Origin of the sequence: Segatella copri, assembly GCF_009494835.1 — a bacterium.
In the GTDB taxonomy this organism is placed as follows: Bacteria; Bacteroidota; Bacteroidia; order Bacteroidales; family Bacteroidaceae; genus Prevotella; species Prevotella copri_F.
The window spans coordinates 57,672-115,342 of the sequence record NZ_VZBE01000026.1 but is presented as its reverse complement, the minus strand read 5'-3'; the positions used below and the strand labels follow the sequence as shown (position 1 = coordinate 115,342).

General features: G+C 46.2%; 49 protein-coding genes (2 of these 49 cut by a window edge). 23 read left to right on the top strand and 26 right to left on the bottom strand.

Annotated features, from left to right (window positions below; translation table 11 throughout):
- From F7D47_RS05015 to F7D47_RS04995, 5 genes are all read left to right on the top strand, one after another.
- Window positions 1-648 carry the 3' portion of a hypothetical protein gene (locus F7D47_RS05015; RefSeq protein WP_228113418.1) on the top strand. The gene continues 48 nt to the left of window position 1, outside the view, so only the last 648 of its 696 coding nucleotides appear in the window; its start codon lies off the left edge, out of view; it ends in the stop codon at window positions 646-648.
- Window positions 649-704: 56 nt separating this feature from the next.
- Window positions 705-1,295, top strand: coding sequence for a MotA/TolQ/ExbB proton channel family protein (locus F7D47_RS05010; RefSeq protein ID WP_022120345.1), 591 nt, complete (start codon window positions 705-707; stop codon window positions 1,293-1,295).
- Window positions 1,296-1,350: 55 nt separating this feature from the next.
- Window positions 1,351-1,695, top strand: coding sequence for a DUF2149 domain-containing protein (locus F7D47_RS05005; RefSeq protein ID WP_022120346.1), 345 nt, complete (start codon window positions 1,351-1,353; stop codon window positions 1,693-1,695).
- 68 nt (window positions 1,696-1,763) lie between these two features.
- Window positions 1,764-2,264: a calycin-like domain-containing protein gene (locus F7D47_RS05000; RefSeq protein ID WP_153084980.1), complete on the top strand. Its 501-nt coding sequence runs from the start codon at window positions 1,764-1,766 to the stop codon at window positions 2,262-2,264.
- Window positions 2,265-2,270: 6 nt separating this feature from the next.
- Window positions 2,271-4,445 (top strand): TonB-dependent receptor, encoded by a 2,175-nt coding sequence (locus F7D47_RS04995; RefSeq protein ID WP_153084979.1) that lies wholly within the window; start codon window positions 2,271-2,273, stop codon window positions 4,443-4,445.
- 178 nt (window positions 4,446-4,623) lie between these two features.
- On the opposite strand, the gene F7D47_RS14875 is transcribed toward F7D47_RS04995, so the two are convergent.
- The 8 genes from F7D47_RS14875 to F7D47_RS04950 form a co-directional block, all read right to left on the bottom strand.
- Window positions 4,624-5,652, bottom strand: coding sequence for a hypothetical protein (locus F7D47_RS14875; RefSeq protein WP_228113417.1), 1,029 nt, complete (start codon window positions 5,650-5,652; stop codon window positions 4,624-4,626).
- A 7-nt stretch (window positions 5,653-5,659) separates the two neighbouring features.
- A complete protein-coding gene (locus F7D47_RS04980; RefSeq protein ID WP_228113416.1) occupies window positions 5,660-6,145 on the bottom strand; it encodes a hypothetical protein in 486 nt (161 codons plus the stop codon).
- Window positions 6,146-6,342: 197 nt separating this feature from the next.
- The gene (locus F7D47_RS04975; RefSeq protein ID WP_153084978.1) at window positions 6,343-7,638 is read right to left on the bottom strand and encodes an ATP-binding protein; all 1,296 of its coding nucleotides are present in this window, start codon (window positions 7,636-7,638) and stop codon (window positions 6,343-6,345) included.
- Between the two features lie 254 nt (window positions 7,639-7,892).
- Window positions 7,893-8,207 carry a hypothetical protein gene (locus F7D47_RS04970; RefSeq protein WP_153084977.1) on the bottom strand — a complete coding sequence of 105 codons (315 nt, stop codon included), beginning with the start codon at window positions 8,205-8,207 and terminating at the stop codon, window positions 7,893-7,895.
- A gap of 200 nt (window positions 8,208-8,407) precedes the next feature.
- Window positions 8,408-8,893, bottom strand: coding sequence for a hypothetical protein (locus tag F7D47_RS04965; protein ID WP_119228862.1), 486 nt, complete (start codon window positions 8,891-8,893; stop codon window positions 8,408-8,410).
- A 61-nt stretch (window positions 8,894-8,954) separates the two neighbouring features.
- Complete coding sequence (locus F7D47_RS04960; protein WP_228113415.1) at window positions 8,955-9,794, bottom strand: energy transducer TonB; 840 nt, start codon at window positions 9,792-9,794, stop codon at window positions 8,955-8,957.
- A gap of 40 nt (window positions 9,795-9,834) precedes the next feature.
- Window positions 9,835-11,076, bottom strand: a complete 1,242-nt coding sequence (locus tag F7D47_RS04955; RefSeq protein ID WP_153084976.1) for a tetratricopeptide repeat protein — start codon at window positions 11,074-11,076, stop codon at window positions 9,835-9,837.
- A 39-nt stretch (window positions 11,077-11,115) separates the two neighbouring features.
- Window positions 11,116-11,598 carry a hypothetical protein gene (locus F7D47_RS04950; RefSeq protein WP_153082873.1) on the bottom strand — a complete coding sequence of 161 codons (483 nt, stop codon included), beginning with the start codon at window positions 11,596-11,598 and terminating at the stop codon, window positions 11,116-11,118.
- A gap of 471 nt (window positions 11,599-12,069) precedes the next feature.
- On the opposite strand from F7D47_RS04950, the gene F7D47_RS04945 reads away from it, so the two are divergent.
- A complete protein-coding gene (locus F7D47_RS04945; RefSeq protein WP_153084975.1) occupies window positions 12,070-12,624 on the top strand; it encodes a hypothetical protein in 555 nt (184 codons plus the stop codon).
- Here the strand turns inward: F7D47_RS04945 and F7D47_RS04940 are convergent.
- Window positions 12,609-13,835 (bottom strand): serine/threonine-protein kinase, encoded by a 1,227-nt coding sequence (locus F7D47_RS04940; protein WP_153084974.1) that lies wholly within the window; start codon window positions 13,833-13,835, stop codon window positions 12,609-12,611. The genes F7D47_RS04945 and F7D47_RS04940 overlap by 16 nt on opposite strands.
- Window positions 13,836-14,445: 610 nt before the next feature.
- On the opposite strand from F7D47_RS04940, the gene F7D47_RS04935 reads away from it, so the two are divergent.
- Window positions 14,446-14,718, top strand: coding sequence for a hypothetical protein (locus tag F7D47_RS04935; RefSeq protein WP_118067395.1), 273 nt, complete (start codon window positions 14,446-14,448; stop codon window positions 14,716-14,718).
- 1 nt (window position 14,719) lies between these two features.
- Entirely contained in the window at window positions 14,720-15,118 is a 399-nt protein-coding gene (locus F7D47_RS04930; protein ID WP_117728507.1) for a type II toxin-antitoxin system VapC family toxin, read from the top strand.
- Between the two features lie 209 nt (window positions 15,119-15,327).
- On the opposite strand, the gene cysK is transcribed toward F7D47_RS04930, so the two are convergent.
- From cysK to F7D47_RS04900, 6 genes are all read right to left on the bottom strand, one after another.
- The gene (gene cysK, locus F7D47_RS04925) at window positions 15,328-16,275 is read right to left on the bottom strand and encodes a cysteine synthase A (protein WP_153084973.1); all 948 of its coding nucleotides are present in this window, start codon (window positions 16,273-16,275) and stop codon (window positions 15,328-15,330) included.
- Window positions 16,276-16,339: 64 nt separating this feature from the next.
- Window positions 16,340-17,635 (bottom strand): O-acetylhomoserine aminocarboxypropyltransferase/cysteine synthase family protein, encoded by a 1,296-nt coding sequence (locus F7D47_RS04920; protein WP_006849406.1) that lies wholly within the window; start codon window positions 17,633-17,635, stop codon window positions 16,340-16,342.
- A gap of 426 nt (window positions 17,636-18,061) precedes the next feature.
- Window positions 18,062-18,955, bottom strand: coding sequence for a hypothetical protein (locus F7D47_RS04915; RefSeq protein WP_153084972.1), 894 nt, complete (start codon window positions 18,953-18,955; stop codon window positions 18,062-18,064).
- A gap of 63 nt (window positions 18,956-19,018) precedes the next feature.
- On the bottom strand, window positions 19,019-19,465 hold the full coding sequence (locus tag F7D47_RS04910; protein WP_119227769.1) for a DUF6108 family protein: 447 nt from the start codon (window positions 19,463-19,465) through the stop codon (window positions 19,019-19,021).
- 66 nt (window positions 19,466-19,531) lie between these two features.
- A complete protein-coding gene (locus F7D47_RS04905) occupies window positions 19,532-20,071 on the bottom strand; it encodes a hypothetical protein (protein WP_153084971.1) in 540 nt (179 codons plus the stop codon).
- Between the two features lie 16 nt (window positions 20,072-20,087).
- A complete protein-coding gene (locus tag F7D47_RS04900; RefSeq protein WP_153084970.1) occupies window positions 20,088-20,588 on the bottom strand; it encodes an RNA polymerase sigma factor in 501 nt (166 codons plus the stop codon).
- A 114-nt stretch (window positions 20,589-20,702) separates the two neighbouring features.
- Here F7D47_RS04900 and F7D47_RS04895 point away from each other — a divergent pair, with 114 nt between their 5' ends.
- A complete protein-coding gene (locus F7D47_RS04895; RefSeq protein ID WP_228113420.1) occupies window positions 20,703-22,325 on the top strand; it encodes an L-lactate permease in 1,623 nt (540 codons plus the stop codon).
- Window positions 22,326-22,408: 83 nt separating this feature from the next.
- Here F7D47_RS04895 and F7D47_RS04890 read toward each other — a convergent pair whose 3' ends face one another.
- On the bottom strand, window positions 22,409-23,353 hold the full coding sequence (locus F7D47_RS04890; RefSeq protein ID WP_153084968.1) for a DMT family transporter: 945 nt from the start codon (window positions 23,351-23,353) through the stop codon (window positions 22,409-22,411).
- Window positions 23,354-23,529: 176 nt separating this feature from the next.
- Here F7D47_RS04890 and F7D47_RS04885 point away from each other — a divergent pair, with 176 nt between their 5' ends.
- The gene (locus F7D47_RS04885) at window positions 23,530-24,348 is read left to right on the top strand and encodes an AAA family ATPase (protein ID WP_153083601.1); all 819 of its coding nucleotides are present in this window, start codon (window positions 23,530-23,532) and stop codon (window positions 24,346-24,348) included.
- Between the two features lie 39 nt (window positions 24,349-24,387).
- Window positions 24,388-25,386 carry a DUF4435 domain-containing protein gene (locus F7D47_RS04880; protein ID WP_153084967.1) on the top strand — a complete coding sequence of 333 codons (999 nt, stop codon included), beginning with the start codon at window positions 24,388-24,390 and terminating at the stop codon, window positions 25,384-25,386.
- A 97-nt stretch (window positions 25,387-25,483) separates the two neighbouring features.
- Here F7D47_RS04880 and F7D47_RS04875 read toward each other — a convergent pair whose 3' ends face one another.
- The 4 genes from F7D47_RS04875 to dxs all read right to left on the bottom strand — a co-directional run bounded on the left by F7D47_RS04875 (window position 25,484) and on the right by dxs (window position 31,354).
- Window positions 25,484-26,446 carry a type I phosphomannose isomerase catalytic subunit gene (locus tag F7D47_RS04875; protein ID WP_153084966.1) on the bottom strand — a complete coding sequence of 321 codons (963 nt, stop codon included), beginning with the start codon at window positions 26,444-26,446 and terminating at the stop codon, window positions 25,484-25,486.
- 187 nt (window positions 26,447-26,633) lie between these two features.
- Entirely contained in the window at window positions 26,634-28,091 is a 1,458-nt protein-coding gene (locus tag F7D47_RS04870) for a TrkH family potassium uptake protein (protein ID WP_153084965.1), read from the bottom strand.
- Window positions 28,092-28,121: 30 nt separating this feature from the next.
- Window positions 28,122-29,465 (bottom strand): Trk system potassium transporter TrkA, encoded by a 1,344-nt coding sequence (gene trkA, locus F7D47_RS04865; protein WP_153084964.1) that lies wholly within the window; start codon window positions 29,463-29,465, stop codon window positions 28,122-28,124.
- Window positions 29,462-31,354 carry a 1-deoxy-D-xylulose-5-phosphate synthase gene (gene dxs / locus F7D47_RS04860; RefSeq protein ID WP_153084963.1) on the bottom strand — a complete coding sequence of 631 codons (1,893 nt, stop codon included), beginning with the start codon at window positions 31,352-31,354 and terminating at the stop codon, window positions 29,462-29,464. Before dxs ends, trkA begins: the two co-directional genes overlap by 4 nt.
- 178 nt (window positions 31,355-31,532) lie before the next feature.
- Here dxs and F7D47_RS04855 point away from each other — a divergent pair, with 178 nt between their 5' ends.
- Both F7D47_RS04855 and F7D47_RS04850 read left to right on the top strand, forming a co-directional pair.
- Entirely contained in the window at window positions 31,533-32,939 is a 1,407-nt protein-coding gene (locus F7D47_RS04855) for an aminopeptidase C (RefSeq protein WP_153084962.1), read from the top strand.
- Between the two features lie 125 nt (window positions 32,940-33,064).
- Window positions 33,065-34,348: an L-cysteine desulfidase family protein gene (locus F7D47_RS04850; RefSeq protein ID WP_118190651.1), complete on the top strand. Its 1,284-nt coding sequence runs from the start codon at window positions 33,065-33,067 to the stop codon at window positions 34,346-34,348.
- A gap of 266 nt (window positions 34,349-34,614) precedes the next feature.
- Here F7D47_RS04850 and F7D47_RS15085 read toward each other — a convergent pair whose 3' ends face one another.
- Window positions 34,615-34,803 (bottom strand): hypothetical protein, encoded by a 189-nt coding sequence (locus F7D47_RS15085; RefSeq protein ID WP_367379474.1) that lies wholly within the window; start codon window positions 34,801-34,803, stop codon window positions 34,615-34,617.
- Window positions 34,804-34,860: 57 nt separating this feature from the next.
- Between F7D47_RS15085 and F7D47_RS04840 the strand changes: the two genes are divergently transcribed.
- Window positions 34,861-36,213 carry an ATP-binding protein gene (locus tag F7D47_RS04840; RefSeq protein WP_153084961.1) on the top strand — a complete coding sequence of 451 codons (1,353 nt, stop codon included), beginning with the start codon at window positions 34,861-34,863 and terminating at the stop codon, window positions 36,211-36,213.
- A gap of 114 nt (window positions 36,214-36,327) precedes the next feature.
- Here the strand turns inward: F7D47_RS04840 and F7D47_RS04835 are convergent, their stop codons facing one another.
- Window positions 36,328-37,227 carry a diaminopimelate dehydrogenase gene (locus F7D47_RS04835; protein WP_153084960.1) on the bottom strand — a complete coding sequence of 300 codons (900 nt, stop codon included), beginning with the start codon at window positions 37,225-37,227 and terminating at the stop codon, window positions 36,328-36,330.
- A 460-nt stretch (window positions 37,228-37,687) separates the two neighbouring features.
- Between F7D47_RS04835 and ruvA the strand changes: the two genes are divergently transcribed.
- Complete coding sequence (gene ruvA, locus F7D47_RS04830; protein WP_022121046.1) at window positions 37,688-38,302, top strand: Holliday junction branch migration protein RuvA; 615 nt, start codon at window positions 37,688-37,690, stop codon at window positions 38,300-38,302.
- Window positions 38,303-38,320: 18 nt separating this feature from the next.
- A complete protein-coding gene (gene sprA / locus F7D47_RS04825; protein ID WP_153084959.1) occupies window positions 38,321-45,859 on the top strand; it encodes a cell surface protein SprA in 7,539 nt (2,512 codons plus the stop codon).
- 51 nt (window positions 45,860-45,910) lie between these two features.
- Here the strand turns inward: sprA and F7D47_RS04820 are convergent, their stop codons facing one another.
- Both F7D47_RS04820 and nadB read right to left on the bottom strand, forming a co-directional pair.
- The gene (locus F7D47_RS04820; RefSeq protein ID WP_228113414.1) at window positions 45,911-47,209 is read right to left on the bottom strand and encodes an ATP-binding protein; all 1,299 of its coding nucleotides are present in this window, start codon (window positions 47,207-47,209) and stop codon (window positions 45,911-45,913) included.
- A 279-nt stretch (window positions 47,210-47,488) separates the two neighbouring features.
- A complete protein-coding gene (gene nadB / locus F7D47_RS04815; protein WP_153084957.1) occupies window positions 47,489-49,078 on the bottom strand; it encodes an L-aspartate oxidase in 1,590 nt (529 codons plus the stop codon).
- A gap of 233 nt (window positions 49,079-49,311) precedes the next feature.
- Here nadB and F7D47_RS04810 point away from each other — a divergent pair, with 233 nt between their 5' ends.
- From F7D47_RS04810 to mutY, 4 genes are read left to right on the top strand one after another with little or no spacing between them, the layout of a single operon-like run.
- Entirely contained in the window at window positions 49,312-49,716 is a 405-nt protein-coding gene (locus F7D47_RS04810) for a hypothetical protein (RefSeq protein WP_153084956.1), read from the top strand.
- Window positions 49,717-49,746: 30 nt separating this feature from the next.
- On the top strand, window positions 49,747-51,027 hold the full coding sequence (gene dacB, locus F7D47_RS04805) for a D-alanyl-D-alanine carboxypeptidase/D-alanyl-D-alanine endopeptidase (protein ID WP_153084955.1): 1,281 nt from the start codon (window positions 49,747-49,749) through the stop codon (window positions 51,025-51,027).
- A gap of 32 nt (window positions 51,028-51,059) precedes the next feature.
- Window positions 51,060-52,313, top strand: a complete 1,254-nt coding sequence (locus F7D47_RS04800; RefSeq protein ID WP_153084954.1) for a mechanosensitive ion channel family protein — start codon at window positions 51,060-51,062, stop codon at window positions 52,311-52,313.
- A gap of 35 nt (window positions 52,314-52,348) precedes the next feature.
- Complete coding sequence (gene mutY, locus F7D47_RS04795) at window positions 52,349-53,389, top strand: A/G-specific adenine glycosylase (protein ID WP_153084953.1); 1,041 nt, start codon at window positions 52,349-52,351, stop codon at window positions 53,387-53,389.
- A gap of 81 nt (window positions 53,390-53,470) precedes the next feature.
- On the opposite strand, the gene rbr is transcribed toward mutY, so the two are convergent.
- Together rbr and F7D47_RS04785 are read right to left on the bottom strand one after the other, a co-directional pair.
- On the bottom strand, window positions 53,471-54,013 hold the full coding sequence (gene rbr / locus F7D47_RS04790; RefSeq protein WP_153084952.1) for a rubrerythrin: 543 nt from the start codon (window positions 54,011-54,013) through the stop codon (window positions 53,471-53,473).
- Between the two features lie 158 nt (window positions 54,014-54,171).
- Window positions 54,172-55,800, bottom strand: coding sequence for a Na+/H+ antiporter NhaC family protein (locus F7D47_RS04785; protein WP_153084951.1), 1,629 nt, complete (start codon window positions 55,798-55,800; stop codon window positions 54,172-54,174).
- A gap of 222 nt (window positions 55,801-56,022) precedes the next feature.
- On the opposite strand from F7D47_RS04785, the gene F7D47_RS04780 reads away from it, so the two are divergent.
- The 3 genes from F7D47_RS04780 to eno form a co-directional block, all read left to right on the top strand.
- On the top strand, window positions 56,023-56,730 hold the full coding sequence (locus tag F7D47_RS04780) for an SIMPL domain-containing protein (RefSeq protein ID WP_153082117.1): 708 nt from the start codon (window positions 56,023-56,025) through the stop codon (window positions 56,728-56,730).
- A gap of 264 nt (window positions 56,731-56,994) precedes the next feature.
- Window positions 56,995-57,309 carry a thioredoxin gene (trxA, locus tag F7D47_RS04775; RefSeq protein ID WP_337390277.1) on the top strand — a complete coding sequence of 105 codons (315 nt, stop codon included), beginning with the start codon at window positions 56,995-56,997 and terminating at the stop codon, window positions 57,307-57,309.
- A 165-nt stretch (window positions 57,310-57,474) separates the two neighbouring features.
- Window positions 57,475-57,671 carry the 5' portion of a phosphopyruvate hydratase gene (gene eno, locus F7D47_RS04770; protein ID WP_153079702.1) on the top strand. Its footprint extends 1,111 nt past the window's final position, so 197 of the gene's 1,308 nt are visible here — the first part of the coding sequence; its start codon is at window positions 57,475-57,477; its stop codon lies beyond the right edge, outside the window.

The window sequence follows — 57,671 nt, the reverse complement described above, 5'->3', positions numbered from 1 at the left end:
GTGCTGAAGCAGACCTTCCACGGAGTGAAGGAGATTATGATCATCTCGGTGCTCGTAGCCTTCTTCGTGGGAATGACCTGGCCATTCGCCATCGAGCAGTCGAAGACGCAGATTGCGGCTTGGATAGCCGACCAGAAGCTGATGCTCGATATGGCGGTGCTGCTGAGTATCGACGTGGCACTCACGATGCTTTTCTGTGTGCACCACGTAGATCTGAAGACTTCGGAACATGTGAGTCGCCGCAAATGGGTGTTCTTCATCTTCCTGAAGTATTTCCCGGGTTTGCTGGTTTTCCCAGTGCTTTTCAGCGTTTTGGTGATGACCATCTTCCTGCTTCCCGGCGTATCGTTCCAGGTAGTGGCATGGGTGCTTGCCGTAGTGCTGCTGGTCTTGACGCCGGTATTCACCTACGGTTTGAGATGGCTCTTGCCGGAGCGACCAATCCGCTTGGAACTGCTTTTCCTGGTAGAGGTGCTGCTCGGATTGATGGGCATCATCGGTACGGTGAATGGCAGGACAGCGGTGGCAGGCTTCAACAGTTTCGATGCCCTCTCGCTTCTCGGTGTCATCGCCATCGTCATCGTAGGTATGGCAATAGGATGGGGCTACTATCGCATCAAAATGCAAAAGATTAGCCAGAAACTGTAAAGGCGCAAGCCCCAACTCAACATTTAACATTCAACACTTAACATTATAAAAAAAAGATGAATTACATATCAGACGTATTGTTTTGGATTTCCACAGGCATGCTGGTTCCTGTGATTATTTTGTTGATTTTCTTCTTTCTCAGAGCCTTGCTGCTCCTTGGAGGTTTCTTCGGACAGTATCTTGTAAAGCGCAAGTCGGGTGCGGAGATTCGTGAACAGATGAACACCCTGACACTCGATAACATCGATACCCTGGGCGATCGCTTGCCAAAGAACAAGCAGGCTGTCATCGTTTCCTATATGAAGAAACTCGTGGACAACCGTCAGAGCAAGGCGCAGGTGAACCGCATCCTCGACCAGTATGCCCAGTTTGTTGAGAAGGATCTTTCTCTTCCTTCTACACTCCTGAAGATGGGTCCGATGCTCGGTTTGATGGGTACCTTGATTCCGATGGGTCCTGCCCTGGTAGGTCTTTCTACCGGTGATATTGCTTCGATGGCTTACAACATGCAGGTGGCTTTCGCTACCACCGTAGTAGGCTTGTTCTCTGCAGCCATCGGTTTCGTAACCAAGCAGACCAAGAACCGCTGGTACACCGAGGATATGAGCAACCTCGAGTTTATGGCAGACCTTTTGGAGGAAAAGTAAAAAGGCTTTTAAAGGTAAAAAAGTAAAAAGGTAAAAAAGTAAAGATATATAATTTATGAGACAGAGACGCAGAAATAGGCTTGCGCATGATGGCGAGGATGATGATCCGATGAGCGTAGTGAGCAACCTCTTCGATGTGGCGATGGTTTTTGCCCTCGCCCTGATGGTGGCACTCGTTTCGCGCTATAATATGACGGAAATGTTCAGCAAGGATAACTTCACGATGGTGAAGAACCCTGGCAAGGAGAATATGGAAATCATTACCAAGGATGGACAGAAGATAAATCGCTATACCCCTTCAGAAGACCAGAGTAAGAAGTCGGGCAACAAGGGAAAGAAGGTAGGCATTGCTTACCAGCTGGAGAATGGCGAAATCATCTATGTTCCGGAAGATAAATAATCGGGGATTGCAAATCCCCTCAAGCAGAAAAATAATTTTTATTGTAACTAAAAGAAAAATAAAGAAAAATGAAAAAGTTTAAGACAATGATGGCCATGATGTTGGCTTTGGTTTCTATGTGTGTAGCATTCAGCTCTTGCAGCAGTGATGATGATGACAATAATGGTGCTGGCTCTTCAGCAACAGCAGAACAGGTTGTTGGTACTTACGTTGGTGAAACAATGTCTATTGCTTTGGCAGGTCAGGGTGATATGGACCCATTGGAGAATGCAACTTTTAAGTTGGAAAAAGTTGATGATAGTCATGTAAATATCATCCTTCCTGCATTTGGATCTGCACCTATGGCTTTACCTTCAATTACAGTGAAGAATCTTGCTGTAACAGAGTCAAATGGTACTTATTCTATTCCTGAAACCAGTTTTGATCAAACATTGGAAAATGGCAAAGGTCTTTCTAAAACTGCTATAAAAGCAACTATAAAAGATGGTAAAATGCAGATTACTTTTGTTTTACAGTATGGTAAAATGCCTTTTATCATGAACTGTTCTTCAAATGCAACAAAGAAGTAATTGTCGATGAAACAAAAGATATTCGCACTATTCCTGATCCTTTGCGGATTGTGCCTGAATCTGAAAGCCGAAACCCAGGGCGATGTCGTGGGTAGGGTGCTCGATGATTCGGGCGCACCTCTGGCGGGTGCTACCGTCCAGATTTTGCATGCAAAGAGTGGGGTAACAACTGATGAAGACGGATATTTCCGCATTCCTTACAGCAAGGATGGAGCGGTGAGAGTGAAGGTGAGCTTTGTGGGCTATCAGACTCAGACTTTCGTACTGAAAGCGGATGAGAGAAAAGGTGAGCAGCATGTGCTTCGCCTTCAACCGGATGCTACTGCCCTCGATCAGGTGGTAGTTACCGCAACCCGAACTCCGAAGGCTTTGAAGGATGCTCCTGTGGTAACCCGTCTGATTACCGCCAATGATATCAAGATAGCTGATGCTACCAATATCCAGGACCTCCTCACCGAGCAGATGCCGGGTCTGGAATTCGGCTATGCCATGAATCAGGAGACTTCTCTCAATATGAATGGTTTCGGTGGAAACGCCGTGCTCTTCCTCGTAGATGGCGAGCGATTGGCTGGTGAAACCATGGATAATGTAGATTATAGTCGTCTGAACTTGGATAATGTAGGACGTATTGAGATAGTAAAGGGTGCTGCTTCGGCGCTCTATGGTGCCAATGCCGTAGCCGGAGTTGTCAACATCATCTCCCGTGAAAACAGCGAACCTTGGACTGCCAATGTCAATACCCGCTACAACGACTTCAACAAGGAGTGGCGCCACGGTGGAAGCTTCAGCTTCAATGCCGGAAAATGGAATTCGCAGACCAGCATCCAGCGCACCACATCAGATGAGGTTCAGCTTACCAGTCTTTTCGATACTGAATCCAATATCCTTCATATCTATGGTGGAGAGACCTTCAATGTGAAGGAGCGTCTTACCTACAAGCTCTCTGATAAGGTAAAACTGATAGGTCGTGGCGGTTATTTCAATCGTATCAGCAAGCGCAGCAACTATGATGATCATTACATGGATTATTCTGCCGGACTGAAGACCGTGATGAATCTTTCGGAGAATGATAATCTGGAGATTTCTTACGGCTTTGACCAGTATGACAAGGCTCGGTATAAGAATGATGAGCGTACTCACGACCACGATTATACCAACCGTCAGAACACCATCCGTGCCCTCTATTCCCATATCTTCGGCAAGAATACATTGACGGTAGGTGCAGATTTCCTGAACGATTATCTTACCACCTATCAGTTTGAGGATAATGAATCAAAGAATCAGAATTCATGTGATGCCTTCGCCCAGTTCGATTACAATCCTTTGCAGTGGTTGAACATCGTGGCAAGTCTTCGTCATGATTACTTCTCTGCATCCAGCCAGCATGCCACTACCGGTCGTCTGGCTCTGATGACCAAGTGGAAGGGTTTCTCCATCCGTGCCAACTATGCCGGCGGATTCCGTGCCCCAACCCTCAAGGAGATGTATATGAACTTTGATATGGCAGGCATGCAGATGATTTATGGCAATCCGGATCTGGAGCCGGAGAAGAGCAATAACTTCAACCTGGCGCTGGAGCATAGCGGCAGAGTGAAGAATGCCGGTTTCTTTACCGGTCAGTATAGTCTTACTCTGATGGGCTATTATAATAAGTATGATAAGCGCATCACGACTGGTGATTATGAAGACTATCAGCCTGGTGCCGGTCAGCCGCATGTGGCTTCGCGTTATTGCAACGAGGATGGAGTAGAGGTGAGCGGCATCGATTTCAGTGCCCAGTACCGTTCGGATATGGGACTCGGTGTGAAACTCGACTACAGTTATCTCCATGTAGGTGGCAGAAGTGTAGATTCCCAGTTCTCCCAGCCTCGTCCGCATTCTGCAACCTGGCGTCTCGACTACGATCGCCAGCTCTGTTCGTTCTATCGCATCAATGCCGCTCTGTCAGGCAGATACCTGTCTGCTCCTGATACGAACATCAAGAAGCATGACAGCAGTTATCAGTTGTGGAAGTTCACGCTTCAACAGCGATTCCTGGATGCCGTCAATCTGAACTTCACGGTAGATAATCTTTTCGGTTATACGCCAAAGAACTATTATTGGAGTTCTGCGATGACCACCGGCCGCACCTTCTCAGTAGGCCTTTCTATCGATATCGACCGTTTCGTAAAGGTATTCTAATAAAAATAGCAGGGTGGACCAGTCTTCCATCCTGCTTCTTTTTTCTGATAGCACCGCCCTAACTATATAAAAATAGGTAGTTAGGGCGGTGCTATCGCACTTTTTAATGTTCTTTTTGGGAACTGATACTGCCCCCATGAGATAGGGGGCAGGTCGGTGAAAAACGTTGAAAAATCGCCTAGAAATATCTCTTCCTCATTTTCTTCAAGAAATCCTTGGTGATAGGGAAGCCGGAGGCATCACCTATTACGGAGTCGATATGGCAGAAGGGACATTCGGCTGTAGGTGGCTCATCAGGGAGGTAATCCGTGATTTCGGATGGCGAGAAGATTTCGCAGCAGCTGAAGCAACCGCACTTTTCAGACTTCTCTATTTGTTCCTTGTTGCTGAAGCAGCAATCGTGAGCCTGGCGGAAGATCCTGTCTTTCTCCTCCTCTTCTTTCTGCTTTTTCTCAGCCTTTTCCAAATACCCCTTGAATCGTCTCTGAAGATAGAGCGGCACATGATAGTGAGGGGCGAAGACATACAGCGACGGAACGTGGTCGTGGTATTCGTATCCGGGACCATCTATCACGGTATAGCTGTCATCCGTCTCATCGTATGGCAGTTTATCCAATCCCCTTTTATCCTTGGCAGCCTGGTTTCTCTCCCAGATCCATTCGGTGGTAAGCGGAGTACCGACAACGATGGCAAGTTTCACCTCATTGCCACGATATACTTCCACGATGTCACCTTTCTGGAATCTAATCTGTTCTGCGTTTCTGCCTCGGAAGGTCTCGTCAGGATGACGGTCGTATGCAGGCAAATCGCAGACTCCGGGATAGTAAATGCTGAAACGCGAACAGCAGTAAGACCGGTCGATCAGTTTTCCCTCACCGTCATACACTCTTTCAGAAAGACATTCGCGGTCGTAGTGCAACAGTCCCATTGGAATTTCCGAGATATAATAGCAGAAGGTATCCAGCGGATAGTCGTCTTCCTCCTTCATCTTTTTGCGGTACTGGACATCCTGGTGCATCAGTCTCTCAGCCTCCTCCAAAGTTGTGGTGAAGGCTTGCGGACAATAGGTGTTCACCTTATATTTCGGATAATGTGAACGCTTTTTCTCCTCCAGCTCTTCCGTTTCTAAAACTTCGAGCTTGAAGATGGCAGGAACATCCCGATGCTGTGGATGCTCAGCCAATTGCTTGAAATCTTCGTATGTCATAGGATGGTTATCTTAAGAATTTGTGAAACTTAAGTTCAGGGAGACAACCTTCAGAGTCATTGCCTTCTTGATTGTTAAGATTCCTTTTGGTGATAGTTTTATGAATTTTCAGTTTTCTCATGTCCGACTTGCCGTTAGCTTTATGGTTACACCAAGGCTTGGGATATGCATGTCTTTTTTTGTATCTCGTGCCATCGCAGTTCTGGATAAAGATTTCCAATACTAATCCATCCATTTGACAATCATGCGGGATGTTGATGGCACGTCTTTGGATATCCATTTCGTAGAAGATACTTCCGTCCTTTTTGCAGAGCACGATGTCCAGATAGTCTGGCATATCAGGTATAGTTCCAGGCTCTGACATTTGTGGTCGAAACTCCCCAAACTCTTCCTTCACATACTCGAATAGTCCCCGAGTATATTTTTCGATATCCACCCCTACATATCGAGTATAGGTGTATTTGATGATACATAAAGACATTTTATTTGCCATTTTATTCTTTCTTTTTGGTTATACCTTTATAATATAGTAATATGAAGGGAAAATTTCAAAAAAAAGCGCCAATATTTTGAAAAAAAGTATTGGCGCTTGATTATTGAATTAGCGGCTTATAAGTCCGCCCTAACTATGTTAAAAAAGGTAGTTAGGGCGGTGGTATCCTAAGTGAGGTAAGGATGAGTGCCCTTTTCTTAGTCTTTTAATGTAGCCAAAGGTATAACCTTTACTCCATCTTCCCTGGTATAAGCCATTTCGCCTCCTGTCATGACAATCAGCAGGTCTGGCTCTCTGAGTGGCATCTGATGCTCTGTCTTGTTCTTCTCACGAATCAGATCCCGTAGTTGCAGGAGATGCTTGGCACCATCTTCTATCTCCCGACTACCCAACTTGCATTCTATCAAGGCATAGCGGCCATCTGCAAGATGAAGCACGATGTCTGCCTCCAGGTCATAGCGGTCGTGATAGTAAGAGACTCTACCTCCCAAGGCTTGCGAATATACCTTCAGGTCGCGAATGCACATACACTCGAATATGAAACCAAAGGTTCGAAGGTCTAATTCCAGACTTCTTGGTGACATACCCAAAGCAGCAACAGCTATGGAAGGATCTACAAAGCAACGCTTGGCTCCCGAACGGATTGCAGCGGCTGAGCGGATTGCCGGACACCATGCCTCCACATCTTCTATGACAAACAATCGTTGCAGGGCAGAAACATAATCATCAAATGTTGGCATCGACGTTTTCTCCATTTCTACCGTGATGTCTGCCAACATCTTGGATTTCTTGACGAGGGTGCAGATGTTCCGGGCATAAGAACGCATGATGAGTCGAGCCAAAGCTGGCTGTCTTCTTACGCCATCTACCCTCGATATATCTTCATCGCAAATCACATTTACGTAATCCTGTGCTATCAGTAATTGTGCCTCCTGCGAAGTGACGTCCAATGATGCTGGCCAACCGCCTCGGCAAGCAGCGAAAATCAGTTTCTCCACGGCCATGTCTGACAGAAATCCATCAATATCGTAAGCTGGGTCATCAAACAATAAACGTAAAGATATGGTGCCTGTTGATTCCTTTGACTCATAAAGGCTCATAGGATACATGGGCATCTTGGAGATGCGACCAGTACCCGTATGCATGATTTCTCCGTTTTTGTCTTCGACGACTGTAGAACCGGTTAAGATAAACTGACCTTTCTGGTTTCGCTCATCTACGGTATTCCGAACAGCATCCCATAAAACTGGTGCTACCTGCCACTCGTCTATCAGTCGTGGTGTTTCGCCTTTGAGCAGCAAGGATGGTTTGGTGCGTGCCGTCGCCAGATATCCTTCACGCTTATCTGGATCTTGCATCTTGATTACGCTCTTTGACTGCTGCATGGCCGTAGTGGTTTTTCCGCACCATTTTGGTCCAACAATCTGTACTGCTCCAAAGGCTTCCAGACGAAGTTGGAGCATTCTGTCTGCTATTCTATCTAAATACTTCATGTTCAATATGTTTTTGTTTGCAAAGATAGTAATAAATAGTGGAATCTACAAATAATTTTGTATTTTTGTGGTATTTTATTTTGTGTCTTAACGGTATTTTACTTTGTATTTTTGCGATACTTTACTTTGTGTTTTTGCGGTAAACGGTATTTTAATGTCCGTTTTCATAACTGATACTATTCTTAGGAGGAAAATAAAAAACATTCATGGCAATTCGCTATTATATCAATAGGAAAGCCATGAATGTAATAAGTTTATTGAAGTTTTAATTTTCTAGAACCTGTCCAACTTACTTTGCTGATAGATTCTGAGGAAAGTTCAAGTGTCTTGTAATCTTTGGAAATGGTACCTCGTAGGACTAAATCGTTGGCGTAAATGGTTATGTCATAGCCATTCGCTTCCCATTCTCCACTCCAAGTGGCGTCGTCTTGCAAGGTTTCCTTGATGCTGACTTTGCCATTGTTCTTGAAGGTAATGCGCAATGACTCAGTAAATGTGCTCTTATCCAAGTCTCTTTCGTCATCATATACGATGTCGTCTTCTACTTGGCGTGTTACCTTATATACCATTTTCCCTCTTTGTGCAACTGTGTCGCTAAAGATTTTTGTAGAGTCCACTTGTGGCTCTACTTTTTCGGAAACGATAGTGTCTTTTATTGCCGTACTGTCTACGGCTTCTGCATCTTTAGTCTGTTTGTTGCCACAGGCGGTAAATGATGCGACTAGGCAAACGCCTAATGCTGTGATAATAGAATGTCTCATGAGGCTTGTTATTTGATTTCCTTTACAATTTTTGCGGATGCTGCACAGTCCTTGGCTCTAACCAGAGTGATGTCACCTTCATAACTGTCTGGCAAAAGGGTAAAGTTGAGATGATCACATTCTGCAAAGCCATTCTTCATGTGATAACTAACATTTGTGAGAAACTTCTTGCCGTTTTGTATCAACACCAAGGCATCTCCTTCGTGTTGACCATCAAATGCATCTGCATAATCTTTCTTGACACCAGGCTTCTGTAATGCCTCCTTTACAGACATACCTACTGCCAAATTGTTTGATTTAGCAATACTGTCTGCTCTTGCAATACTATCAGCACGAGCTATGCTATCGCACCTTGCAATACTGTCTGTTTTAGCTTGTGCTATGGCAGCAGAATCAATTCCATTTTCATCCTTGTTACTCTTGTTGTTTGAGCAACTTGTGATGCTTGTTGTGAAACAGACAAACATCATCATCAAAAAATCTTTCTTTTTCATTGTCTTGTAATTTGAAGTTACCACTTTATAGAAGCTACTTTCCCGTTTTGGGTATAGATCCTTATTGTAATCTAAAAACGACAGGTGTTGTACATTTGGTTCGTACAGGTATTCCTTTTAGTTTTGCTGGTGTCCATTTCGGCATAGCCTTAACAACACGCAGGGCTTCCCTGTCAAGTGACGGGTCAACACTTCTAATAACCTTAACGTCAGACATGGAGCCGTCTTTCTCTATGATACTCTCTACGATTACACGTCCTTGTACGCCATTTTCCTGTGCTACATCAGGATATTTTACATTGCTGTTCAGATAAGACTTCATTGCACTTTCACCACCAGGAAAAGATGGCATTTCATCAACTTTATCAAGATCTTTAACTTCGTCGTAAACTGACTCTTCGTTTGGATTCCAATTTACAAGTTCATCGTATTTAAGTGAGTCGCTCTGCAATTGGAAAAACAGATCTTCTAAAATGACCCCATCGGGATTAGTTTGCCATGTTATCTTCTCCTCCTTCATCTTGACGTTGTCAATCTTGATATAGATACTTCCGTTTGCAGTGATGTTGTATGAGAATGAGAGACCAAGTTTAGAGATAGGTATCACGATATTTCCACCGCCTTTTCCTTCAGTATTAGCAGGTTTGAATACGATGTCCCACTCATTATTGTTCGACTTATTGTTGAAGAAATAATGATTTTTGATTTTTTTGTTAAAGTCGTTCACCAAATTTGGGCTTGGCTTAGTGACAGTTGTTGTATTGGCTTTTTGTGTAGTGCCTCGTCTTGCTTGTCCGAAGGTCGGACTTCCTGTTAGCATAACGAATATTGCTAAAATGATACTTTTTCCGATTTTAGAGGAAAAAGTGGTGCTTAATGTTTGTAAAAATGAATGCTTCATAATAAATGTAATGCTTTTATGAGTCCACTTAATAATGTTATTAATATATGACATTTGTAACCTTTCCGTTTCTAACCTTTACGATTCTAGGGAATACCTTCCCAAGAAGATTGGCCAGTCGGAGACCATAGGAAGGGATATATTGTTTGTAAGTACCAACTAAGTCTCTGTAAGGACCATTGTATTTGTACATTTGATATCTGCTACCATCAGTCTCAAAAGTCTTGAATTCAGTAAGGATACCTTCTGGCATACCTATATAAACCTTTCCCTTTTTAATGTTGTCGTATGCTCTCTGTCCATATTTCGCTACAAGACTTTTTTCTTGTGCTATCATTGATTTATAATTTGGTAAATTGGCCAGAATAGTTTTCATGTCTTGATTTCCTTGTTCTGCACCAATTTTCAGATACTTAACAAAGTCTGCGTAAGAAAGATTTTTGCTAATACCTAAATCATTCTTACCTTCCATTTTCAATAAATAGGCACCAACCAAAGCCTGAATTGCATCAAGGTTTTTTAGATCAGCTGCCTTGCGCAAATATTTGACTCCTTCTGGTATGTTTTTTGTTACACCCTTTTGTTTGTCACCCGCTAAGAGCATTGCACCATAATAATAGGCTGCTTCTGGAGAATTGTTTTTTACCGCTTTGAGATACCATTTCATAGCTTCCGAATCATTCTTAGCTACACCTTCGCCTTTATCATAGGAAAGTGCCAGATTGTATTGAGCCCGCGCATATTCTTGGTTGGCTGCTTTTGTATACCATTTCACGGCTTCTTCAAAGTTCTTTTCTACCCCGTTGCCATATTTATAGCAGACTCCCAAGTTGCATTGTGCCAAAGGTAGTCCTTGTTCAGCAGCTTTTGTATACCACTCTACGGCTTTTTTATGATTCGTGTCTACTCCTTCGCCAAATTCATAACAGTATCCTAAGCTGTTTTGTGCTTCTGCATATCCTTGTTCTGCCGCTTTTGTATACCATTTTGCGGCTTCTCCACGGTCCTTGTATTGTACTCCATAGCCATAGTAATAGCAGACGCCTAAGTTGTATTGTGCTTTAGCATTTTCTTGTTCTGCTGCTTTTGTGTACCATTTTACGGCTTCAGTTAAATTTTCCGTAACCCCTTTCCCATCATAATATGCTTCGCCCAGAGCATTCTGTGCTTCTGCTTCGCCAGACTTGGCTTTTAGCATGAGGGTGACAATGTTGGCAGTTTGTGCAAATACTCCCGATGCTGTCGCAAAGAAGAGTATCATGATTAGATAAATCTTTTTCATATTCTTCTTGTTTTTAATTGTTATTATTCCCAATATTGTTTACAAGTGTAAATGTATCATATCTAATAGATGGTTTGCAAAAATTGCGTTCCAATAGTTTGCAATAGGTGAGCCCTTAGGCAAAACAGGCATCTCTTGAAAATATGGATGCGTTACAACCATTGTATATTGATGAGTCCTTGCAAAATTTTTGAGATAGGCGAATGTCCCATGTTTTGTACGACAACATCCAACGATGATTTTGATAGTTGGAATGCTTGCTACAATATTATACCAATCTTCAAATCTACTATCGACTCCATCACCAATGGTAATAACTGCAATTTCTGCCGTTCCATTGCGTTGTAGAATAGCCAGTTGCTCTTTCTTGAGATTGATGGAACGGCTATCATAAAGCCATCCTTCACGATGTGAAATTAAAAGTTCTATCAATCTGGTAGCACTTAGTGTCTTGCCATGATTGCCTAATGCGCTGATGGCTATCAGTAGCTTTTCTGGCTTTGTATTTTCTAATTTTTCCATAAGCTAATCATTTACTTTTTGGTTATTTCATTTTTAGGCATAAAAAAGGTGCGAACCGATTTCATTCTGTTCTGAAGGTTCTGGACTACCTGTACACAAAGAATGAAAATCAGCTCACACCAAAGGGTATATATCAATGTCCATCCCGCCGAAGCGGAATGGATACAATAATACACGGTTGGGTGAACAACTTCTGTCTTCGTTCTTGTGTACAATGAATTGTCCAGATTCTCAGTACGAACTAAGCATGGTTGTTTCCTTAACATGTCTGCTGCTTGTTTAGAACAGCACTGCAAATATACCATTTTTTTTCTAAAGTTGTTCATTGTGAGCTGATTTTTTTGCAAAAATAGGTGTTTTTTCTGCTTTTTCAGCGTTCCATTCCGTTCCAAGTTCAAAATATAGGGCGTTTTTAGTCGAAATATTGGCTTTTTTGTGTGTTGCTTGGATTTGTTTCAGTATCTTTGCAGCATGGAACAGATATTACGTGAAATGATAGAAAAGATGGTGGGGCGCAAGATGGTTGTGCCCCGCGACTTCGCTTGGTTGAGCGAAAAGGTGGAGGAACGTACCCAGCAAAGGGTGAGTGCCTCTACGCTGCGACGATTCTGGGGATACGTGAGCGAAGGGGTTTCTGCCAGCAAGTTTACCAAGAATGTTTTGGCGAATTTTCTCGGTTATGCGGACTTTGAGGAGTTTGGATTGTCGCAAGGGACGGGAGAGCGGCAGAGCCAGATGGTTATCGGCAAGGAAATCTCATGTGATGTTCTTTATGAGGGACAGATGCTCAAACTTTCCTGGCTGCCCGACAGAACCTGCATCATCAGGTATCAGGGAAACGGAAGTTTCAAGGTAGTATCATCAGAAAATACCAGATTGGCGAAAGATGATACTTTTGAGTGCCATCATTTTATCAATCATGAGCCTGCTTATCTTCATGTCTGGAAACATGGAGATGATGAACCGGTTACTTACGCAATTGGTAAGAAGAACGGCATCATCGTAGAGCATTATTTGGAAGATTGAAATCTCGACAAGGTGGGCTTCACATATCTTTCAGAGGTATAAGAGGACAGCTCGTAGATGATATCTGCCTTCTTGCTGCCGGCGATGTCTTTAGAGAATGTCTGCGGATAAGTGGTCGTGATGAAATCATTGCTCTTATCTATAAACCGATAGAATGCCTCGCTCTTTTTCTCAACAGACCGGATGGTGTCGATGCCGGATTCCTTCCACATCTTGTCGATTGTCTTCTTGCCTTCGGATAGGAGTTCGGCGGCTTGTGCCTGTGATGCAGAAGATGGCTCGGTAGCTGTTGGCTGCAGGGAATTCTGACCGCCGGTAAGTGGGGCAGGCTTCTTGGTTTGCTGGCGGATGACTGTATCCTTCTTGGCTTCGGTATGCTCAGGAGTTGTGCTAATGCTCTTTTCCTGCTGATGCAGTAATGGGTAACTGATGAAACCTAATAAGATGATACAGACCAAAGTTGCGATTGCGATACGCTTGATACCGGATGGATGGCTGTTTCTGCGAGCCATGAAATCGGCTTTGAGTTCGTCAACATTGGCATATCGCTGGGTTATGGGTGCCTTGCATCGCTTGATGATAGCTGGATAGGGTTTGCCGGGAAGTATCTTTTCCAGGATACAGCCTATGCTGAAGATGTCATTGCGGATGTCTGCCTGTTGGGATACAATCTGTTCAGGTGAGATGTAGCCCGGTGTGCCGGCAGGCTGTTTGAGAATGGCAAAGTCGTCGGTATCTGAAAGTCCGAAATCGATGAGCTTTACATGATTGCCGTTATGGGTAATCATGATATTGGAAGGTTTTAAGTCTCTGTGTACTATCTGCTTGGCATGGATGTAATGCACGGCATCAAGCAACTGGAGGAAGATGCCTTCTCCCTCAGTCTTCTTGCCGCTCCAGTGTTCCAGCGTGATACCGTCTATCCATTCCATCACGATACAGGTACCTATTTCCGGTATTTCTTCCATGCTGTAGGCTGATACGATGTTGGGATGCTGCAGGGATATGAGGATATCGAACTCTTTGTGCAGCAGGTTCTTGTAGTTTTCGTCTTGACGGTATTGCTCCTTCAACCCCTTGAGTACCCACCATCTGCCATAGCGCTTTGCCTTGCAAAGAATGTTGAATCCTTTGCAAGGTATGGGAGTAAAGTCTGAAAATTGCTCAGACCTTCTACTTTCTTCTATGATGATTCCAGAATATGAATCCATGTTACTCAGACTGGGTTGATAATTCGGTTGCAAAATTAACTAAATAGAGATACCCATCCCACAGAAGCGGGATGGATATTAGTATACATATTGGGGCAAACAACTGGAACTGTCATTCTTGTGTACTGCGAACTGTCCAGATTCTCAGTCCGAACTAAGCGTAGTTGCTACCTCTTTATGTCTGCCGCCATTACTAACGGCATTGCAAATATAGGCATTTTAAAAGAAATTTTCAAGCGGAAACGAAACTTTTAGTATTCTTTAAACTTTGACGATTGGTTCAAACTCATTCCTCCCCGAGCTTATAACTTATTTTATATAGGAACTGGTTGTCGCAAATCCACTCTCTTTTTAATACCTGGCAGGTTGGCTATCAAATCACATCAAAGCGGTCTTTGCCATGGTTGTGCGGGATGGGACCGCCGGGGGAAGAGAGTTTACAGTTAATAGTTTATAGTTAACAGTTTACAATTAATAGTTTATAGGTTGCTGTTTTCTGATGATTTTGGGTAATTGGCTGATAATTTGCAGATTTATTCTGATTTTCTTGGTGGTTTCGTAGAAAAAGCGTATTTTTGCGGAAAAGTTGAACGTTTTAAAGGAGATAATTATGAATATAGTTGCTTTAAGTAATAGGCTTGCAAGTAAGGTTCCTCATTGGCATGAACTCGAAAAGTTAAGTAAGGAAGATAAGATAGAGGTTATTGCTTTACTTTCCATGTCGATAGCTGATGCAGAGGAAATTAAAACGCCAGCAGATAGGACTAAAGAAATGGTAGAACGTTGCTGTGGTTCATGGGTTGGCGAACAGTCGGCAGAAGATATTATAGCTAATATCAACGAGAGTAAAATGTCAAAGTCAGAACCTGTCAATTTTGGATGATATGAATTACTTGTTGGATACCAATATTTGTGTATATTTTATGAGGGGTAAACGTAATGTTGCTGCTAAAATTTCAGAAATTGGTCAAGAACATTTCTTTATCTCTGAGATGACTTTGGGAGAATTACTTTATGGGGCTCAGTGTAGCGATAGACCTTCTGAGAACATTAGAGCTGTTCATGTGTTTTGCCAGTATGTAACAATATTGCCAACGGCAAATATTTGGAATGAATTTGCTGTACAAAAGGCATTTCTTCGTAAAAAAGGTCAACTTATTGAAGATGCTGACATAATTATCGGTACTACAGCTATCATAAATAACATGGTTATGGTTACAGAAAACGTTAAGCACATAGGGAGGCTTAATGGTATTGTTGTTGTAAATTGGATGGAAAAATAATTAGCTGTAGGAGTAACCGCCCATGGTAACGGCATGATTAAAATTCCATACGGATCGGATGAGGCGCACCACGCCATAGCAGACTCCTATCAAGACCTGTTTGACAGGAACAGAAAGGCTTGATATGCAAATCCCCAACCTGCTATGGGATAGCTGGTTGGGGAAATTATGATAGATTTTGCTTCCATCAGAAAATATCCGATTGTGAATTACAATGGATACTCCTCGAAAGCGTAGAGTACAGTGCTTAAATAACGCTCACCAGTATCTGGCAAGAGGGCAACAATCTTCTTGCCCTTGTTCTCAGGACGCTTCGCAATCTCGGTGGCTGCAAAGGCAGCAGCACCAGATGAGATTCCTACCAAGAGGCCCTCGGTCTGAGCCAAATCACGACCTGCCTTGATAGCATCATCGTTCTGAATATCCAATACCTCATCGATATATTCTGAAGAGTAAGTCTCTGGAATGAAACCGGCACCGATGCCCTGAATCTTGTGAGGACCGCTCTGTCCGCCGTTCAATACAGGCGATGTGGCAGGCTCTACGGCAATCACCTTCACGTTTGGATTCTGCTCTTTCAGGTACTTGGCGATACCCGAAATGGTTCCACCTGTTCCTACACCGGCTACGAAGACATCAATCTCGCCATCGGTATCAGCCCAGATTTCTGGTCCTGTTGTGGCATAGTGTTTGGCAGGATTGGATGGGTTGGTAAACTGTCCCAGAATCACGGAACCAGGGATGGAATCGCGGAGTTCCTCGGCAGCCTTGATGGCGCCAGGCATTCCGTCTTTACCGCTTGTCAGTCTCACTTCTGCGCCGTAAGCCTTCACCAGGTTTCTGCGCTCCACACTCATGGTTTCAGGCATGGTGAGGATGAGGTGGTAGCCCTTTACGGCTGATACCAGAGCCAAACCTACACCCGTGTTACCGCTGGTTGGTTCGATGATGGTGGCACCTGGTTTCAGGATGCCCTTCTGCTCAGCGTCTTCGATCATCGCAAGTGCGATACGATCCTTTACGCTTCCGCCAGGATTGAAGAATTCTACCTTGGCAATCACAGGAGTCTCCAAACCCTTGGATGCTGAATACTTACCCAATTCTACCAATGGGGTCTTACCGATTAAATCAGTAATCTGTTTATATATCTTTGCCATAACTGTACTCTAATTTAAATCATTAATAATTAATCACTAATAATTAATCACTACTCACTAATCACTACTTTACGTAGGTAAATGCCTCATCGAGTGCCTCAATCAGGTCGTCGATGTTCTCGATACCGATGCTCAGGCGAACGGTAGAAGGATAGATGTGCTGCTCCTCCAATTCCTCTGGGCTCAACTGAGAGTGGGTGGTTGTTGCTGGGTGGATAACCAGTGACTTCACGTCGGCTACGTTAGCCAGCAAAGAGAAGATGCGCAGGTGGTCGATGAACTCCCATGCCTCTTTCTCGCCGCCCTTGATATCGAAGGTGAAGATAGAACCACCGCCGTTAGGGAAGAGCTTCTTGTAAAGCTCGTGGTCTGGATGAGAAGGAACGGCTGGGTGATTAACCTTTGCCACCTTAGGGTTGTTCTCCAGATACTCTACCACCTTCAATGCATTCTGAACGTGACGCTCTACACGGAGGCTCAATGTCTCCAAGCCCTGAAGAAGAATCCAGGCGTTGAATGGAGAGATGGTTGCACCGGTATCACGAAGGATGACCGCACGAATTCGGGTTACGAAGGCTGCTGCTCCGGCTACATCTGCGAATACGGCACCATGATAAGATGGGTCTGGCTTAGCGAGAGTAGGGAACTTGTCGGCATTTGCCTTCCAGTCGAACTTACCGCCATCTACGATGACACCACCGAGAGATGAACCATGACCGCCGATGAACTTGGTAGCAGAGTGAACCACGATATCTGCTCCGTGCTCGATAGGGCGGATGAGGTATGGGGTGCCGAAGGTGTTGTCGATAATCAATGGGATGTTGTGGCGATGAGCAATCTCTGCCAACTTATCGATATCGGTTACATCTGAGTTAGGATTTCCGAAGGTCTCTGCATAGAGTGCCTTGGTATTGTCCTGGATGGCAGCCTCTACCTGCTCGAAGTTGCGAGGATCCACGATGGTGTAGCTGACACCCTGTGTGGATAATGTATGAGTGATGAGGTTATAAGTACCACCGTAGATGTTGTCGGCAGCAACGATGTGGTCGCCATTCTGAAGAATGTTCTGCAGAGCGTAGGTAACGGCGGCAGCGCCAGAAGCGACAGCCAAACCTGCTACACCACCCTCGAGGGCAGCCACACGGTCTTCGAATACACCCTGAGTAGAGTTGGTCAAGCGACCATAGATGTTACCTGCGTCACGGAGTCCGAATCTATCGGCAGCGTGCTGAGAGTTGCGGAACACGTAACTTGTGGTCTGGTAGATAGGCACCGCACGAGCGTCGGTAGCTGGATCTGGATTTTCCTGACCTACATGCAACTGAAGTGTCTCAAAGCGAAGTTTCTTTTCTGTACTCATAATCTATGTCCTTTCTTTAATTTTACGTTAATATTCAATCTTATTCATTTATATAAATTTGTCGCCCAAAAATCAGATTGATGTTCTCTCTCTGAAAGACATTCTGATGTCCTTCTGAAAGTCATCATGCTGTTTGTTCTGATTGACGTTGCAAAGGTACGGCGATTTTCTGGATTCTGAAATAGCATATGAGTAGTATTCCTGCTACCACGTTTGTGGTATTCAGGTGATTTTTTGCTAAAAAAAGGGCAAAATTACCTAATTTGGCCGTGATTTGTTACCTAATTTGGCCGTGATTTGTTACCCAATTTGGCTGTGTTTCACTTCCGAGTTTGGCCGTTAAACAGCAAAAAGTGGCGATAGGTGTGCGAAATCTATGTTTTTTTATGAGATTTCGCACACCTATCGCCACTTTTTTGAGAGAAATTACAGTCTAAATCCTAAGCCGATGGTCATCGGGTAGCACTCGGGAGCCTTGGTCTTGTTGAGCAGTGGGGTTATTCCAGTACGGGCGTAGAGCATCACTCCTGAGTAGCCGGCACGGGCCTCGAAGTTCAGGCCGATAGGGTTGAGGTTGATATCGCCCGTTTCGGTATGTTTGTGCTTTCCGATGAAGTAGCGGGAATGCTCGTGCCAGCGGTATTCTATCGATGGACCTAACGCCAGGAATGCATCATGGCATCCTATGCGCTTCTGCCACTCCAGCATGATAGGCAGGCGGAGCACATTGTAGCTGATATAGCTTTTCTTCAGCGTCTCGCCTTCTATCGGAGTCATTGAAGATACCCCGTTTTCGGTGCTTAATACATAATTGTCCTTGAAATGGTGGTGTACCTGTCCGATGGAGAGAGAGGAGGTGAGCGCCATTTCGTTGGAAAGGCGGAAACAGAGACTGGTGAGGGTGATGCCCCATTCCCACGACTTGGAGTCGCGACTGTGCATCTCGTTGTTGCCTCCCATGCTTCCCCTGCTGCCTGGCAACTGGCTGCAGCCGAAGAAGAAGGTTGGATAATGACTCTCCAGACTGCGCTTGCGCTTGCTCAAAGTCTGAGGGATGAAAGGCGAGGTGACAAATACCTTTTCTACTTCCTGACCATCTACGAATTGGGTTTCGGAAATCTTGGTCATCTCGTTGCCGTTCATCTTATATATCTTCACAGAAGTCTGTTCACCATCCTGCTTGATGACGATGTTCTGGTCGTTCACTCTGATTGTGGTGTCGTTAGCCTCTACAGAGACTGGTGCACAGTTGCTGTTGGTTTCAGCAAGGGCGAAGGCTGGCATCATGGCAGCCATCATCATTACGTTTTTGATATTCATAATACTTTATTTTATGTTGTTTCTTATTCTTATTGAGAAGATTCCAGAAGGAAAATGTTGTTTCTATCTTCTGGAATAGCAGAGTTTCATGATATCTTCGGGCGACAGATCGCCTTCGATATAAATCACGGTTCCCTTGCTTTTACTCGGGTTACTGAAGAGGATGAAGCGGTTGTTGCCATTGCTCAAGGGTGCCATCATGTAATAGCCGCTCACCATCTTGCCATTTTCCACCACCTCTCTGATCTTTTTCGCAGCCTTGCGGTCGGACTTCAGATAGTGGGCTATTTCCGTGGCATGGTTCTTATATACCAGGCTCTTGTATATCTTGAGCCTGTAACCTTTGAGTTGCGTATTCTGCATCGTAACCATCTTGCATCCCTTGGCGTGTCCGAAGCGTTGGAATATACTTTTTACGTACAGCCCCTCCTGGGCATTAGCCGAAATCGAGGCTACCACGATAAGAAGCAGTCCGATGAAGAAGCGTTTTATCAAGTTGCATCGTTTCATATTCTATACCTTATTATATATATTATACTTTATAGTTTGATTGATTGTTTCATCTAAAAGATGAATTTATTGTTTCATCATATCCAGGGCACTGAATGGATCTTCGGAATCTGCCGAAACATCTTCCAGGGCATCCAGGGCTTCGTGGTGAACGAACTCCTGGTCGGTATAAACCTTTCCATCGATAACCGCATAACATTCAGGCTGAGGCTGGGCTATCTTCTGGATGCCCACAATCAGGAATGCGATGATAGCGGCTGCTGCCACAGAAGTGCCGAAATATTTGAGCCATCTGCTGCGAGAAGCTTCCTTCTTTGGAATTTCTTCCTTCTCGATATCTTTTTTTTCGAAATCCTCCTCCTTCTCTTCTTCTCCTTTTAGAATTTGAGAAAGATTCATCTGTTCGAATCCGATATAGCTGAAGAGGGCGCGATAGGATTCCCATTCTTCCGGAATATCATTGCCATGCTCTTCGAAATATTTTCTGAGCGTTGCCTCCTCCTCATTGGATGTGGCACCATCCATATACTTGTCGAGCAAGTTCTGTATCGTCTTGAATTCATTGGTGTTCTTGAATTCATCGATTCTTTTTATTTCATCATTCATAACTTTTCCTCCTTCTTTATTTTGTTCTGTTCTGTTTCACGATATTCATATAGGTCTCTCTGATTTTGAGTCGGGCTCTGGAGAGATTCTTTCGGAGATTATCAGCTGTACATCCCGTTATCTGCATGATTTCATCGGCAGTATAGCCTTCTATCTCCTTCATGCGGAATATTTGCTGCTGCAAGGGCGGAAGCTGTGCCACTATCAGCTTGATGAGGTTTACCTCGTCCCGTTGCTCTGCCCGCCGGTCTTCTATGGGCACTTCCATCACCTTGTCGGTGGTGAAGTTCCGTTCCTCATGTCGGCATTGGTCATAAAACTTGTTGCGCATGATGGTGATGGCTAGCGCCTTGAGGTTATCTTCTGCCTTGATTTCATGGCGCATGTCCCACAGCCTGAGCATGACTTCCTGCACGAGGTCTTCGGCATTGTCGTCACTCTCAGTCAACCTTAGCGCATACGCTTTCAGGTCGCTGCGCATCGGTAGGATGATATGGTTGAATTCTTCTGTTCTCATAACCTTTACACTCTATAGACGTATGAAATTGAAAAATCGGACATCTAAGAAGAGATTTTTTTCAAAAAATGCTTTCTTTTTTCAAAGAAAAATGTTATTTTTGCAGTCATAAACATAAAATTTAGCAATCGAAAACTTTATAAAACTGAATGGCTTATGGCATCAATTGTTTCTATTATTCCCATCGTGTTGCTGTTCATCCTGATGCTCGGCTTCAAGATGGCAGGTCATAAAAGCGCCTTGCTGACGCTCGTAGTTACCGTGTTGCTTGCTCTCTTCGCTGCTTCGCCGCTAGGCATGATTGCCCCAGAACATGCGGAGAACAGCGTGATCGCCCTGACGGGATGGGCGGTGGTGGAAGGCATCCTGAAGGCGGTATTCCCGATTCTCATCATCATCCTGATGGCTATCTACAGCTATAATATCCTCGTGGAAAGCAAGCAGATAGAGGTGATCAAGAGGCAGTTTACATCGATTACCGATGATAAGGGACTGCTCGTGCTGCTCCTTGTATGGGGATTCGGCGGACTGCTCGAAGGTATGGCGGGCTTCGGAACGGCGGTGGCGATACCTGCTGCCATCCTCATCGGACTCGGATTCAAACCGATGTTCTCGGCTCTGGTTTCCTTAATCGGTAATACCGTGGCTACGGGATTTGGTGCTGTGGGTGTACCGGTTACTACGCTCTGCAATGAGGTGGCTGAAAGCGGATCGGCTTCGGCGGCACAGATTTGCGAGACTTCGGCTTTCGCCATCATCCAGCTGTCACCTCTCTTTATCCTCCTGCCTTTTATCATCCTGACGCTTACCGATAAGCACAATCTTATCAAGAATCTCATCATCGCCCTCTGGGTGGGAGTGATTTCCGTGGTAGTGCAGTTTGTATGCGGCTATTATCTCGGTTCGGAGACTCCTGCCATCATCGGTTCGCTGGCAGCCATTATCGCCATCATCGCATACGCCAAGGTGTTTGCCAGAAAGAGCAAGGTGCAGGATAAGGAAACCTTTACACTTGCCGAAAGCCTGAAGGCATGGAGCGTTTACCTTTTTATATTGATATTCATCCTGGTTTCCGGAGCACTCTGTCCTCCGGTCAATGCTTTCCTCAAGAGTCATCTGGTGAGTGCGGTTCATCTGCCTGTGCTCGACAGCACCTTTAAGTTTGGCTGGATATCCAATGTGGACCTGATGCTCTTCTTGGGTGCTACGATTGGTGGATTGATTCAGGGATTGAGCCTTAAGAGATTGATGGTGATTCTTGCCCGTACCACGGTGAATCTGCGTAAGACGGTGGTGACCATCTGTTCGCTGATAGCCCTGGCAAGCGTGATGAACTATTCGGGAATGATTACTGCCATCGCCTCCGGACTGGTGGCAGTAACGGGAAATTTCTATCCTCTGGTTGCGCCGATGATTGGTGCCATCGGAACCTTCGTAACGGGGTCTGATACCTCTTCGAATATCCTCTTTGCCAAGCTCCAGGCTCATGTTGCCAATCAGTTGGGCATGACGGGACAGAGCACTTTCTTTGGTATGGAGGGCGGTCAGGAAAACTGGCTGGTTGCTGCCAACACTACGGGAGCCACGGGTGGCAAGATGATCAGTCCGCAGAGTATCGCCATTGCTACTGCAGCCTGCGATATGGAGGGAAAGGATGGAGAGATTCTCCGTTCGGCCATCCCATACGCCCTGCTGTATATCGTATTGGGCGGACTGATGGTTTACTTCGGTTGCTGATATCTTTTCTGATATAAAAAACTGTCCTCATCTGTTATCTCAGATGGGGACAGTTTCAGTTTTATAAATCGACATTATATCTTTTAAGCATGCCTTTTCTCGTAGGCCAGGCTGTGGTCGTGCTGGTCGATATCTCTCTTCGACTTGCTCTTTACCACGAGCCATACGCCAGAGAATACAAGGATGGCGGCGATGGCCTGCATACCCTTGAATACGGCGAGACCCACGATAACACTCACGGTAACCGATACCAGCGGCTGCACATAATTATATACACTTACCACGGTAGGGCGCAACGTCTTCTGACCAATCATCATGCAGATGTAACCCAGATAGGTGCCGAAGAGAACCACGTAGCCCGTTTCCCACCAGGTGCTCATCGGAACATGGGCAAAGTCGATGCTCATCACGTGGCTGATGGTGAAAGGCCATATCAGAACCGTTGCCCAGAGGAACATCCACTTGTTGATGGTGAAGAGCGAATACTTAGACAGCAGGTTCTTGAAGAGCGACAGGTAGAGGGCGAAGGAAAGCTGCGCCGACATACAGAGCAGGTCACCCCAGATGTTTCCCACCTTGGCATTGCCAGCCGTAGCACTCGTCATGATGATGATGACGGCACCTGCACATCCCATCAGCACGCCGAGCGCCTTCTTCCAGGTGATAGGCTCCTTCAATATCAGGAAGGAGAGAATCATGGCGAAGATAGGCATCGAGGTGGTCATAATGCTGGAATTGCTAGGCGAGGTCATGTTCAGACCGATGGTGTAAGAACACTGGTTGAACACGAGGGCGAAGAGCCCGGCAGCAGCAAACTTGAAGATGTCTTTTACTGGAACATGCTCTTTCTTGGTGAAGAGCGAGGTGAGCCAGAAGAGGATGGCACCACCCAATACACGGAAGCTCACCAGGTCGATGCCGTCGATGCCGTGAAGCATGGCATCCTTGCCTACGGGAGCCATCAGTCCCCAGAATGCGCCGGAACAGAAGAGGCACAGGTGGGCGATAAGAGGTCGTTTGTTATCCATTTTTTCCTTATTTCTATTTAAATCTTCCTATTTTTGAATAAAATCGAGTGCAAAGGTACAAAAATTCGAGGAATTTTGCTATATTTGCGGTATATTTTTTGAAACTTAAAGGAGTTAAGAAGTTAAGACAATAGTCTTTTTCCGTTCTTGACTATTAAAGATAGGAGATTATTCTTATGCAGAAATATGTTGATTATATCAAACAGATAGAGATTGAATCTCTCTGGAGCGGTACCAAACATATTCTTTGGAACCTCGACCGCCGTGTCAATATCCTGAGTGGTGTAAACGGCGTGGGCAAGAGTACTATATTAAATAAGGTGGTAAAGGGTCTGGCGGCTGGCGGTGAATTCCCTAGTCACATGATCAAAGGTGTGCATCTGAAGGTGGAGCCGGAGGAGGCAAAGTGGATTAGATATGATGTAATCCGCTCGGTAGATAGACCATTGATGAATGCCGAGATGATCAACAAGATAGACCTTACCCTGGTTACCGAACTCGATTGGCAGCTCTTCCAGCTGCAGCGCAAGTATCTGGATTACCAGGTGAACATAGGCAACCGCATCATCGCCGTCTTGCAGAGTGGCGAACCGGATGCAGCCTTCAAGGCTCAGAAACTGAGTGAACCGAAGAAGTTGTTCCAGGATATGGTAGATAATCTTTTCAAGGATACCGGCAAGACCATCATCCGTACTGCCAACGAAATCCGCTTCAACCAGATAGGCGAGCAGCTCTCGCCTTATCAGCTCTCGGCTGGTGAGAAGCAGATTCTTGCCATCCTCCTCACCGTGCTGGTGGAGGACAACCAGTCATACGTCCTCTTTATGGATGAGCCGGAAATCAGCCTTCATTTCGAATGGCAGAAGCAGCTCATCGGTTTGGTGCTGCAGCTTAATCCGAATATCCAGATCATCATGACCACCCACAGTCCTGCTGTGGTCATGGATGGATGGACCGATAGGGTGACGGATGTGAATGATATTACGATTTCGTAATGTTGAATGTTAAGTGTTGAATGTTGATTTTTTCAGCTTATGGCTAAACGTTTAACCGATAATATCAATTCCCAGTTCTTCGAGGCAGCCAACAGGATGACCTCGAAGAAGGCTCGGCGCAAGATTGTGGCTTACGTCGAGAGCTATGATGATGTCTTCTTCTGGCGGTCGGTACTGGGAAAGTTTGAGAATGAAAAACGCTATTTTGATATCATGCTGCCTACCCGTAACCAGCATTTAGACCGAGGCAAGAAGGCTGCTATCTCCAGTATGCTGAAGGGAGTAGGTAGGGATATGATAGCCTGTGTAGATGCCGATTACGATTATCTGCGTCAGGGCTCAACCGAGTCTTCCCAGCAGATGTTGGAGAATCCTTACATCTTCCATACCTATGCCTATGCCATTGAAAATTTCCAATGTTATGCCAGAGGATTGCACGAAACCTGTGTGATGGTGACGCTCAACGACCGTCGCATCTTCGATTTCGAGCGTTTTCTTGAGTCCTATTCCCGTACCATCTGGCCCCTCTTCTTATGGCACATGCTGTTTTATGTGCGTCATCGCAAGATGTCGATGCATTTTGATATGGCGGAGTTTGATAAGGTCATCATGCTGCCTTCTGTCCGAATCCAGGATCCTAAATGGGCGATAGATTATTTGGGAAAGAAGGTGCGGGCAAAGCTGTTCCAGCTGGAGCGCCGCTTCAAGAAGTTTAAGGATGAGTTGGATGAAATGGCTCTTTACCTCAACAGTCTGGGTGTAAACGAGAGCAATACCTATTTATATATTCAGGGTCATCATCTCTTCGACCTGGTAGTAAGTCCCATCGTCCAGAGTGTTTGCGATGCTTTGCGCAATGATAGGGAGAATGAAATCCGCGACCGTGCCCTCCATTCCGAGCAGGCCCGCACCGAAATGGCATGTTATGAGAATAGTCTGGGCAAGGTGAAGATGATGATGAAGAAGAACACCTTCTACCAGTTCTCTTCCGAATTCCAGAAGATTCAGGCGGATGTGGAAAAGTATTTGGAAAGGTAAAAAAGTAAAAAGGTAAAAGGGTAAAAAAGTAAAAAGAGCCTGGCGGGATGTCATCTGCCTGCTTTCTTTTTACCTTTTTACTTTTTTACCTTTAAAATTATACGTATGTCTCCAGGAACTTCAAGGTTCCTTCTATCTTCAATGTCTTGGTGCTGGCAGGAACAACGATGCTCTCGCCGCCCTGGAGCGTAATCTCGTTACCCTCGTTGTCGGTAATCTTAGCCTCACCCTTCAAGCCAATCAGAATCACGAAGCTGTCCAACTCTGAATAATCCAGCGTCATTGGTTCATCGAGATCATAAACGGCTGTGGTGAAGTAAGGGCATTGCACCATGCTTACACCCTGGTTCTTGGCAGGAGTGTAGTGCTGGCGATAGTCTGGCAATACGGTGTAGTCGATGCACTCGGCAGCTTCCTTGGTGTGGAGCTGACGATAGTTGCCATCCTTGTCCTTGCGCTTGAAGTCGTAGATGCGATAGGTAACATCGCTGGTCTGCTGAATCTCGACAACGAAACAGCCTGTTCCGATGGTGTGGATTCTGCCGGCTGGGATAAAGAAGCAGTCACCTTCCTTCACGTTATACTGAGCCAGGGCATCGGTGATGGTATCGTTCTCTACCATCTCCTTGTACTGCTCAGGAGTAATCTGCATCTTCAAGCCGTTGTAGAGCTTGGCATCCGGCTCACATGGCAGTGCATACCACATCTCGGTCTTGCCGCGTTCCTTACCTTGCTTCTTGGCAATTTCATCATTAGGATGCACCTGGATAGAGAGGTCGCGGTTGGCATCGATAAACTTGATGAGCAGTGGAAACTCATTGCCGAAACGCTTGTAGTTCTCTTCTCCGAGGAAGCTTCCCTTCCGTTCTGCAACAACCTCGTTGAGGCTCTTGCCCTGCATCTCGCCATCGGCTACGATGCTTTCATTTCCTGGTACTCCAGAGATTTCCCAGCTTTCTCCCACATTCTCTTGCTTTACGTCGAGATGCTTGAAAGTGATAATCTTACTGCCACCCCAGATGGTGGATTTTAATAGCGGTTGAAATTTTAATGGTTTCATTATTACCTATATTTAGTTTATAAATGTACTCTTCAGTACGGTTTCTTACTCTCCGGTAAGGCTCTTGCTGAACCTATACCTTATTATATATAACGCTTTTTGTGCGAAATATACTTAGTCTAGTAAGCGTATTTCTTACTTCAAATATCAACTTCTCTTTTATTTTCTAACTCCCCCTCTGGGTATGTTAGTTCTCTCTCCAGAATGCTGGCGTTAAGATAACCAGCACACTGAATATTTCCAGACGACCGATGAGCATCATCAGCGAGCAGAACCATTTTGCCACATCCGGCAGTTCGCTCCATGACATGGTTGGTCCGATTTCCGTACCCAGCGTAGGTCCCACATTACCCACACAACTCAGGGTGATGGTGATGGCATTGGTATTGTCGATGCCCATGGCTATCATCGTGAACGATATCACCAGACAGATGATGAGATAAGTGGTGAGGAAGGCAAGCAGCGTAACACGCTTCTGCATCGGTACGTTCACACCATCAATCTTCAATGGCAGCACGGCGTTAGGATGCAGAATCTGGCGGAATTCATTCTTCACCATTCTTACCAGCATCACGCCACGGATACATTTCAAACCTCCACTCGTACTGCCCGAGCAGGCTCCGAAGAACATGCAGGCTGCCAATACCACCCAGGTAACATGAGGCCACACAGCAGCATCGTCGTTAAACAGACCGGTGGTGGTGATGAAAGAAACCACCTGGAAGATAGCACTTCTGAAGGCATGCTCCACATCGTAGTTGCGCATCACCATCAGCTCTACCATGATGAAGGCGCTGAATGCAGCAACCAGGAATGCATAGAACTTAAACTCTGAGTTCTTGAACAGATCCTTGATTTTAAACTTGATGACGGCTGCATAGAGCAGGGTGAAGTTCACACCCGACAGGAAACAGAAGAACGTACAGATGTATTCCAGCGCTGGTGAATGGAAGAACTCGGTACTGCTGTTGTGGGTAGCGAAACCACCCGTTGCCGTCGTGCTCATCGCATAGTTGAAACTGTCGAAGAGATTCATTCCCGCCACATAGTAGGATATGATGCAGGCGATGGTGAGCATCAGATAGATACTCCATATCCATTTTGCCGAAGTGGAAAGACGGGGATGAAGTTTGGTCTTGATAGGACCTGTAGCCTCGGCAGCAAACACCTTGGTCTGTCCTCCTACAAGCGATGGCAGCAGGGCGATGGTGAAGAACACGATTCCCAGACCGCCTATCCATTGGGTGAGCGAACGCCAGAACAGCAGTCCGTGGGGGAAACATTCTACATCGTCTAATATCGTAGCCCCCGTTGTCGTAAATCCCGACATGGTTTCGAAGTAGGCATCGGTAAAGTTGTTGATGTATCCACTCACCATGAAGGGGAGGGTTCCGAAGAAACTGAATACAATCCATGAGAGCGTTACCACGAGATAGGCATCACGGCGCGACATTGAGTTATCTGCTCCGTGTCCTCGCCATTTCAGCACCAGTCCGCCTCCGATGGTGGTAAGTGTTGCCACAATGAAGGCAAAGATGTCGTCCTGCTGGTAATAGAAAGCTACCAGCAGACTGACGAAGAGCAGGAAAGCCTCGATGAAAAGCAGTTGCCCTAAAATCTTATATATTAATTTGCTGTTTATCATATATGAAGTATGTCTCTATCTCCTTCACGCTTAGATGAAGTATTTCTCAATTTTCTTCATGTTGATGTTGTGGCAGAAAACCATCACCGAGTCGCCCGGTTCTATCTGGGTATTACCCGAAACGAGCATTCCTTCTTCACCGCGAACCAGTCCACCGATGGTTACACCGATAGGCATGCCGAGTTCCTTCACCGGTTTCTGGGTTACCTTCGAACCTTCTTTGGCTATAAACTCAGCTACATCGGCATTAGCGCTCATCAGGAATCTCACGTTCATCACGTCGGCATCGAGCATCATCTGGTAGATGTAGCTGGCGGCAATCATCTTCTTGTTGATGATGGTACCGATATCCAGACTCTCTGCCATGCTCACGTAGTCTACGTTTTCTACGGCAGCCACCGTCTTGCGCACACCCATTCTCTTGGCTGTAAGACAGGCCAGGATATTGGTTTCGGCGTTACCGGTCAGTGCCACGAAGGCCTGCGTGCTGCGGATACCTTCTTCTACGAGCAGCGGAATGTCGCGTCCGTCTCCATGAATAATGAGCGTCTTGTTCTCATCGAGAATATCGTTGAGATATTCGCAGCGCTCCTCGCTCATCTCGATAATCTTGCATTCCATATATTCCGGCATCTTCTTTACGGCTCTTACGGCTGTGCGTCCGCCACCCATAATCATCACGTTCTTCACATCCACATAGTGCTCCTTGCCTACAATCTTGCGGATATATGGGATGTAGTTGCGGGTGGTCATGAAGTAGGCGAGGTCGTAGAGTTTCAGTTCATCGTTACCGCCAGGGATGATGGTATCACTGCCTCGCTTGATGGCTACCACGTGGTATGGATCGTTAGGACCGCTGATGTTCTTGAGCGGTTCGTTCAGTATCTCGCATCCTTCGCGCAGTTTGATGCCGAGCATGACGAGTGCGCCGTCGTGCACATCCCAGCGCTGACGTACCCAACTCATTTTCAGTCCGTTATTGATATCTACGGCTGCGAGCATCTCCGGATAAATCAGTTTGTTGATACCTAACCCTTTGAAGAATTCCTGGGCCTGCGGATCCATATATTCCGGGTTATCCACGCGGGCTACTGTTCGCTTGGCACCTAGGTTCTTGGCAAGGATGCTAGCTGTGATGTTGGTACTTTCTACCGGGGTTACGGCGATGAAGAGATCGGCATCTGCAACCCCTGCATCGCGTAAGATCTGAAGACTGGTAGGCTTGCCCAACATGGTGAGAAGGTCGCAGTCGGAGCCAATGCTAGCCAGGCGCTCTTCGCTTTCATCGATGAGCGTAATCTCTTCATTGCTGCGTGACAGGAGTCTCGCCAGGTGAGTACCTATGGCATATGCGCCAGCTATGATTATTTTCATTTCTTAATTGCTTCTTTGATTGATTCTTTATCGAGATGCACGATTTCTCTGAGTTGTGCTACGGTTCCGTGTTCCACAAACTCATCTGGCAATCCCATTCGGGTCATCTTTGGCTGATAGTCATGGTCGTTCATCCATTCCAGTACGGCTGAGCCCATACCGCCCATACGAACGCCGTCTTCGATGGTGATGATGCGGCTGAACTTTTCGCCCACCTCTTTCAGAATGTCTTCATCGAGTGGCTTGAGGAATCGCATATCGTAGTGGGCGATGCTCATTCCGGTTTCGGCTTCTACCTCAGCGATAGCCTGGGCGGCATCGTTTCCGATAGGACCGATGGTAAGAACGGCTACATCGGTGCCGTCTTTCAGCTTTCTGCCGGTACCGGTCTTGATTTCCTCCATCGGGTTGCGCCAGTCTACGAGCACACCCTTGCCTCTCGGATAACGGATAACATAGCTGCCATGACCTGGCAACTGGGCTGAATACATCAGGTTGCGCAACTCATGTTCGTTCATCGGAGATGCGATGGTGAGATGCGGAATCGGACGGAGAGCCGCCATATCGAAGGCACCATGATGGGTTGGTCCGTCTTCACCTACCAGTCCGGCACGGTCAAGACACATGATAACCGGCAGGTTGAGCAGTGCCATGTCGTGGATGATGTTATCGTAGGCACGCTGTGCAAACGAACTGTAGATGTTGCAGAAAGGAATCAGTCCGTCTTTCGCCATACCTCCAGAGAAGGTAACGGCATGTCCCTCGGCAATACCTACATCGAAAGTACGGTTTGGCATCGCCTTCATCATGATGTTCATGGAGCATCCTGTAGGCATGGCTGGCGTCACACCTACAATCTTCGGGTTCTTCTGAGCCAGTTCCAGCAGCGTCTCACCGAAAACATCCTGATATTTCGGAGGCTGGTTGCTGGTATCTGCAATGATTCTCTCACCCGTTTCCGGATCGAATTTGCCTGGCGCGTGCCAGATGGTAGCACTCTTCTCGGCTGGTTCGTAACCCTTTCCCTTGGTGGTATGCAGGTGCAGCAGCTTAGGACCCTTCATGTTCTTAAGCTGTTTGAGCACTCTCGCCACTTCCTTAACGTCATGACCGTCGAAAGGTCCGAAGTAGCGGATATTCATACCCTCGAAGATGTTCTGCTGATGACTCAGTGCCGACTTCAGTGCATTGTTCAGGCGCAGGATGCCCTTCTTGCGGTCTTCGTTGAGATAGCCTTTGGAGTGCAGCCACTGTGATGCCTTGAAACGGAGGCGGTTGTAGGTCTCGTTGGTATCGAGGTTCAGGAGATATTTCTCCATACCGCCCACAGCCCGGTCGATGCTCATATCGTTGTCGTTCAGGATGATGAGCATGTCGTTAGGTGTACTTGATACGTTGTTCAGTCCCTCGAATGCCAGTCCGCCGCTCATGGCTCCATCGCCAATGACGGCTACCACATGCCTGTTGGTATCTCCGTTTTCGCGTGCGGCAACGGCCATACCGAGTGCTGCGGAGATGGAATTGCTCGCATGTCCGCAGGCGAAGGTATCATATTCGCTTTCTAAAGGTGTAGGGAATGGACGGATGCCGTGCAACTTGCGGTTGGTACAGAAGTTGTCGCGACGTCCTGTTAATATCTTATGTCCGTAGGCCTGGTGTCCCACATCCCATACAATACGGTCGTATGGGGTGTTGTAGATATAATGTAGGGCTACGGTTATTTCCACCACGCCAAGAGAGGAGGCAAAATGACCGGGGTTGACGGCAACCTCGTCGATAATGTCTTCTCTTAACTCTTTGCAGACTTGTGGCAGCTGGTCAATGCTCAGCCGTCTCAAATCTTCCGGGTATTTTATACTATTTAATAGACTAAACTTGTTCTTGTCCATGTTTTCTTCGTGAAAATCTTGTGCAAAGATAATGCTTTTTTCCTATATAAAGCACTTTTGAGGCAATATTTTCGCTTTTTCCGATTATTCTTTGTATTTTTGCAAAGGAAATTTCTGAAAAAGGAATGAAATCCGGAATTAGTTATATAACAATAAGCAAATAAATACCTTTATCGTGATGAGAAAAAATGTATTACTTTTGGGAGCCATGATGATGGCTTCCATGTCTCTGATGGCGCAGACCAAGGGTGGCGGCATCAGTCAGTCTGCTCTCCAGCAGATGGAGAAAAGCCAGCAGGTAGGTGTAGCCAACAAGGCACTCTTCAATGCGATTGCCAACAACAGCATTGATGACCTTGTGAAGAATCATGCCAACGAGGCCCCGGTTGATACTCATTTCAGCATCGAGACTCCTTCGCAGAGCATTCACAACCAGAAGAGTTCGGGCCGTTGCTGGATGTTCAGCGGTTTCAACGTGCTCCGTTCTAACTTTGCTGTCAACGACAAGCAGGGTAGAGTGGTGGAGTATTCTCAGGATTATCTCTTCTTCTATGACCAGCTGGAGAAGGCCAACCTCATGCTGCAGGGCGTCATCGACCTTGGCAAGAAGAGCATCGAGGATCCTCAGGTGCAGTTCTTCTTCAAGAATCCGCTCAATGATGGCGGTACTTTCTGTGGTGTTGCCGATTTGGCAAGCAAGTATGGTCTCGTACCAATGAGTGCCCAGCCTGAGACCTTCTCAAGCAACAATACTTCCAAGATGAGCCGTCTCGTAAGCAGCAAGCTCCGCGAGTATGGTCTGGAACTCCGCAAGATGGTGGCTCAGGGCAAGAAGTCGGCAGCTATCCAGGCTCGCAAGAACGAGATGCTCGGTCAGGTTTATCACATGCTGAGTCTTACTCTCGGCGAACCGGTAAAGGAATTTACCTATGCTTTCCGCGACAAGGATGGCAAGCAGGTTGGCGAGGCGAAGAAGTATACTCCTAAGAGTTTCTATGAGGAGACGGTGGGCAAGGACCTGAACGGTACCTTCCTGATGGTGATGAACGACCCACGCCGTCCTTACCACAAGACATACGAGGTAGAGTACGACCGCCACACCTACGATGGTCATAACTGGAAGTATCTGAACCTGCCTATGGAGGAGATAGCCCAGCTCGCCATCGCCTCTCTGAAGGACGGTCATAAGATGTATTCAAGCTATGATGTGGGCAAGCAGCTCGATAGAAAGCGTGGCTATCTGGCACTCGACAACTTCGATTACGCCAGCCTCTTCAATACCTCATTCCCAATGAACAAGGCTGACCGCATCGCTACTTTCGATAGCGGTTCTACTCATGCCATGACGCTGACAGCTGTGGATCTCGATGCCAATGGCAAGCCTGTAAAGTGGAAGGTGGAGAACAGCTGGGGTGCTGACAATGGTTTTGCCGGTTGCTTCATCATGACCAACGATTGGTTCAACGAGTACATGTTCCGCCTGGTAGTAAACAAGAAGTATGCTTCTGAGCAGCTCTTGAAGGAATTCGACCAGAAGCCAACCATGCTGACTCCAGATGATCCTCTGTTCCAGTTGGAAGACTAATTCATCAAGAAATATAGATTTAAACCGTATTTTTCTCGTGAAAAGAGAAGAATACGGTTTATTTTTTGTATTTTTGTACCCGAAATAATGGTAAGAACGTTATTTATATAAAAGTTATATAGATTATGTTAGAGAAAAGTAAGCGTGAGCGCATCATTGCGCTCGTTAATAAAGAGGTGGTTCCTGCCATCGGCTGTACCGAACCGATGGCTGTGGCACTATGTACAGCCAAGGCTGCTACTACATTGGGCAAGCGCCCTGAACGTATTGAAGTTCTTCTGAGTCCTAATATGCTCAAGAATGCGATGGGTGTCGGCATTCCTGGCACGGGTATGATCGGCTTGCCTATCGCCGTATCGCTGGGTGCGCTCATCGGAAAACCTGAATATCAGCTGGAAGTGTTGAAAGATCTTACTCCCGACAGTCTGGAACAGGGCAAACAATATATCAAGGATGCGGATATCAACATCAAACTGAAGCAGGGTGATGTAGATAAACTCTATATCGAAATCATCTGTCATGCCGGTGAAGACCAGGCTACGGCAATTATCTCCGGTTCACATACCCATTTTGTGTATGTTGAGCGTAATGGCGAGGTGGTGCTCGATAAGCGTGGCGGTACTGTGGGTGATGAGGCTGATGATGATATCCAGCTCAATTTCCCGATGGTTTACGAGTTTGCAACAACAGCTCCGCTCGATGAGATTTCTTTCATTCTCAAGACCAGAGACTATAATATGAAGGCTGCCGAGTTGAGTATCAAAGGCAACTATGGCCACTGCCTGGGCAAGACGATGGACCGTCCGTTGAGTCATGGTATCTTCGGCGATAATATTTTCTCGCATATCATCTCCCGCACCGCTTCAGCCTGCGATGCCCGTATGGGTGGTGCCATGATTCCGGTGATGAGTAACAGCGGCAGCGGCAACCAGGGCATCTGTGCAACGAATCCTGTGGTGGTTTATGCGCTAGAGAACGAGAATACCGAGGAGGAAATGATCCGTGCCCTGATGCTCAGTCATCTGACTGCCATCTATATCAAGCAGAGCTTAGGCAAGCTTTCAGCTCTTTGCGGTTGTGTGGTAGCCAGTACGGGCAGCAGTTGCGGTATCACCTATCTGATGGGTGGCGATTATACCCGCATCTGCAATTCTGTCAAGAATATGATAGCCAATCTCACCGGTATGATTTGTGACGGAGCGAAACCAAGTTGTGCCCTGAAGATTTCATCAGGTGTCAGCACCGCTCTTCTTTCCGCCCTCCTTTCTATGGAAGGCAAGTGTGTCACCTCTGCCGAGGGTATCGTAGATGATGATGTGGATAAGTGCATCCACAACCTCACGAGCATTGGTGCCGATGCGATGCGAGCTACCGATGATATGGTGCTCGATATCATGACGCATAAATAATATAGCTTTTGATAAGTTATTTAAATAGTCTTAGAAACCTATATTGTTTACCTTTTAAATATAGTTCCGTATGGTTGCCGGCAGCTGCCAGCAATCTTGCTGCCATATGCCGACAATGTTGCTGCCATATGCCAGCAACCTTGCTGGCGGCTGCCGGCTATTAGATAGATCTACTTCTTCATGCCGATAGATACGGCTTCTGTAGCTAATTCACATGCTTGCAATGGATTATAACACAAAGCTACAATGGACTTAAAGCATGATGTTTATTCTATTACCAATATTATGATCTTGCGTATCGTTATCATCTTATTCTTAAAATTAAAAGATATTAAAAAACTGGCTTTTTCTTGGATATAATCGCGGATATGTGTATATTTGCACCATCCGATAATCGCGGATAGGTGTAAAAACCGAGAAATATTAATCGCGGATAGGTGTAAAAATCGAGAAATATTAATCGCGGATAGGTGTGTTTTTCCGGTAAAATTAATCTAGGATAGGTGTAAAATATGAAAAGAAAAGTATATGAGCAGCTAAAGAAATGGAAAGAAGAACAGAACGGAGACAGTGCTGTTCTAATCAATGGTGCCCGACGTGTAGGAAAGAGCTATATCGTAAAGGAATTCGCTCGAAAAGAATACAAGAGTTATATTTTACTTGATTTCAATAAGATAGGAAAGGACATAAAATCCTTGTTCGAAACCTATCTGGATGACTTGGATACATTCTTTATGTATTTAAGCAGTTTCACCAATACAACTCTATATCCAAGAAATTCGGTTATAATCTTTGATGAGGTGCAATTGTATCCCCGGGCTCGTACAGCTATCAAGTATCTGGTTGAAGATGGTCGTTACGATTATATCGAGACTGGTTCGCTCGTTTCTATCAAAAAGAACGTAGAGAATATCATGATTCCTTCAGAGGAGGAAGAAATATTGATGTATCCTATGGATTTCGAGGAGTTCTTGTGGGCACTGAACAATGAAACCCTGATGCCGCTTATACGAATGAACTTTCAGAAAAGGCATGAGATGGGACAAATGATGCATCGCATGGCAATGGACTATTTCAGACAGTATCTCATTGTTGGAGGAATGCCGCAGGCTGTAGCTAAATTTGTAGAAACCAGAGATTTCAATAAGGTGGATCGTGTGAAACGCCAAATTCTTACTTTATATCGTAATGATATCCAGAAGTATGCGTCAACTTATGTATTTAAAGTTACTCAGATTTTTGATACAATTCCTTCTCAGCTTCAAAAACATGAGAAGAAATTTATGTTGAAGGCACTCACAGAAGGGGCGAGAATGCGAGATTATGAAACGGCATTCTTTTGGCTGTCAGATGCAATGATAGTCAATATGGCCTATAATACGACAGAGCCAAGCATCGGTCTTGGAATGAATACCGATGATACGACATTGAAATGCTATATGGCTGATACGGGTTTGCTCATTAGTCATGCTTTCAATGAAAATACGATAGTATCTGAAAACTTATATAACAAGCTTCTGGTAGATAAGCTGGAGTTCAATAGCGGAATGATAGTTGAGAATATTGTTGCTCAGATGTTACGTTCGGCAGGGCATAAGCTGTATTTCTTTTCCAAATATAGTAAGGAGGATGCCCAGGAAAGGATGGAACTGGATTTTCTGATAGCCAAAGATACAATAACGTCAAAGCATAATATTTCACCGATAGAAGTGAAGTCAACTAACAGATACACGCTCACTTCTCTCAAGAAGTGCATCGCTAAATATGGTAGCTATCTGGCAACCCCGTATGTTTTGCATGCTGCTGATTTGAAAGTAGAGGAGGGGATTACTTATTTGCCATTGTATATGACAGGGTTATTATAAGTGGTTTTAGTTGAATGGAAAAGGCTCGCAAGAATTCGAAACTTCTTACGAGCCGTTTTATTATAGTGATGCAAGTGAATTCTTCACTCTTCACTCTTCTTTCTTCGCTCCCAATTATACGAGTGTTGCAACGATTTCCTCACGGGTTCCTGGCAACATATCGATAACTGGAATCTCTGGCATGGTGTAGCAACCTGGCTGCAGACGGAATGAAGCACGAGCCACGTTAACCAATACCTGAGCGGTGAGGGCTGGGTTGTTGATGCTCATATTAAACTCGAAACGCTGGTTCTGAGTCTTGCCTGATACACCCTTGCGAACGAGGTTCACACCATGACCCATATCCTTTACATCATCTACTGATGCTACGGCGAATACGTGGGTCTCATCATGAGCGAAGTATGGATCGGCCTTGATTTCGGCTGTTACATCCTCAAGCTTGGCACCTTCTTCCAACTCTACGTATACCATACGGCGGTGGATACCCTCACCCAATGGGATGGTTACAGAGAGCGCTTCCTTTACGCCCTTCTTGCCACGAACACAAACTGAGTGACCCATACTCATACCAGGACCGAAGTTGGTATATGTCAAGCCTTTAGGAGCAAGGCTCTCCATCAGAACACGTACGATAGAATCAGAACCTGGGTCCCAACCAGCAGAGATAACGCTTACCTTGCCAGCCTTCTTGCAGTTTTCCATCTGCTTGGTACGGTAGTCGAGGATGCTGGTGTGGATATCGAAGCTGTCTACGGTATTGATACCGAGGGCAACGATCTTCTCTGCATACTCAGGGCAAGAGCGGGTAGGGGTTGCGAGGATAGCAACATCTACATCCTTCAACTTGGTGATGTCATCTACTACTTCATAGTTTGCCAACTCAGCTGGTTTGTCCTTGGCACCCTGGCGACGTACAATACCTGCAATCTCGAAGTCAGGAGCTGCTTCGAGTGTCTCAACAGTAAACTTACCGATGTTGCCGTATCCTACTACGGCTGCTCTAAATTTCTTCATTGTCTTATTTCTTTTATTTTGTTGTTTTAATTTCTTTTATTTGTTGCGGTTTAGTCATCCAACGGATATGTTTTCCGCTTTTCATTCTATTTCCGGTTGCAAAAGTATAGCTTTTTCTTGAAATACGTGACGTTTTAATAGAATTTTAACTCATAAAAGTTGCAAAAAGTAGTAAAATCATAGTTTTTAGGTATGAATAAGCGGAGATTTGTAAGGTATCTGCTGCAAGAGCCTTACAGTTTCGTTATTTTGTTGCGAAACATCATACATCCCCTTTCCGATACCTCCCGATGTGCTTTGAACTACGTCCTGACGTAGCTTTTGCTGCGTCCCGACGTCTCTGGCTCTGCGTCGGGACGTATTACATGTTACGTCGGGACGTAATTTTATGGAACTCTATTACAATAATTCCGCCCTTCGCACGTTATTAATATATTAATTTAATTAGGAGAAAAAGAAAATGATAGAATATATTCATGGCGATCTGACAGAGTTGACACCTGCACTGGCTGTTGTTGAGACTGCGGGAGTGGGCTACGGACTCAATATATCGCTCAATACATATACTGCCATTCAGGGCAAACAGGAAGTGAAACTCTATGTTCACGAAGTGCTGGTGGCTGGTGGAAGAGATGACTCTTTCACCCTTTTCGGCTTTGCTACCAAACAGGAACGTGAACTCTACCGCCTCCTCATCACCGTTTCAGGAGTAGGCGGAAATACAGCCCGTATGATTCTCTCTTCACTCTCGCCACGCGAACTCTGCGAAATCATCTCTACTGGTAACGACAAGGTGCTGAAAACCGTGAAGGGTATCGGACTGAAGACAGCACAGCGAATCATCATCGACTTGAAAGATAAAATCGTGAGCCTCGGCATCGCTGACGAACTGCCAGCCAGCGGAGGCAATGTGGTGATGGTGAACAATGACGTAAAGGATGAGGCGGTAAGCGCCCTTACCATGCTCGGCTTCTCGCCGGCACCATCTGCCAAGGTAGTAGTAGATATCCTCAAGGCACAGCCTGATCTCCCGGTAGAACAGGTTGTGAAACTGGCATTGAAGCAAATCAAATAAGTTAGGAGTTTTTTGTCGATGAAACAGAAGCAAAGATTTATATCTTTTCTATTGGCTTGGCTGATGGTGGCAACCTTCGGCTATGCGATAGCTTTGCCTCAACTTCAGGACGATAAAAAGAAAACCCATACCAGCACAGCCCAGCCCGTGCAGCTCGATGAAGATACCATTCCCGATTCGCTGTTGCATACCCGCTGGCAGATTCAGCGCACCCAACCTTACTCCCTGAGCGACCTTTATCAGAGTCCGCTCGACCTGAAACGTCCTGATAATCTGCAATATCAGGTAGTCTACAACGATACCATCGACCGCTATATCATCGGCAACCGCATGGGCTCAACCTGGCTTTCGGCTCCTATCATGCTCACTCCGAAAGAGTATCTTGCATGGACCGAACAGCAGCAGCGTAACAGCTACTTCCGCAAGCAGAACGATGAAATCTTCCAGGCAAAAGGCAAGGAGAAGTTCGATTTCTCGGATATGCACTTCGACTTGGGACCTGCCGAGAAAATCTTCGGTCCTGGTGGCATCAGAGTGAAGACACAGGGTTCTGCCGAACTCAAGTTCGGTATCAACAAGAAAAACATCGACAATCCTTCGTTGCCTATCCGCAACCGAAAGACGACGATGATGGATTTTGATGAGAAAATCAATCTCAACGTCAACGGAAAGGTGGGCGATAAGGTGAACATGAATCTGAATTACAACACCGATGCCACCTTCGATTTCGATGCACAGAACATGAAACTGAAGTACGACGGCAAGGAAGATGAAATCATCAAACTCGTTGAGGCGGGCAACGTCTCCTTCCCTTCCAACTCTTCGCTCATCAAAGGCGCCAGCAGTCTGTTTGGTGTTAGAACCGATATGCAGTTTGGCAAACTCAAGCTGCAGATGGTAGCTTCGCAGAAGAAGAGTGCATCGAAGAGCGTATCTACCAGGGGCGGTGTGCAGCTCACTCCTTTCGAACTGAATGTAGCCGATTATGAGGAGAACCGCCACTTCTTCCTCTCCCAGTATTTCAGAAATCATTATGATGCCTGGATGCAGAAACTTCCTAATCTCACCACGGGCATCACCATCAACCGTGTGGAGGTGTGGGTTACCAACAAAACCGGCAATACCACCAATACCCGAAACATCGTAGCCCTGACCGACCTGGGCGAGAACCAGAAACTGAGCAACCCGATGTGGGCGGCGAGCGGACAGGTGCCTTCTAACCAGGCGAATACAGAGTATGCGGCGATGACAGGGCAGTATGCTGCTGCCCGTGACATCGACCAGGCTGCAACCACTCTCGATGGAGGCGGACTGGTTGGTGGAGCCGATTATGAGAAACTGGAGAGTGCCCGTCTGCTCAATTCTTCTGAGTATACAGTCAATACCGCCTTGGGTTATATCTCATTGAAAACCAGTCTGCAGACCGACCAGGTGCTTGCCGTAGCCTATGAGTATACATCGGGAGGCGTTACCTATCAGGTGGGCGAGTTTGCATCCGATCTCAGCGATACCAAGCAGGCACTCTTCGTGAAATCGCTCAAGAATACCAGCAGCAATCCGCGACAGGGCAACTGGGGGCTGATGATGAAGAACGTTTATTATCTGGCTTCTACCGTAGAGAAGGAGAAGTTCCGCCTGGATGTGAAATACCAGAGCGATACCACCGGCGTATATCTCAGTTATATCCCAGAGCAGCAGGTGAAAGAACAGCCTATCATCCGTGTGCTGGGCGCCGACCGTCTGGATAACAACAACAAGGCACACAGCAATGGATATTTCGATTATGTAGAAGGCTATACCATCTCTAACGGACGCGTGTTCATTCCGAAGGTAGAGCCTTTCGGCAGTTATATGCGTGATTATCTGGTCAAGCGGGGCGTGGCTGCCGACAAGGCTGAAAAGTATGCCTTTACCGAACTTTATGACAGTACGAAGACCGTAGCCAAGCAGATTGCCGAGAAGAACAAGTATCAGATTGTGGGACAGTTCAAGGGCTCTGCAGCCAATGTCATCTCGCTTGATGCCTACAATGTGCCACAGGGCTCGGTGGTCGTTACGGCAGGCGGTATCACCCTGAAAGAGGGCACCGACTATTCGGTAGATTACAGTGCCGGCGAGGTGACCATCCTGAACCAGAGCATCATTGATGCCGGTACGGCTGTCAACGTTTCTCTGGAGAGTAATACTGATTTCGGACAAACCCGAAAAACGATGTTCGGACTGAACTGGGAGTATGATTTTACCAAGAACTTCCAGTTGAGCGGTACTATCCAGCACCTCTCCGAACAGGCGCTTACTACCAAGGTATCCATGGGCTCCGAACCGCTGAAGAACACCCTTTGGGGCATCAATCTCAACTGGCGCAAGGAGAGTCAGTGGCTCACCAATGTGCTTGACAAGATACCATTCCTGCACCTCACCCAGCCATCGCAGATATCCTTTACAGGAGAATTTGCCCAGCTCATTGCCGGTGAGGCAGGTGGCACACAGGACAATGCATCTTATATCGATGACTTCGAGGGTACGAAGACTACCATCGATGTAACGACTCCTACCTCCTGGTTTATATCCAGTGTACCTTCGCTCAATTTCAAGGACGATTACAGCGATAAGACCGGTCTGAGCAGCGGTTTCCACCGTTCGCGCCTAGCCTGGTATACCATCGATCCGCTGTTCACCCGCCGTGGAAGTTCGCTCACTCCGGGACATATCAAGGGCGACCTCAAGCAGTTGAGTAACCATTATGTTCGCGAGGTCTATACCAAGGAGCTCTTCCCATTGCGCGACCAGAGCAGTTATCAGGGCGCTACCAATACCCTGAATGTACTCAATCTGGCTTACTATCCAAGCGAGCCGGGACCATACAACTTCAATGTAACAGATTTGCAGGCTGACGGAACCCTGCAGAATCCGCAGCGCAACTGGGGCGGAATGATGCGTAAGCTGGATACCAACGATTTCGAGCAGGCAAACATCGAATACATCGAGTTTTGGATGCTCGATCCGTTCATCTATTCCCGCGAAGAGGCTGATGCTGCCGATTATGGTGGCGATTTCTACATCAACTTGGGCGAGGTGAGTGAGGATATCCTGCGTGATGGCAAGAAATTCTATGAGAGTGGCATGCCGGTAGATGGCAGCAAGAGCTACACCTATACCCAGTGGGGTAAGATTCCTACCCAGAGCACCGTGACCTATGCCTTTGCTACCACCAGTGGCAGCAGAGCCTTGCAGGATGTGGGTTTCAACGGACTGACTGATGCCGAGGAGCAGGAATTCTACAAGAGTGCTTATCTCGACCAGATTCAGGGCAAGGTGAACCAGGCAGTGTTCGACAGTATCTTTGCCGATCCGGCACGTGATGACTACCACTATTTCCGCGGTTCCGACTGGGATGAGATGCGTGCTCCAATCCTGCAGAGATATAAGTATATCAACAATCCTCAGGGCAACTCGCCTGACAGCGACAGCCGTTCTGAGAGCTATGATACTTCTTATAAGTCAACGCCGGATGTCGAGGATATCAACCAGGATTATACGCTCAACGAATATGAGAAATACTTCCAGTACCGTGTCAGCATCCGTCCGGAAGATCTCGTGGTAGGTAACAATCATATTGTAGATAAGCGTGAATACAGCCAGACCTGGCGTGATAATACCAAGTCTACCGTTACCTGGTATCAGTTCCGCATACCTATCGATGAGTTTGAGAGCCGTCAGGGCAACATCAACGATTTCTCCAGCATCCGCTTCATGCGTATGTTCCTCACCGGTTTCAAGAAACCTATCGTGCTGCGTTTCGGTACCTTCGACCTCGTGATGGGCAAGTGGCGTACCTATGATCAGCCGCTTAGTGCAGCCAGTGGCGGAACCCTCGACGCAAGCAGCGTGAGTCTGGAAGAGAACGGCGAGAAGACACCGGTCAACTATGTCTTGCCTCCGGGTATCAAGCGCGAACAGGATCCTAGTCAGCCTCAGTTGGTTGAGGCGAACGAGCAGGCGTTGAGTCTGGTGGTCAAGAACATGAGCACTGGCGAGGCGAAGGCGGTTTATAAGAATTCTACCCTTGATCTGCGCCAGTACAAGCGCATCCAGATGTTTGCCCATGCCAATGCCCTGGAGCAGAATACCACCCGTCTGCAGGATGGTGATCTCTCAGTCTTCATCCGTCTGGGTAGTGATTACAAGAACAATTACTACGAGTATGAAATCCCACTGAAACTCACCGAGCCACGCTCCAACTACAACCGCTATGTGCTAGCCGACTGTAAGGCGGTATGGCCTGAGGAGAATATGCTCGATGTGCCGCTGAGCGTCTTTACGGCATTGAAGAAAAACCGTAACAAGGCGAAGGCACAGGGTGTGGCTTCTTATCTCGCTCCTTATTCCATGATAGATGCAGAACATCCGCAGAACAAGATTACCATCGTGGGTAATCCGAGTCTCGGCGAGGTGAAGACCATGATGCTGGGTGTGAGAAACAATTCTGCCGACATCAAGAGCGGTGAGGTATGGATAAACGAACTCCGACTCAAGGAACATAATAATTCGGGTGGTTGGGCTGCCAATGCCAACCTCAACGTACAACTCTCCGATCTGGGTAGCGTGAATGCCACCGGCAGATACATCAGCGAGGGGTTCGGCGGTCTGGAAGATGGCGTGGCAAGTCGCACTACCGATAATTACGGTACCTACAGTGTGACCACATCGCTCGAAATGGGTAAGTTCTTCCCTGACAAGGCGAAGGTGAGCATACCTTTATATTATAGTGTCACCAAGGAGAAGACCACTCCTAAGTATAATCCGCTGGATACCGATATGGAGTTGAAGGATGCCCTCGATGCTGCCGGATCCAAGCATGAGCGCGATTCTATCGAGAATATCGCTGCCACCAAGATTACGCAGACCAACTTCTCCATCTCGAATGCCCGGGTGGGTATCGCTACCAAGCGCCATCCGATGCCATACGATCCAGCCAACTTCTCATTCACTTATAGTCATCAGCATCAGTATACTACGGGTGAAACGACGATGTATGAGCGAAAGGATAACTGGCGCGGAGCCCTGGATTATTCGTGGAGCCCGGTTTATAAGGCTTGGGAACCATTCAAGGGACTGAAGAACAAGAGTAAGTGGCTTGACATACTGAAACGTTTCGGACTGAACTGGCTGCCGCAGAACATAGCCTTCAATACCGAGATGACGCGCGACTACTACGAGTTGCAGGAGCGCGATATGGAAACCCTGATGAGTGGAGCTGCCGGAGTAGACTCCAAGTTGCCGCTCACCTTCAGTGAACAGTTCCTCTGGAACCGTGAGTTCTCCATCAACTGGGATCTGACCAAGAACCTGCACATGAACTTCCAGAGTGCTACCCATGCACAGATAGAGGAACCATATACACCGGTCAACAAGGATCTTTATGCCGACCAGTATCATGCCTGGAAGGACTCCGTATGGACCAGCATCCGCCACTGGGGTGCACCGCTCGACTACAGTCAGAATTTCCAGGCATCCTACAAGGTGCCTCTCAATCTGCTGCCTGTCTTCGACTGGGTGAACAGCGATGCCTCTTACAATGCCAACTATTCTTGGGAGCGCGGTACAGAGGATGAGGAGGGCAACTCGTATGGAAATACCATCAATACCCAGCGCGAACTGACATTGAACGGAAACTTCAACCTGGTGAAACTCTACAACCATGTGCCTTTCCTGAAGAAGGTAAACGATAAGTTTGACCGTACCCAGAGTAGGGCACAGATGCAGCGCAAGAAGCAGGAAAAAAAGAAAAAGAAGCAGGAAGCAAAGGAACAGGCGGCTGATCCGAAGAAGGCGCTGCCTAAGAACAAGCGTGCCTTCGAACGGGAAATCACCCTCCTGCCTGATACCACATTCAAGATACGCCACGGCAAGAATACCAAGCGACTGATAGTGAATGCCAAGACGGAAGACGGCAAAGTGTTCCCGCTTAAATATAAAAAGGTGGATAATAACCAGATTAGAATCATCTCAAAGGTAGATACCGCCATGAAGGTGAAACTCTCCGTACTGGCAAAGGAACCGCTTGATGATAAGAAATGGTATAAGGGATTGCAGTTGGCTAGTCGTCTGGCAATGATGGTGCGCAATGTGAGCATCAACTATCGAAGCAGCTATCAGCTCACCCTGCCGGGCTTCTTGCCTAGTGTGGGTGATGCCTTCGGACAGAAGAAGGTGGGACAGATGGCACCGGGTCTTGACTTCGCCTTCGGTATGGTTGGCGACGATTATATCGAGAAGGCTAGAAACAACGACTGGCTGCTCTGCAACGACAGTATCGCAACACCTGCTACTACCAGCAGAACGGATAATCTTACGTTGCGTGCCACCCTGGAGCCTGTCAAGGATTTCAAGATTGATCTCTCTGCCACACGTACCAAGACCACGCAGAAGAGCATACAGTATATGTATGAAGGAACGCCAACTACCCAGAGTGGAGCCTTCCAGATGACTACCATCTCGCTGGGTTCGGCTTTCGAGGGAATGGGCAATGCCAATTCGGGTTATCGCAGCAAGACCTTCGAGAAGTTTGTCAACTCGCTGGCTGGTTTCAGAGATAGGGTAGAGGCGCAGTATGCCGGAACTGTTTATCCGGCCGGTTCGGCTCTGGCTGGTGGCAAGTTTGATGCTTCCCGCACGCCGGTCAACCAGTATAGCAGCGATGTCATGATTCCTGCCTTCCTCAAGGCTTATACCTCGATGGGTGGCAATTCACTCTCGGTATTCCCAGCTTTGAGCCGGATGTTGCCAAACTGGACCATCCGTTATAGTGGACTGGGACGTCTGCCTTGGTTCAATGAGCACTTCAAGAGTGTCAACATCAACCACTCTTACAAAAGCGTCTTTGCAGTTGGCAGCTATAACAGTTACAGCACCTTCCAGGAGTATATGAACGGTCTCGGCTTCGTGAGTGATGCCACTACGGGCAATCCATCTCCAAGCAGCATGTTCAACATTTCGCAGGTAAGTATCAACGAGTCGTTCTCGCCATTATTGGGTATGGATGTCACATTCAACAATAATATGACGGTGAAGGCAGAATATCGCCAGACCCGTGTGTTGAACCTCAGTATGACGAGTGTGCAGCTGAACGAGGCATTGAGTAAGGACTGGGTAATCGGTATGGGTTACCGCATCAACAACTTCGATGTTTTCGGCTGGGGTGCCAAGGCCTCCCGTTCCAAGTCGAAGGGCGGCAACAAGAATGCAGCCAACAAGAATGCGTCGACCACCAAGACGGTTCAGAATGGTACCAACCATGATCTGAATCTTCGTCTTGACTTCAGTTTCCGCAAGCAGGCAGCCATCGTTCGTGATATTGCCTCAATGGTAAGCAGTGCCAGCAGCGGCAACAATGCTCTGAAACTGAGTTTCTCTGCCGATTATACCTTCAGCAAACTCCTTACCATGAGTTTCTATTATGACCGTCAGACCAACACTCCGCTTCTGTCGAGCAGCAGTTATCCTACCACCACACAGGATTTCGGCCTGAGCATCAAGTTCTCGCTGACGAGATGATGTTTTTATCGCCCAACTGCGGTGCAAAGGTACAATAAAAAAAACATTGCTTTATAAGAATGGGGTCATGTAAATCGGAATCAGGAGTGTTTGCCCATCTTTCTGCAGATCTTTTGTGTAAACCAAGTACGGATTTACTATCCTGTTGGAGAATTTTTGACGGAAAGCATCAAGCGAGGCATGCGTTTTGTATCCAGACGACTTGACCTCTATAGGGCACAACTTACTGCCGCGTGACAACAAAAAGTCGATTTCGTAAGAATGCGTGGCATCCTTTGGAAAAGTATAGTAAAAGAGTCTGTTGCCTGAGGCTCTCAGCATTTGGGCAACCAGATTCTCAAATACGTATCCCATGTTGGTGGATAGCTTGTCGCTCAACAGTTTCTGGTAGATGATGTTCTCCGTATAATCCTTGTCCCAGAAAGCCAAAGTTACGAATAGTCCCGTATCGCCTATGTACAGTTTGTACTTGTTGATGTTGGCTGTCAGTGGCATTCCTACATTCGGATCATCCGTGTGGTACGCAATGTTAACAGTCTTGCTGTCTTCTAAGTTGAGTATCAACTCATCTATTTTCTCAGCAGCCATTCTTCCTACAGCAGAAGTAGGCTGATAGCGGAGCTGGTTCCTGCTCAATTGGGCTGGGATAGACATGAATAGTTTGGATATTTTGCCCGAGGGGTCTATCTTTCTGAAATCATCAGCATATAGTTGGAGAATCTGTCGCTTTATGGTATCTACTTGCTGTAGATTGTTAGTGTTAAGATAAGCATTGACAGCTTGTGGCATTCCTCCTACCAACATATATAGGCGTAGCTCTCTCATCTTCAATCTGTTGACTCCCTCGCCTAGAGATATTTTCTTATCGAAAACTTGACGCAGCAGAGGCACGCTAGCCGTGTCCCCCATGGCCCATCTGAACTCTTCGTAATCCATCGGAAACATCTCGATACGATGTTCTTCGCTAGGGATGCTAATGTCCTTAGTGCTCTTATGTATGCTGATAAGTGAGCCGGTCTCTATATAGTCATATCTACCGTCTTTTACCAAATACTTGATGGCTTGTCGGGCTTTCGGACATTGTTGTACCTCATCGAAGATGATAACCGACTTTCGCTCATGCAATGTTTTATTGTAAGCATTCTGCAGGAAAAGAAAAATGAAATCCATATTCATAAGATCATCAAAGAGTGCTTTCACTTCCTTGGAAGCCTCATTGAAATCTATCATAATGTATGATTCGTATTCATTCTTGGCAAATTCTTCTACGATAGTTGACTTTCCAATACGGCGAGCACCCTCTACAAGGAGGGCTGTACTTCCCTTGGAAATTTCCTTCCATTCAGCCATTTGGCTATATATTTTTCTCTTGAATACCCTATTCTCCATATTTTCAATGTTTTATGGGCGCAAAGTTACATAAAAAATTTGTTTTACCAAAATCTTTTTAGTAAAAATATGTCGTTTTACCAAAATTTATTTTTGTAATTTATGTCGTTTTATCAAAATCTTTGCTGCAAAAGTGTGGGCATCTATGTCATTAAGAATTTGAACTGTAGGCAAAGAAAAAGCCGCTAGGATATCGTGTGAGAATATCCTGGCGGCTTTATATGGTAGCTTAAAAAAACTTTATTTCTTGTCGTAAGCATGAACAGGATAGTCGATGGTATAGTGGAGACCACGGCTCTCCTTGCGTTCTATCGCCATGCGGGTGATGAGATAACCCACGTTAATCATGTTGCGGAGCTCGCAGAGTTCCTTGCTTACCTTTACACGCTTGAAGAGGTTTTCTGTCTCTTCGTAGAGAAGATCGAGACGGTCCCATGCTCGCTTCAGACGGAGATCGCTGCGCACGATGCCTACATAGTTGCTCATGCATTCGCCCACCTCTTTCACGCTCTGTGTAATCAGCACCTTCTCTTCGTTGGTCAAAGTACCTTCATCATTCCATGCTGGTACCTTCTCATTGAAGTCGTACTCATCTACATGTTCAATACTGTGCTTGGCAGCAGTCTCGGCATAAACCACAGCCTCGATGAGCGAGTTGCTGGCAAGACGGTTACCGCCATGCAGACCGGTGCATGAACACTCGCCCAGGGCATAGAGACGATTGATGCTTGAACAGCCGTTCAAATCAACCTTGATACCACCACACATATAGTGAGCGGCAGGACGAACAGGGATATACTCCTTGGTGATGTCGATGCCGATGCTCAGACACTTGGCGTAGATATTAGGGAAGTGACGCTTGGTCTCCTCTGGATTCTTATGGGTTACATCGAGACAGACATGATCCAATCCGTGAATCTTCATCTCCTTATCGATGGCACGAGCCACGATGTCACGAGGAGCCAGACTCAATCGCTTATCATATTTCTCCATGAAGCTCTCGCCGTTAGGCAGACGCAAGATGCCGCCATAACCACGCATCGCCTCGGTGATGAGGAAGGCAGGATGGGTTTCGCCCGGATGATAAAGAGCGGTTGGGTGGAACTGGACAAACTCCATGTCGGCCACGGTACCCTTGGCACGGTAAACCATCGCCTCGCCATCACCCGTAGCGATGATAGGGTTGGTGGTAGTCTGATAAACGGCACCACATCCACCGGTACACATCACGGTTACTTTGCTCAGATAGGTATCCACCTTCTGGGTATCAGGATTCAATACGTATGCACCGTAACAGTTGATATAAGGAGTGCGGCGAGTAACACGGGCACCCAAGTGGTGCTGAGTGATAATCTCCACGGCGAAATGATTTTCCTTGATATCGATATCCGGACAGTTGCGCACAGCCTCCATCAGACCGCGCTGGATTTCTGCACCCGTATCATCGGCATGATGAAGAATACGGAACTCGCTATGTCCGCCCTCACGGTGGAGGTCGAACTTGCCGTCCTGCTGCTTATCGAAGTTGACGCCCCACTGCACGAGCTCCTTGATCTGCTCTGGTGCCATGGTGACAACCTGCTTCACAGCTTTATAATCGCTGATATAATCACCAGCAATCATTGTATCCTGTATGTGCTTGTCGAAGTTATCCACTTCCAAGTTGGTAACTGACGCCACACCACCTTGTGCGAATGACGTGTTAGCCTCGTCGAGCGAGGTTTTGCAAATCATACACACCTTACCTTTATGCGCTCTGGCTACTTTCAGGGCGTAACTCATACCGGCAACTCCTGAGCCGATAATCAGAAAATCATACTTATAAACCATTGAGTTTATTCTTATCTAATTTCTATTTTAAGAACAGGTGTTTTTATCTATAAAACAGCCCCATTCTCTCAGAATTAATTCTTAATTCGGTGCAAAAGTAATAATTAATCTTTAAAATGAGTAATAAGAGAGGGATTTTTTGTAATTTTGCAGCGAAATTTAAGGTAATATAGTCTTTTAGGCTATCAAATGGTCGCAAAAACGACAATAATATAAGGTAATAAATCAAAGTTATGGCAGATAGAACTTTTCATAAGCGCTTTACGCTGACGGCACGCATCGGTGTGGCGGTGTTCGCAATCCTGACTCTCTATTTCTTCTGGGTCAAGCTGGCCATCATCGGCATTTTTGTGGCTATCATCATCGTGGGCATGATAGAGCGCATACTGAATACAACCTATACCTTCAAGATGGTAAAACCGATAGACCTGGATGAGGAGATGGAATATCTCATCATCAATGAGGGCAGGTTCTCTTCCAACAGAAATGTGCCGCTATGTGATGTCATTGATGTGCACATCGCCAAGACTTTCTTCGGATTAGACCATTGTGTGGTCATCGAATACGGACATAATAATATTGTGACCGTTCAGCCGGATAATGAAGAGGCGTTTATGGAGAGAATCAAAAATAAATAATTTCTTTTAAGTTCAGGTGAACTGATTGTGATGAAAAAGATAATATATATGATGTTGGGTCTGATGATGGTATGGATCTCTGTACCGGTGCAGGCCCAGAATGTGATTGAAGATGAGGGAATAGAAACGGTTGATGAGGAGGATGTTTCCGACTCTACACTCGTTGACTCCCTGGCAGCGGATACGCTGACGCAGAAATTTCCTTGGCCCGAATCGGTGAAGGTGGGTATTGATAAACTCCTTGAAAGCAAGATGTTCGAAACATCACAGGTAGGACTGATGGTCTGGGACCTGTCTGCTGACTCTTGTATCTATCAGAGAAATGAACGACAGCTGATGCGTCCGGCAAGTACGATGAAGCTCCTGACTGCCATTACGGCGCTCGATAAGTTGGGCGGTTCTTACCAGTTTAAAACCACTCTGAAATATACCGGTACCATTGAGAATGGGGTGTTGACGGGTGATGTCTATTGTATAGGCGGTATGGATCCCCGTTTCAACAGCGATGATATGTCGGCATTTGTCAATAGTCTGAAGGATATGGGTGTTGACACCATCCGTGGCAGCATCTATGCCGACCGCTCTTTGAAGGATGCTGATTTGTTGGGTGAAGGCTGGTGCTGGGATGATGACAATCCGGTGCTTTCGCCACTGGTATTCCAGCGCAAGGACATCTTTATGGATAAGTTTCTTGCCAAGCTCCGTGAGGAGGGCATCGAATATTCCTGCTTTGGGGCTTCAGAGAAGACTTGCCCTGCGAGTGCCTTTACGGTCTGTACCCGATTCCATACGATGGATCAGATTCTGCACAAGATGATGAAGGAGAGTGATAATCTCTATGCCGAGAGCATGTATTATCAGATTGCGGCTTCTACGGGCAATAAATGGGCGAGTGCCAAGAGTGCCAGGAATGTGGAAAGACAGCTTATCCGTAAGATAGGACTCGATCCGGCAAGATATAAACTGGCTGACGGTTCGGGACTTTCGCTCTATAATTATCTTAGTGCCGAACTGGAGGTGAAACTGCTGCGTTATGCTTATCTCAATGGCAATATCATGGACCATCTGAAGCATTCGCTGCCTATCGGTGGGGTAGATGGTACATTGAAGAAGCGTATGAAGAACAGTTTTGTGCATGGCAATGTGAAAGCAAAAACGGGTACGCTGACGGGCATCATCTCATTGGCGGGTTACTGTACCGCAGCCAATGGTCATGAACTCTGTTTCGCCATCATCAACAATGGTATCATGCATGGCAATAATGCCAGACACTTTGCAGATAAAGTATGTACTTTGCTCTGCCAACCGTGAGCGTTAGTTGATAGTTTATAGTTAATAGTTTTATGGAGGAGATTAGAAAATTTGTAGATGAACTGATTGGCATGGCAGGAGTCACAGGTGATTTCGTGCCGATGCTTCGCCATATCTTGCTCACCATTACTGCCATCCTCTTGGCAATGCTGAGCGATTTCCTGTGTCGCAAGATACTGGTTCCGCTCATCAGTAAGATTACTGATAAGACGGACATCACTTGGGATGATGTGCTGCTGAACAAGAAGGTGCTCACCTCGGCTTGCCATATTGTGCCGGCTGTGGTGATATGGTCGCTCATGCCGCTGATTTATCTGGAGTATCCGATATTCAAGGAGATATTGGAGCGGGCTACGGGCATCTATATCGTGGTGATGTCGGTGCGTACGGCTCTGGTATTCATCGGGTCTTTCAAAGGATTGGAGGATTCTCAGGAACGACGCTCGTCGGCTCAGCAGTATTTCCATACTTTCTGCGGTGTTCTCAGGGTATTGATGCTCTTTGTGGCTGCTGTGGTGGTGGTTGCCATCCTGTTGGACAAGAACCCGATGACCCTCTTTGCCGGTTTGGGTGCTACCTCGGCAGTCCTGATGCTGGTCTTCAAGGATACCATCTCGGGATTGGCAGCTGGTGTGCGTCTTACCAGCAATGATATGTTGCATAAGGGCGACTGGATTACGGTGAAGTCGGTGGATGCCAATGGTATCGTTGAGGATATGTCACTCACGACCGTGAAGGTGCGCAACTTTGATAATACCATCGTTACTATTTCGCCTACTACCCTGGTGAATGGTTCGTTCCAGAACTGGATTGGTATGCAGAAGAGTGGTGGACGAAGAGTGAAGCGCGTGGTTTACTTCGATTTCCGTAGTGTCCGTCTGGTGGATGAGACATTAAAACGTAATCTGCTTGCCAAGCATTTCGCCACCGAAGATTCGTTTAAGTTGAAGGAGTCGTTGCAGAAGGCGATAGATAAAGATATACAAGAAGGGAAGGATATTGAGGATTTAAAGAATCCTGCAGCCCTTGCCCCTACCAATCTCCAGCTTTACCGTAAATTTATGGAGAAGTATCTGCGTCAGCGTCCGGAGGTCAATACCGATCTCACATTGATGGTGCGCCACATGGAAGCCACGCAATGCGGTCTCCCTATCGAGTTCTATTTCTTCATTAAGGATAAGGTATGGGTGAATTATGAGCACATTCTCGCCGATATCATGGAGCATGCCTATGCCTTGGCGAATGAGTTCGGTCTGAAGATTTACGAGCAATATCCGGAACAGTAATTACTTTGAACATTGAGATTTGAACATTGAATTTTATGAATAGTTTTTCGGCTGTCATTATCCATTGGTTTCGTGAGAATGGTAGGGATTTGCCTTGGCGCGAAACCAAGGATCCTTATGCCATCTGGCTGAGCGAAATCATCCTTCAGCAAACACGCATCGCACAGGGATGGGAATATTGGGAGCGGTTCATGAAGACCTATCCCAAGGTTGAAGACTTGGCTGCTGCCAGCGAGGATGATGTCTTGAAACTCTGGCAGGGATTGGGGTATTATTCGCGAGCCCGCAACCTTCATGCTGCTGCCAGACAGATTGTGGCGATCGGTCATTTCCCTGATACGCTTGAAGGTATCAAAGCCCTGAAAGGGGTGGGCGATTATACTGCAGCAGCCATTGGTTCTTTTGCTTTCGACATTCCGGCGGCAGTAGTAGATGGCAATGTGTATCGGGTTCTTTCACGTTACTTCGGAATAGATACTCCTATCAACTCAACGCAGGGGAAAAAGGAGTTTGCTGCGTTGGCGCAATCACTCTTGCCTGCTTCGTCTGCTCAGCAACTTTCTGATACAGCATTATCGCCTGCTACTGCCTACAACCAGGGCATGATGGATTTCGGAGCTATCCAGTGCACTCCCCAATCTCCGAAGTGTCTTGTCTGTCCGCTTGCCGAAACCTGTGAGGCGTTGAGAACAGGAAGGGTAGAGGAGTTGCCGGTGAAGAACAAGACACTGAAGGTGAAAACGCGCCATCTCTCCTATATATATATAAGGTGTAAAGGCGAAGTGGCTATCCACCGTCGCGGCGAGGGTGATATCTGGCAGGGATTGTGGGAACCATATAACGCATCAGATGCTCCGCAACTGCCTGCCTTTGTCCATAATCCTCTTCTCCTGGCTAAGGATGTGAAGCATGTACTTACCCATCGCATCCTCCTTGCCGACTTCTATCTGCAGGAAACAGAAACCCGCCCACCTCTCCCTGATGATTATATCTGGGTGAAAGAGGACGAGATAGAACAGTATGGTGTTCCAAGGTTGATAGAAATCATGTTGGAAATGGTTCAAGCTAAATCATAAAAAAGAGGGTGTGTCATAAGGCCATGACACACCCTCTCTTATTTATATATGTTCTGTTAGATATTTCGTCTCAAGCAAGAATTAGTAATTCTGTGCTTCAATCTGGAAGTAACTCTGTGGGTGGTTGCAGACTGGGCAAACCTCAGGAGCCTTCTTGCCTACTACGATATGTCCGCAGTTAGAGCACTGCCAGATGCAGTCGCCGTCACGAGAGAAGACGAGCTTGTCCTGTACGTTCTTCAAGAGCTTGCGATAACGCTCCTCATGATGCTTCTCGATTTCAGCAACCATCTCAAACTTAGCTGCAATCTCCTCGAAACCTTCTTCGCGAGCCTCCTTTGCCATGCGTGGATACATGTCTGTCCATTCATCGTGCTCACCATTGGCAGCAGCTTCCAGGTTCTTCTCTGTATTCTGGATAGCACCGCCCTCCAGATACTTGAACCACAACTTAGCGTGCTCCTTCTCGTTAGCAGCTGTCTCCTCAAAGATATTAGCTATCTGTACAAAACCGTCCTTCTTTGCCTTGCTTGCAAAATAGGTATATTTGTTACGAGCCTGTGACTCACCAGCGAAAGCCTCCTGGAGGTTCTTCTCTGTCTTTGTTCCTTTTAATTCCTTCATAATGTATTCTGTATTAAGTTATTAATATGTTCTTTATTAAATTCTTTTGCAAAGAAAATGCAAACGAGCGCAATGAAAGCTTGCTTTCAAATTGCCGAGTGCAGCTTTTCTTATGCAAAGATATTGAAAATATTTCAAATATACAAATAAATTAAGAACTATTTAACTTTTTGGCGCTTATTTAAATAAAATAAAGCAAAACCAAGCATGGCAACACCGAATATCCACGAGATGATGGCACTCGTTACCATACCCAGCGTATGAGTGAATCCCGCCACAATGAAGGTGAGGAAACTCACAAAGGCTACAGTCAGGGCGTAAGGCAACTGTGATGATACATGATGCACATGCTTGCATTCCGCTCCTGCACTCGCCATGATGGTGGTATCGCTGATAGGAGAGATATGGTCGCCACATACCGCTCCAGCCATACATGCCGAGATAGAGATGATGCGCAAAGGATCAGCACCAGGGAATACGGCGATGCAGATAGGAATCAGAATACCGAAGGTTCCCCAGGAGGTACCCGTTGCAAATGCCAGGAAGCCTGCTACCAGGAAGATGATGCCCGGAAGAAGCATCTGAAGTTCTGAGGCACTGCTCGCTACAACCGATGATACATATTCTGCCGCACCCAGCGAGTCGGTCATACTCTTCAGCGTCCATGCCAAAGTAAGAATCAGAATGGCTGGCACCATCGCCTCAAAACCCTTGATGAGACTACTCATCGCCTCATCGAAAGGCAAGGTCTTGCGAATGGTAAACATCATGATGGTAAGAATCAGAGCAGCCAATGAACCGATTACCAAGCCCACAGAGGCATTGCTCGCAGCAAAGGCATCTACAAAGTTGAGATAGTTGGCATTATCGGCATCGAAGAATCCGCCCGAATATACCATGCCCGCCATGCAGAAGATAATCAGCATGATGATTGGTATCACCAGGTCGCTCACGGTTCCCTTGTTCTTGGAATCCTCTTTCTGTTTGGCTCCCACACCATGCTCAACAATCTGCAGTTTGGTATCGCTCACCTCATCGAGTTTCCCGCCATTGGTTCGTTCGTACCATTCCTTCAGTCTTGTATCATATTTGCTCATCGCCTTGAAGTCGAAGCCCAGTATCACAATACCAAACATAAAGAGGATGGTAAAGAATGCGTAGAAATTAAAAGGTATCGCCTTGCAGAAAAGTGCCAGTCCGTTCTCTCCGCCCGATACGAAGCCCGATACCGCAGCTGCCCAACTCGAGATAGGGGAGATGATGCAGACCGGAGCGGCTGTAGAGTCGATGAGATAAGCCAGTTTCTCCTTGGTAACACCATTGCGCACGGCGATAGGCCGCATTACCGAACCCACCGTAAGGCAGTTGAAGTAATCATCGATGAATATCAGAATGCCGAGCAGGATGGTAGCAATCTGTACGCCAACCTTCGAGTGTACGTGCTTGGAAGCCCAACGGCCGAAAGCAGCCGAACCACCCGCCTTGTTCATCAATGAAACGATGCTGCCTAATACCACCAGGAATACCAGAATGCCCACGTTCCATGGGTCGGAAAGGCAATGTATCAAACCGTATGCCTTGGCATCATCGCCTTCACCTATAGTGTGGTTTGTCAGGTGAACGAGGAATCCGTCGAAACCTGTTCCCATCGAAATACAATATTGAACGGCACCCAGTATGATACCGATAAAAAGAGAAGAATAGACCTCTTTCGTCTTCAGCGCTAGAGCGATGGCGACGATAGGAGGCAGTAACGACCATGCGGTCCCAATCATGTTGTAATCCATTTTATTGTTTTTGGGCAAAGGTAGTTTTTTTTGGTAATATATGCAAGCTTTTTGGCAGAAAAAATGGTGCTTATGGGTTGATATGGGCAGTTTTAGCATATTTTATCATTATAAAGTGTCGTTTTTCTATATTTTTATTGTATCTTTGAAAACTCAAATTGCAATTCAATCTGAGATAGAATGGAAACTCAATTTTAACAACTTAATAATGGAGGACTAATTATGAACATCAATTCTGGTATTAAGCAAGCCGTGATTTTAACCATCGGCATCATCGTGCTTGGATTTTGTATTAAGTCGGGACTTGAAAGTGTGATTAGTAATGACCGAAAGGTTGTAGTGAAAGGCCTTGCCGAAAAGGAAGTGGAGGCTGATAAGGTGACGTGGCCTATCGTTTCCAAGGAAATAGGCAATGACCTGCCTGAACTCTATCAAAAAATCAATGCCACCACAAGAACCATCAGAAACTTCCTGGTGGAGAATGGTGTAAAGACTAATGAAATAAACGTGAATGCGCCTGTGGTCATCGACCTCAATGCTGAACGATATGGCGAAAACCGTCAGGGGTATCGTTATAATATCACTTCCATCATCACGGTTACATCGAAGAACGTGAAACTGGTTCGCAGTATCATTGCCCGTCAGGGTAATCTGCTTCAGAAGGGGGTTGCCATTGTGGATGGTGGTTACGAGAATCCGGTGAAGTATGAGTATGTTGCCTTCCGGCAGATGAAACCTAAGATGATGCAGGAGGCGATAGAGAATGCTGAGCAGACTGCTGCCCAGTTTGCTGAGAACAGCAAGAGTAAGATAGACAAGATTATGAATGCCGACCAGGGCCAGTTCTCTATCGAAGACCGCGATTCCAACACTCCATATATTAAAAAGGTAAGGGTTGTTACTACCGTTACTTATTCTTTGAAGGATTAGGAGTAGTGTTAGTGAGTAATGATTATTTATTAGTGATTAATTGTAATAAGAGGGTGTGTTATAGACTAATGGCATACCTTCTCAAATTAAAGCAACGAAAAAACTATGAAGAAAATTATATTAGCAGTTGTTTTATTTCTACCATTTCTTGTTTCTTGTTCTCAGAACAGGAAAGCACCTGCTGTTTCTCCTCAAACGGCTGTAGGGAAAACTGAAACTGCCAAGGTGCAATATCTTACCACATCTGATTTCAGAAAAAAGATTATGGATTACGAGGCTCATCCGGATGAATGGGTATTTGCCGGTTCCCGTCCTGCCGTCATCGATTTCTATACCACCTGGTGTGGTCCTTGCAAGATGATGGCTCCCGTAGTGGAATCTCTCGCCGGGAAATATGCCGGCAAGATAGATTTCTATAAGGTGGATATCGACCAGGAGTCCGAACTTGCTTCTGTTTTCGGTATCAGCAGCATCCCTACCTTCCTCTTCATCCCCGTGAAAGGCAAACCATCTGTGCAGATGGGTGCTATGCAAAAGGAGGATTTCGAAGGACTGATTGATAAAATTAAAATAAAATGACAATTTGGTAGCATCTCAAATTTCCATGCCTCTCCTTACCTATATGTAGGTATTTTCGGGCGAATACCTACTTTTGATGATGCCCGAAATTTGGAGATTTGTCAGATAATACCTAAATTTGCACTCGGAAAAAATGTTTAACGTAATTAAAAGTATTATAGTATTATGATTATCGAAAATGTTCATGCAAGAGAAATCTTGGATTCTCGTGGCAACCCTACTGTAGAGGTTGAAGTTTCTTTGAAGTCAGGTGTCGTTGGTCGTGCATCGGTTCCTTCTGGTGCATCTACTGGTGAGAACGAGGCTTTGGAACTTCGTGATGGTGACAAGAACCGCTATGGCGGCAAGGGCGTCTTGAAGGC

Coding starts and splice junctions, on each gene's coding strand:
- F7D47_RS05010 (WP_022120345.1), top strand. CDS start 705: ATGAATTACATATCAGACGTATTGTTTTGGATTTCCACAGGCATGCTG.
- F7D47_RS05005 (WP_022120346.1), top strand. CDS start 1,351: ATGAGACAGAGACGCAGAAATAGGCTTGCGCATGATGGCGAGGATGAT.
- F7D47_RS05000 (WP_153084980.1), top strand. CDS start 1,764: ATGAAAAAGTTTAAGACAATGATGGCCATGATGTTGGCTTTGGTTTCT.
- F7D47_RS04995 (WP_153084979.1), top strand. CDS start 2,271: ATGAAACAAAAGATATTCGCACTATTCCTGATCCTTTGCGGATTGTGC.
- F7D47_RS14875 (WP_228113417.1), bottom strand. CDS start 5,652: ATGACATACGAAGATTTCAAGCAATTGGCTGAGCATCCACAGCATCGG.
- F7D47_RS04980 (WP_228113416.1), bottom strand. CDS start 6,145: ATGGCAAATAAAATGTCTTTATGTATCATCAAATACACCTATACTCGA.
- F7D47_RS04975 (WP_153084978.1), bottom strand. CDS start 7,638: ATGAAGTATTTAGATAGAATAGCAGACAGAATGCTCCAACTTCGTCTG.
- F7D47_RS04970 (WP_153084977.1), bottom strand. CDS start 8,207: ATGGTATATAAGGTAACACGCCAAGTAGAAGACGACATCGTATATGAT.
- F7D47_RS04965 (WP_119228862.1), bottom strand. CDS start 8,893: ATGAAAAAGAAAGATTTTTTGATGATGATGTTTGTCTGTTTCACAACA.
- F7D47_RS04960 (WP_228113415.1), bottom strand. CDS start 9,794: ATGAAGCATTCATTTTTACAAACATTAAGCACCACTTTTTCCTCTAAA.
- F7D47_RS04955 (WP_153084976.1), bottom strand. CDS start 11,076: ATGAAAAAGATTTATCTAATCATGATACTCTTCTTTGCGACAGCATCG.
- F7D47_RS04950 (WP_153082873.1), bottom strand. CDS start 11,598: ATGGAAAAATTAGAAAATACAAAGCCAGAAAAGCTACTGATAGCCATC.
- F7D47_RS04945 (WP_153084975.1), top strand. CDS start 12,070: ATGGAACAGATATTACGTGAAATGATAGAAAAGATGGTGGGGCGCAAG.
- F7D47_RS04940 (WP_153084974.1), bottom strand. CDS start 13,835: ATGGATTCATATTCTGGAATCATCATAGAAGAAAGTAGAAGGTCTGAG.
- F7D47_RS04935 (WP_118067395.1), top strand. CDS start 14,446: ATGAATATAGTTGCTTTAAGTAATAGGCTTGCAAGTAAGGTTCCTCAT.
- F7D47_RS04930 (WP_117728507.1), top strand. CDS start 14,720: ATGAATTACTTGTTGGATACCAATATTTGTGTATATTTTATGAGGGGT.
- cysK (WP_153084973.1), bottom strand. CDS start 16,275: ATGGCAAAGATATATAAACAGATTACTGATTTAATCGGTAAGACCCCA.
- F7D47_RS04920 (WP_006849406.1), bottom strand. CDS start 17,635: ATGAGTACAGAAAAGAAACTTCGCTTTGAGACACTTCAGTTGCATGTA.
- F7D47_RS04915 (WP_153084972.1), bottom strand. CDS start 18,955: ATGAATATCAAAAACGTAATGATGATGGCTGCCATGATGCCAGCCTTC.
- F7D47_RS04910 (WP_119227769.1), bottom strand. CDS start 19,465: ATGAAACGATGCAACTTGATAAAACGCTTCTTCATCGGACTGCTTCTT.
- F7D47_RS04905 (WP_153084971.1), bottom strand. CDS start 20,071: ATGAATGATGAAATAAAAAGAATCGATGAATTCAAGAACACCAATGAA.
- F7D47_RS04900 (WP_153084970.1), bottom strand. CDS start 20,588: ATGAGAACAGAAGAATTCAACCATATCATCCTACCGATGCGCAGCGAC.
- F7D47_RS04890 (WP_153084968.1), bottom strand. CDS start 23,353: ATGGATAACAAACGACCTCTTATCGCCCACCTGTGCCTCTTCTGTTCC.
- F7D47_RS04885 (WP_153083601.1), top strand. CDS start 23,530: ATGCAGAAATATGTTGATTATATCAAACAGATAGAGATTGAATCTCTC.
- F7D47_RS04880 (WP_153084967.1), top strand. CDS start 24,388: ATGGCTAAACGTTTAACCGATAATATCAATTCCCAGTTCTTCGAGGCA.
- F7D47_RS04875 (WP_153084966.1), bottom strand. CDS start 26,446: ATGAAACCATTAAAATTTCAACCGCTATTAAAATCCACCATCTGGGGT.
- F7D47_RS04870 (WP_153084965.1), bottom strand. CDS start 28,091: ATGATAAACAGCAAATTAATATATAAGATTTTAGGGCAACTGCTTTTC.
- trkA (WP_153084964.1), bottom strand. CDS start 29,465: ATGAAAATAATCATAGCTGGCGCATATGCCATAGGTACTCACCTGGCG.
- dxs (WP_153084963.1), bottom strand. CDS start 31,354: ATGGACAAGAACAAGTTTAGTCTATTAAATAGTATAAAATACCCGGAA.
- F7D47_RS04855 (WP_153084962.1), top strand. CDS start 31,533: ATGAGAAAAAATGTATTACTTTTGGGAGCCATGATGATGGCTTCCATG.
- F7D47_RS04850 (WP_118190651.1), top strand. CDS start 33,065: ATGTTAGAGAAAAGTAAGCGTGAGCGCATCATTGCGCTCGTTAATAAA.
- F7D47_RS04840 (WP_153084961.1), top strand. CDS start 34,861: ATGAAAAGAAAAGTATATGAGCAGCTAAAGAAATGGAAAGAAGAACAG.
- F7D47_RS04835 (WP_153084960.1), bottom strand. CDS start 37,227: ATGAAGAAATTTAGAGCAGCCGTAGTAGGATACGGCAACATCGGTAAG.
- ruvA (WP_022121046.1), top strand. CDS start 37,688: ATGATAGAATATATTCATGGCGATCTGACAGAGTTGACACCTGCACTG.
- sprA (WP_153084959.1), top strand. CDS start 38,321: ATGAAACAGAAGCAAAGATTTATATCTTTTCTATTGGCTTGGCTGATG.
- F7D47_RS04820 (WP_228113414.1), bottom strand. CDS start 47,209: ATGGCTGAATGGAAGGAAATTTCCAAGGGAAGTACAGCCCTCCTTGTA.
- nadB (WP_153084957.1), bottom strand. CDS start 49,078: ATGGTTTATAAGTATGATTTTCTGATTATCGGCTCAGGAGTTGCCGGT.
- F7D47_RS04810 (WP_153084956.1), top strand. CDS start 49,312: ATGGCAGATAGAACTTTTCATAAGCGCTTTACGCTGACGGCACGCATC.
- dacB (WP_153084955.1), top strand. CDS start 49,747: ATGAAAAAGATAATATATATGATGTTGGGTCTGATGATGGTATGGATC.
- F7D47_RS04800 (WP_153084954.1), top strand. CDS start 51,060: ATGGAGGAGATTAGAAAATTTGTAGATGAACTGATTGGCATGGCAGGA.
- mutY (WP_153084953.1), top strand. CDS start 52,349: ATGAATAGTTTTTCGGCTGTCATTATCCATTGGTTTCGTGAGAATGGT.
- rbr (WP_153084952.1), bottom strand. CDS start 54,013: ATGAAGGAATTAAAAGGAACAAAGACAGAGAAGAACCTCCAGGAGGCT.
- F7D47_RS04785 (WP_153084951.1), bottom strand. CDS start 55,800: ATGGATTACAACATGATTGGGACCGCATGGTCGTTACTGCCTCCTATC.
- F7D47_RS04780 (WP_153082117.1), top strand. CDS start 56,023: ATGAACATCAATTCTGGTATTAAGCAAGCCGTGATTTTAACCATCGGC.
- trxA (WP_337390277.1), top strand. CDS start 56,995: ATGGATTACGAGGCTCATCCGGATGAATGGGTATTTGCCGGTTCCCGT.